This window comes from Micromonospora sp. NPDC050495 (assembly GCF_040655175.1).
Lineage (GTDB): Bacteria > Actinomycetota > Actinomycetes > Mycobacteriales > Micromonosporaceae > Micromonospora.
In genome coordinates this window covers 1-55,580 of record NZ_JBFAJK010000040.1, presented here as the reverse complement: position 1 = coordinate 55,580, position 55,580 = coordinate 1, and the positions used below count along the sequence as shown (strand labels likewise).

Genomic DNA, 55,580 nt, shown 5'->3' with positions numbered 1-55,580 from the left:
GACCTGGCCGGCGGCGCGGGCGCCGGGGTGGACGACGGCACGCTGCGGGCCGACGAGGCCGCCGTGTCCGCCGCCCGCGAGCGGGTCACCGCCGTGTCGGCGGGCCTGGTGGCCGCCCTCGACGAGGAACGCCTGGCCGCCACGCTGCCCGGCTGGCAGCCGCTGCTGCCCGCGCTGAGCCGGGACGCGCCGGGCGTGTTCGACCCGGACACCGACCTGGCGGCGGTCCGGGCCGCGTTGGCCGCCGCCACCCGGGCCGGCGACGGCTGGTGGCGGCGCTGGCGGCGAACGCGTGCCGGACAGCGGCTGCACCGGCTGGTGGGGGCCGTCGACACACCGGTGGACCGGGTGCGGGCCGCGGTGGAGGCGGCGACCGCGGTGCGGGCGGCGGCCCGGCTGGCCGCCACCGGCGGCACCGACCTGACGGCCGCCTGGCGGAGCCTGGCCGAGGCGGACGCCGTGCTGGCCGAGGCCGTCGGCACGGCGATGCGGCACCGCTCGGCCGGCGCCCGGCGGTGGACGGACGCGGCGCGGCGGGCCACCAGCGGGCTCGGCGCCGCGCTGCGCGCCGGCCGGAACCGCCGCCGCGAGCTGCTCGCCGGGCTGGACGCCGAGGCGCTGGTGCGGGCGCTGCCGCTGTGGGTGGGCACGGTCACCGACGTGGAGGACCTGCTGCCCCCGGTGGCCGGCATGTTCGACCTGGTGGTGCTGGACGAGGCGGCGCACATCGACCAGCTCCGGGCCGCACCGGTGCTGGCCCGGGCGCGGCGCGCGCTGGTGGCCGGCGATCCCCGCCAGCTCCGGTTCGTGTCGTTCGTGGCCGACGTGGACGTCACCAGCACGCTGCGCCGGCACGGCCTGGACCGGTTCGGCGACCGGCTCGACGTGCGCCGGTCGAGCGCCTTCGACGTGGCGGCCGGGGCCGCGCCGGTCAGCTGGCTCGGCGAGCACCACCGGTCCGTGCCGCACCTGATCCAGTTCTGCGCCCGCCGCTTCTACCAGGACCGGTTGGAGCTGGTGACCCGGCACCCGCGCAACGAGCGGGCCGACGTCATCGACGTGCTGACCGTCGCCGACGCCACGGTCGTCGACGGGGTCAACCAGGCCGAGGTCGCCGCCGCCCTGGACGTGGTGCGGCGGCTCGCCGCCGTACCGCCGGCCGGCGGGATCGCGGTGGTCAGCCCGTTCCGGGCCCAGGCCGACGCGCTGGAGGCGGCGCTGCTGGGCGCCTTCGACGTCGACGAGATCGAACGCCTCGGCCTGCGTTCGGGCACCGTGCACGCGTTCCAGGGCAGCGAGGCGGACGCGGTGGTCGCCTCGCTGGGGCTGGTGGACGACGACCCGCCGGCGCGGCACCGGTTCGTGGCCGAGCCCAACCTGTTCAACGTGCTGGTCACCCGGGCCCGCGCGCACCTGACCGTGGTCACCTCGCTGCGCGCGCCGAGCGGGCTGGTCGGCGACTACCTGGCGTACGCGGACCGGCCGCCGACGGGCCCGGACCCGGATCCGGCCACGGGCTGGACGGCGGCGCTGGCCCAGGAGCTGCGCCGGCTCGGGGTGCCGGTGCGGCCCGGCTATCCGGTGGGCCGGTGGCGGGTGGACCTCTGCGTGGGCGCGGCCGAGGTCGCGGTGGGGGTGCTCTGCGCGGTGCACCCGGACGGCGGAGCCGCACACGTGGAGCGGCAGCGGACGCTGACCCGGGCCGGCTGGCGCCTGCACGACGCGTTCGCCAGTCGCTGGGCCGATGATCCGATCCGGGCCGCCCTCGACCTGGTGTCCCGGTTCGACCTGGCCTGATCGGCTCAGGCCAGCGGCACCTTGTCCGGCTGCGGCTGGCGGGCGCGCAGGAAGGCGCCCAGTCCGGTGGCGTCCTCGCTGGCCAGGAACGCGCCGCGGGCGTTGAGCAGCGCCTCGTCGGCGTGCGCCAGGCAGCCCCACACGGTGTCGCCCCAGGTGTCGGCGAGCTTCACCTCGGCCGGTTCCGGGCAGGCCTCGCCGCGCGGGCCGCCGATCTGGCACCGGGTCGGCGCGCCGCCGCGCCGGCTGAGGGTGGCGGCGGCCTCCCGGATCAGCGAGAAGCGGGCCTGCTCGCCGGTCTCCGGCCCGGCGGACTGCCCGGGCGCGGGCCGGCGCCGGCCGAAGAGCACGGTGTTGCCGTCCGGGTCGATGGTGCGGCACTCGCCACCGGGGGCGTGCTCGGGGTGACCGACCCGCTCGACGGGGTAGCCGGCGTCGGTGAGGCGCTGCGCGGTGGCGGCGAGGTCGTCGACGTAGAGGTAGATGAGCAGTGGCAGCTCCACGGTGACCAGGCGCGGGCGTACCGCGGCCAGCAGCAGGGCCAGCTCGCCGCAGCGCAGGTGGCACCAGCGGGCGTCGCCGTCGCCGCCGGCGCGCTCCTGGGTGTAGCCGAAGGCCTGGTAGAAGCGCCGGGACGCGTCCGCGTCCGACACGTACAGCACCGGCACCTGGGCCCGCACTCCGTCACGCACCGCGCCACTGTATCCACCTCGGACCTGCGAATCACGTCTTGGAGATCAGGTATTTTTCGGGTAGAACGTCGGTCGCACCCGTTCGTTACCCTCACCACCCATGACGGTGATCACCCCGGTCCGCGCCCGGCTCGTTGACGGCCGGCTGCAGGTGTACGACCTCGCCGACCCGGCCGTGACCGGCCGGCTCTCCCCCGCCGCCGAATTCGACCTCGGCGACGCCGACGGCCGGATCGAGGGCTGGGCGGTCACCCGCGACCTGCGCCGGCTGGTCTACGCGACGACCGACGACGTGCGGTGTGTCGACCCCGACGGCCGTCCGCTCTGGCGGCTGGACTTCGGTCCGCGGCCGGAGCAGCGGATCGTCAACGCCCGGGTCTCCTGCGCGTTCTCCGCCGACGAGCGGCTGCTGTGGGTGTACCGGCCGGACGCGATGGCCATGCGCGACAAGCTGGACCGTTGGCTGGTGCTCGACGCGGCGACCGGCGCCCTGCGGGCCGAGGCCGAGCTGCTCAGCGTCGGCCACGGCGGGGAGCACTTCGTCGAGCCGGACGGCGAGCACATGCTGCTCGACGTCGGCGAGGGGCAGGACGGCTCGCGGGTGTTCCGGGGCCGCCTGACGGAGACCGGCATCGAGCTGCGCGACGACCTCTGGGACGACGACCGGACGGTGATCGGCTTCGCGCCCGACGGGCGGCACGTGATGACCGTGCACCACGAGCAGGAGGACGCCGCCTTCCACACCTGGCCGGACGGGGCGGTGACGGCCCGGGTCCCGCTGGCCGCCTTCGGCCACGAGTGGGGCGATGCCGTCGTCGAGTGGGCCGGCGGCTACCTCGACGGGGACACCGCGGTCGTCGCGGTCGCCGGCGAGGACGAGGAGACCGAGGAGGAGTGGTACCAGCACCACCTGGTCGACGTCCATACCGGACAGCTCCGGGGCGCGTTCCCGGCGGCGGAGACCCGGCACGCGTACGACCTGGAACCGCTCGGCGACGGGACCTGGCTGCGGACCGACGACGACGGCCGACTCTGGCGCCACCGGTACGACGGCGCCTGACGGGGCGGGCGGCGGCGGGCCGGTGCGGGCCGGTGCGGGCCGCGCTCAGGCGGCGAGGGACGCGTACCGGCCGTTGCGGCCCAGCAGGGTGTCGTGGCTGCCCGACTCGACGATCCGGCCGTGGTCCAGCACGGCGATCCGGTCGGCGTGGCGGACCGTGGAGAGGCGGTGCGCGATGGTCACCACGGTACGGCCCCGGGCCAGCTCGTCGAGGGCCCGCTGCACGGCGCGTTCGGTCTCGGTGTCCAGCGCGCTGGTCGCCTCGTCGAGCACCAGGATCCGCGGGTCGCGCAGCAGGGTCCGGGCGATGGCCAGGCGCTGCTTCTCGCCGCCGGAGAAGCGGTGGCCGCGGGAGCCGACGACCGTGTCGTACCCGTCGGGGAGCGCGGCGATCAGGTCGTGGATCCGGGCGGCCCGCGCGGCGGCCTCGATCTCGGCGTCGGTGGCGTCCGGGCGGGCGTACCGCAGGTTGTCGCGCACCGTGGCGTGCAGCAGGTAGGTCTCCTGGCTGACCACGCCGACGATCGCGGCCAGGTCGACCAGGCGCAGGTCGCGCAGGTCGACGCCGTCCACCGTGATCCGGCCGGCGTCGGGGTCGTGCAGCCGGCTGATCAGGGCGGCCAGGGTGCTCTTGCCGGAGCCGGTCTCCCCCACCAGGGCCAGGCTGGTGCCGGCGGGCACGTCCAGGTTGACCCCGGCCAGCGCGGCGGTGTCGCTGCCCGGGTAGCTGAAGGTGACGTTCTCCAGGCGCAGGTGGCCGCGGACCCGCGCCGGGTCGACGGCCACCGGCCGGGCCGGGTCGGCCAACTCGACGGGCAGGTCGAGGTATTCGAAGATCCGGGCGAACAGGGCCAGCGAGGCGGTCAGCGTCACGCCCACGTTGAGCAGGCCCATCAGCGGGCGGAACAGGTTGCCCTGGAGGGCGGTGAAGGCGACCAGGGTGCCGATGGTCAGGGTGCCGGCGGTGCCGGGCAGGCCCGCGCCCAGGTAGATGACGGCGGGGATGGCCGCGAAGATCACCGACATCGAGGCCATCCGCCACCGGCCGGCCAGCTCCGAGCGGAGTTCCAGGTCGACCAGGCGGGCCGAGGAGGCGGTGAACCGGTCGACCAGGGCAGCGCCGGTGCCGAGGGTCTTGGCCAGCTGCACGCCGCTGATCGACAGGCCCTCCTCGATGATGACGTTGAGGTCGGCCAGCTCGCGCTGCCGACGGGCGGTGATCTCCCGGCGCAGCCGGGCGACCCGGCGGGTCAGCCAGATGGCCGGCGGCAGCACGACCACCGACACCAGGGTGAGCCGCCAGCTCAGCGCCACCATGGCGATGACGGTGGCGACCACGGTGGTGAGGTTGGCGGCGATCGAGGTGGCGGTGGAGGTGACCACCGCCTGCATGCCGCCGATGTCGTTGGTGATCCGGGACTGCACCTCGCCGGTGCGGGTGCGCACGAAGAAGCCGATCGACTGGCGCTGGAGGTGGGCGAAGACGTCGGTGCGCAGCCGGTGCATCACCTCCTGGCCCACCCGGGTGGAGATCCAGGTCTGCGCGACGCCGAGCACCGCGGTGACCCCGGCCACCCCGACCATGCCCGCGACCAGCCAGGCCAGCAGGGTCAGGTCGCGCTCCGGCAGGGCCCGGTCGATCACGGTACGGAGCAGGAACGGCGTCGCCATGGCGAGGATCGACGACGCCACGATGATCGCCACCACGGCGGTGAGCGGGCCGCGGTGGGCGGTGAAGAGGCCACCGATACGGCGCAGTGAGACCTCGCGGGCCTGCGCCTTCTCGGCGGGGGTCACGGTGCTCCGGCCGCCGCCGCGGCCGTCTCGGAATCCGTCCAAGGAGTGCTCTCTCTCGTCGGGGAACAATGCTGAGGCTACCTCATCATGAGGGAACAACAGCATGTGCTGCTACCGTATTCCGGTGAGCGGCAGCATTCCGCTGAGCGGCGGCGACGAGGAGAGCCTGGCCGAGACGTTCTGGGCGGTGGCCCGGCGGCTACGCCACCAGGCCAAGCGCACCCTCGAACCGTGGGAGATCAACCCGGGCCAGGCCCGGGCGCTCGGCGTGCTGCTGCGGCACGGCCCGGTGCGGCTCAGCGTCCTCGCCGAGCACCTGGGCATCGCGCCCCGCTCGGCCACCGAGGTGGTCGACGGCCTCGAGGAGCGCGGCCTCGTGGCGCGCCGGCCCGACCCCGCCGACCGGCGGGCCACCCTGGTCGGACCCACCGCCGAGGGCACCCGGGTGGGCCGGGCCATCCGCGCCGCCCGGGCCGCCGAGGCGGAACGCGTCTTCGGCGGCCTCAGCGACAGCGACCGCGCCGACCTCGCCCGCATCCTGCGTACGCTGCGCGACTGACCACCGGCGCCGGCCGGCTCACAGCGCCGCGTCGAGCGCCACCTCGCCCGGGGCGTCCAGGCGCACCACGGCCGTACGGCCCGCGGCGCCCACCTCGTAGGCGCCCAGGAACCCACGGAACCGCACGCGGCCCTGCGCGTCGGTGACCAGCGTGGTCGGTGGCAGCCACCAGTCGCCCTTGATCAGCCCGTGCAGCGCCTCGTAGGAGGGTTTGCGGCTGCCGTCGGCGCGCAGGAAGCCGCCCGGCGCGCCCAACCAGCCCCCGTCACTGATCCCCCAGTAGGTGACCGCCTGCACGGACGGGTGCGACAGCAGGGTCCGGTAGTGCCGGACGATCTCGTCGGCCTGGCGCTGCTCACCCTCGGGCGTCGTCGGCCAGTCCGGGATCTGGTAGTCGTTCAGGTCGACGATCTCCGGCGGCATCAGGTGACCGGAGACGATCGTGGTCTCGGTGAAGTGGATCGGCAGCCCGTAGCGGGCGAACCGGTCCAGAATGCCCAGCGTCTTCTCCTCGCCCCAGTAGCCCTGGTGCATGTGGCTCTGCAGGCCCAGCGCGTCGATCCGCACGCCGGCCGCCAGCACCCCCTCGATCAGGCACTCGTACGCGGCCGACATGTCGAAGTCGTTGAGCAGCAGCGTGGCGTGCGGGTTCGCGGCCCGGGCGGCGTCGAACACCATCCGGACCAGCGGGATGCGGCCGAGTTCGCGGCAGAGGCGGGTGATCCCGTTGTCGTCCCGATCGAAGATCGGCATGATGACGACCTCGTTGATCACGTCCCACGCGTCGATCACCCCGGCGAAGTCGGTGACCTCGCGGGTGATCCGGTCCCGCTGGAGCCGGGCGATCTCCTCGGTCGGCAGCTCGCGCAGCCAGTCGGCGGTCACCGTGTGCCAGGCCAGCGGGTGGCCCTTGACCGGGCAGCCGCGGTCGACGAACCAGCGGGCCGTGGCCAGCAGGCGGCGGGTGTCCGGCCGGCCGCGCTCGGGCTCGAAGCGTCCCCAGTAGAACGGCAGCGTGGCCACGTTGAACAGCTCGAACCACTCCGCCGCGAGCGCCTCGTCCCGCGCGGTGCCGGCGCCGTTGGCGAGGTCGACGAACTCGAAGCCGGTGCAGCCGAACCGGAAGCTGTGCTCGCGCTGCGCGACCGTCACCTCCTGGCCGGCCAGCGGCCGGCCGTCGCGGGTCACGGTCACGGTCGCCTCGGCGGTGCGGTGTTCCATCGGTCCTCCCCGGGGTGAGCCGGACGCCCCGGTGCCGGGCATCCGGATCACAGGTTAGGGCCCGGGGTACGCCAGCAGGTCCCGGGAGCGGCGCAGGAACGCCCGCTCGGCGGCGTTGCCGGTGCGCTCGATCGCCGCGTCGTACGCGGCCACCGCCTCGGCCGGCCGGTCGAGGCGGCGCAGCAGGTCCGCGCGGACGGCGTGCCGGACGTGGTAGTCCGCCAGGTCCAGCCGGTCGACCTCGGCGAGCGCGACGGCCGGCCCGGCCACCTCGGCCAGCGCGACGGCCCGGTTCAGCGCCACCACCGGTCCGGGGGCGTGCGCCATCAACTGGTCGTAGAGGGCGAGGATCTGCCGCCAGTCGGTCTCCGCCACGGTCGCCGCGTCGGCGTGCACCGCGTTGATCGCGGCCTGGATCTGGTACGGACCGGGCCGGTCCCAGCGCAGGCAGCGTCGCACCAGCGCCTGCCCCTCGGCGATCAGCGCGCGGTCCCAGCGGCGGCGGTCCTGCGCGCCCAGCGGCACCAGCGCGCCGTCCGGCCCGGTCCGGGCGTCCCGTCGCGCCTCGGCCAGCAGCATCAGCGCGAGCAGCCCGAGCGCCTCCGGCTCGTCCGGCATCAACTCGACGAGCAGCCGGCCCAGCCGGATCGCCTCGGCGCACAGGTCGGCGCGGGTCAGCCGCTGCCCCGCGCTGGCGGTGTGCCCCTCGTTGAAGACCAGGTAGAGCACGGCCAGCACGGCGCGCAGCCGGTCGGGCAGGTCGGCGCCGCGGGGCACCCGGTACGGGATGCCCGCGTCGCGGATCTTCGCCTTGGCCCGGACCAGGCGCTGCGCCATGGTCGGCTCGGGCACCAGGAAGGCCCGGGCGATCTCGGCGGTGCTCAGCCCGCCGAGCAGGCGCAGGGTCAGCGCGACCCGGGCGGCCGGACCGAGCGCCGGGTGGCAGCAGGTGAAGATCAGCCGGAGCCGGTCGTCGCGCACGGGTCCCTCCTCGATGGGCGGATCGGGGGCGCGCAGCCGGGCGGCCTCGGCGTGCCGATCCGCGCGGGACGCCTCCCGGCGCAGCCGGTCGATCGCCCGGTTCCGGGCGGTGGTGATGATCCAGCCGGCCGGGCTGGGCGGTGGGCCGGCGGCGGCCCACCGGTCGGCCGCCGTGGCGAACGCGTCCTGGACCGCCTCCTCGGCGAGGTCGAGGTCGCCGAGCAGGCGGACCAGGACGGCCACCGCCCGGCCGTACTCCGCGCGGAAGACCCGCTCGACGTCGGCCGGGCCGGTCATGCCCCGCTCTGGAACGGGCGCACCTCGATCGGCAGCGTGGTGGCCAGCGCGTACCGGCGGCCCCAGTCGAGCGCGGCGTCCAGGTCGGGGGCGGTGATGATGGTGACGCCGCCCAGGTACTCCTTGCCCTCGGCGAACGGGCCGTCGGTGACCAGCACGTCGTCACCCTCCGCCCGCAGCACCGTGGCGGTCTGCGGGGCGTGCAGGCCGTTGCCGAACACCCAGCAGCCGGCCTCCCGCAGCTCCCGGCCGATGGCGTCCACCTCGCGCATCACCCCGGCCAGGAACTCCGGATCCGGCGCCGCCGCGCCGGCCGGCTGGTACATGCTGATCAGGTACTGCTTCATCCGCTCCTCCTCGTGGCCCGGGGCGGCCCGGCCGCCCCTCCACCCTCCATACGAACGGCGCGGACCGGTTTCGACACGCCGGCCGGAGCGGATTCCGCCGCCGGACCGGGCGACCCTCAAGACAGAGAAAAATTTCCATGCCTCTATTGAAAAGTTTCTCCAGTCTGTGACCTAATACTGACAGTTCCTTTCGTCACACTCCCCACACCCCCAGGGAGGAAAGATGCACCGTCCCCTGCGAACGGCGCTGCGTACGGCCGCCACGGCCCTGCTCGCCACCGCTACCCTCGCCGCCTCGGCCCTCGTCGGCGCGACTCCCGCCAGCGCCGCGCCGGCCGGCCTGCCCGGCATGGACGTCTCCAGCTACCAGGGCAACGTGAACTGGTCGGCCGCCTGGAACAACGGCGCCCGGTTCGCGTACGTGAAGGCGACCGAGGGCACCTACTACACCAACCCGTACTTCGCCCAGCAGTACGTCGGCTCGTACAACGTCGGCATGATCCGCGGGTCGTACCACTTCGCCCGGCCGGACACCACCAGCGGCGCCACCCAGGCGAACTACTTCGTCGACCACGGCGGCGGCTGGTCCAAGGACGGCAAGACCCTGCCCGGCGCGCTGGACATCGAGTACAACCCGTACGGCTCGACCTGCTACGGGCTGAGCCAGGCGTCGATGCGCAGCTGGATCGCCTCGTTCGTCAACCAGTACTACGCGCGCACCGGCCGGTGGGCCACCATCTACACCACCACCGACTGGTGGAGCACCTGCACCGGCAACACCTCGCAGTTCTCCGCGAACAACCCGCTGTGGATCGCGCGCTACTCCAGCAGCGTCGGCACCCTCCCGGCCGGCTGGCCGACGTACTCCTTCTGGCAGTGGTCGTCCTCCGGCGTCTTCCCCGGCGACCAGAACGTCTGGAACGGAAGCTGGGACCGGCTCAAGGTGATGGCCTGCAACGGACCCTGCTGACCCGCTCCGGGGGCGGGCCCGCTCCGTCGGCTCGGGCGTGGGGACGCACGCCCGGCCCGGAGCGACCGCCCGCCACCGGCGCCGTCCGTCCCCGACGAGGAGGCCCCGATGTCCGTTCCCCTGCCCCGGCGGGCCGTGCTGCGCGGCGCCGTCCTGCTCGGTGCCGCCGCCGGCGCCACCGCGCTGACCCAGTTCGACGCCGGCCGCGACGCGCGCGCCGCCGCCACCCGGATCGACCAGCCGACCATCGCCAACTGCGCGACCTGGGGCGCCCGTCCCCCGTCGTCGGCGGTGAGCATCGTGCAGAGCCGGCCCAACAAGATCATCATTCATCACACGGCGTTCCCGAACACCACCGACTACAGCCTCGCGCAGGCCTACCGGAACTCGCGCGACATCCAGAACCTGCACATGGACACCAACGGCTGGCTCGACACCGGGCAGCACTTCACCAACAGCCGCGGCGGCTACCTCACCGAGGGCCGGCACGGCAGCCTGTACGCGCTGCTGCACGGGCAGACCATGGTGCAGGGCGCGCACTGCGTGGGCCAGAACAGCCAGGCCATCGGGATCGAGAACGACGGCATCTACCTGGACGTGCAGCCACCGCAGGCGCTCTGGAACAGCCTGGTGTGGTTCTGCGCGTTCACCTGCCAGCAGTACGGCATCCCGCCGACCGAGATCTACGGGCACAAGGACTTCAACAACACCCAGTGCCCGGGGCTGCTGCACGACCGGCTGCCGGAGTTGCGCAGCACCGTCGCCGCCCGCCTCGGCGGCTGACCGGCGTCTCGCGGGACGCCCGGCCCCGCCGGGCGTCCCGCCACCCGGCCCACTCGACCCGCCACCGCTCGACCCGCCACCACCCGCGCCGCACCCCCTCGTGCGGCGCGCCCTCACGCGGCGCGCCCTCACGCGGCGCGCCCTCACGCGGCGCGCCCTCACGCGGCGCGCCCTCACGCGGTGCGCCTGCCTGCGGTGCGCTCTGATGCAGTGCTCGCTTATATAAGCTGGGTCTGATAGAAAGAGGCCGTGCACGCCTTCGACGTCCTCGGCGACCCGGTGCGGCGCCGGATCCTGGAGCTGCTCGCCGACGGCGAGCAGCCCGCGGGCGCGCTCGGGGCCACCATCCAGCGGGAGTTCGGCATCAGCCAACCGGCCGTGTCGCAACACCTCAAGGTGCTACGGGAGCACGGCTTCGCCAGCGTGCGCGCCGCCGGCACCCGCCGGCTCTACGCCGTGGAGCCGGGCCCGCTGCGGGAGATGGACGAGTGGCTGGCCGGCTTCCGGCGGTTCTGGACGCCCCCGCTGGCGGCGCTCGCCACGGAACTGGCCCGAGGCCGGCGCGAACGGCGGCTGCGCGAGGACACTTCCGACGAGAGGACAACACCATGACCGACACGACCGGGCAGATCAGCGCCGTCGAGCGCACCGTCGGCAGCCGGACGCTGCCCGCCGGGCAGGCCCGGGTGCTCACCATCAGCCAGACCTACGACGCGCCGCTGGCCGACGTCTGGGACGCCTGCACCACGGCCGAGCGGATCCCCCGCTGGTTCCTGCCCGTCTCCGGCGAGCTGAAGGTCGGCGGGCGCTACCAGCTGGAGGGGAACGCCGGCGGCACGATCGAGCGGTGCGACCCGCCGCACAGCTTCGCCGCCACCTGGGAGTACGGCGGCGAGGTGAGCGGGATCGAGGTGCGGCTCACCGAGGCCGGCGCCGGGCGTACCCGGTTCGAGCTGGAGCACGTGGCGCACGTCGACGACCAGCGCTGGGCCGAGTTCGGGCCGGGCGCGGTCGGGGTCGGCTGGGACATGGGACTGCTCGGCCTCGCCTCCCACCTCGCCGCCGACGGCAGCGGGGTCACCCCCGACCAGGCCGCCGAGTGGATGGGCTCCGACGACGCGCGCCGTTTTATCGTCCTGAGCAGCCAGCGCTGGTGCGAGGCGAGCGTGGCCGCCGGCACCCCGGCCGAGGAGGCCCGGGCGGCAGCCGACCGGACCACCGCGGCGTACACCGGCGCCCCGGCCTCCTGACGCGGCCGGCGCGCGGTCCCGACGGCCACGACGAACGGCGGCCAGCGGCGTGCAGCGAGCGGCGGCGGATGGCGGACGGCGCAGCGGGCAGCGGGCAGCGGGCAGCGGGCAGCGGGCAGCGAGCGTTGCGGCGGGCGGCGGCGAGCCCCGACGGCGGCGGGCGGCGGGCGGCGGGCGGCGAAAACACGGGGGCGGGGTGTCGGTGCCGTCCGGCACACTGTCGATCGTGCCGATCCGATCCGTCGCCGAACTGCTCGCCGCCGTCGAGTCCGGCCAGCAGCCGCGTTGCCTGTATTTCTGGGGGCACCGCCCGCAGCGCGACGGCAGCGTCGGCGCCGGCTGCCTGAGCCAGTGGTGGCCGGCGCCGTTCACCGTGGACGGCCGGACCTACGCCACCGCCGAGCACTGGATGATGTGGCACAAAGCCACCCTGTTCGGCGACGACGCCATCGCCGGGCGGGTGCTCGCGGCCGACCATCCGGCGCGGGCCAAGGCGCTGGGCCGGCAGGTGCCCGGCTTCGACGAGGCCACCTGGGCGGCCTGCCGCTACGACATGGTGGTGGCCGGCAGCGTGGCGAAGTTCGGCCAGCACGAGGAGCTGCGCCGTTACCTGCTCGGCACCGGTGACCGGGTGCTGGTGGAGGCCAGCCCGCTGGACCGGATCTGGGGCATCGGCCTGGCCGCCTGTGATCCGCGTACCGCCGATCCGGCGAGCTGGCGGGGCGACAACCTGCTCGGTTTCGCGCTGATGGCGGCGCGCGCCACCCTCCGCGCCGCCCCGCGGGACGCGACAGCTGAGCACCGACCGGGTGCCCGCGCCTGATCACGGCCCGGCGCCCGGTGCCGGTCCCGACCGGCGGCCCGGCGCCGGCGCCCGACCGGCGGCCCGGCGGCCGGGTTCGACGCCTGACGGACGGCCGTCGGGCGGGTAACGTGCTGCGGCGTGACCGCTGCACCCTTCTCGCACTGCTCGTACTGCGGCTCGGCCTACCCGGCCGACGCCGGCTGGCCACGGCTCTGCGCGATCTGCGGGGAGACGGTCTGGCGCAATCCGCTGCCCGTCGCGGTGGCGGTGCTGCCGGTCCGTACGCCGGCGGGCCTTGGCGTGGTGGTGGTCCGCCGCGACATCGAGCCGGCCCGCGGCCAGCTTGCCCTCCCCGGGGGCTTCATCGAGTACGGCGAGGAGTGGTCCGCGGCGCTGGTCCGGGAGCTGCGCGAGGAGACCGGGCTGCTGGCCGAGGCCGACGAGGCCCAGCTGTTCGCGGTGCACGGGGCGCCGGCCGGCGGCACCATGATGGTCTTCGGGGTGCTGCCCGAGCGGCCGGTCGGGGACCTGCCGCCGTCCGCCCCGACCGAGGAGGCCACCGAGTGGCTGGTCCTCACCGAGCCGGTCGAGCTGGCCTTCTCCACGCACACCCGGGTGCTGGCCGACTTCCTCGCCGGCCAACGCCCGGTCTGAGCCACCCGCGCCGGGCCGCCCGCTCCGCCCCGGCGTCGCGGGATCGGCGGCGACGAACACGCCGGGCGTCGCGGCGCCCAGCCGCGCACGACACCCCGACATGCCGCAAACCGGGGCGTCCGCCACGCCCCACACCCCAACATGCCGCAAACCGGGGCGTCTGCGGGCGTGACATGCGGCTCACCGTTCCGGCCGATCGGGCTCGACTCGCCGGGGAGCGCCGCGGCGCGCCCCCGTCCGTCCGGCCGACAACCCACCCTGACCTGCGACGGATCGACCGTTACCGGCACTGTTGAATGGGGTCGGCAACGTCGCCGAGCCGGAGGTCAGTCGTGTCCCGTACCCCGCCGCCCCAGGAAGCCGGGCACGACGCCCGCCGCAGCCGGCAGTGGCTGGCCGGCGAGGCGCACGGCGCCGGCGTCGACCGCGACGGGCTGCTGGAGGTGGGCGCCGCGATGGCCGCCCTCACCGCCGCCGCGGCGGAACGCGAACCGGTCGCGGTGGCCGCCGCGCCGGTCGGCGTCGACCCCGGTACGCCGATCCGCAAGCCGCTCCGGCCCGACCTGCTGCGCCCGCTGGACACCAACGCGGAGATGCACTGGACGGCGCTGGCCGGACAGGAGTACGTGGTGCCCAACGACCGCTTCTTCGTGCGCAACCACACGGTGACGCCCCGCCTGGACCCGGACGCCTGGCGGCTGCGCCTGTTCGGCACCGGGCTGCGCGGCGCGCCCTCCCGCGACACCCCGGTCGAGTTCGGCCTCGACGACCTGCGCCGGCTGCCCGCCGAGGAGAGCGCCGCGCTGCTGGAGTGCGCCGGCAACGGCCGGCGCTTCTTCGCCGACCAGCAGGACGAGCCCGCGCCGGGCGTGGCCTGGGACCTGGGCGGCGTCGGGGTGGCCCGCTGGCGGGGCGTCCGGCTGGGCACGGTGCTCCGGCTGGCCGGCCTGACCGGGGACGCGGTCGACGTGATGCCGGAAGGGCTGGACCCGGACTACGTGACCGGTGGGATCAACCTCGGCCGGGTACGCCGGCCGCTGCCGATCGCCAAGGCCCTCGACGACGTGCTGCTGGCGTACGAGATGAACGGCGAGCCGCTCCCCGCCGACCACGGCTTCCCGGTGCGCGTGGTGGTGCCCGGCTGGATCGGTATCTCCTCGATCAAGTGGGTAGGCCCGGTGGAGGTCTCCGCCACCCCGCTCTTCTCCCCGTGGAACACCCAGTTCTACCGGATGTTCGGGCCCGGGCAGCCGGCCGGTGGTGGGACGCTGGCCACCCAGTCGATCAAGAGCGCCTTCGAGCTGGCCTGGGATGCCCGGGTCACCGCCGGGGAGGAGGTGCTGCTGCGCGGCCGCTCCTGGTCCGGGGCCGGACCGATCGACCGGGTGGAGGTGGACACCGGGGACGGCTGGCGCCCGGCCGACCTGGTCGCCGCCGACCGGGGTGGACCGTGGCAGCGGTGGAGCGTTCGGTGGCGCCCGCCGGCGCCCGGCCGGTGGGTCCTGCGCGCCCGCGCCACCGACGTGACCGGCGCCGTCCAGCCCGACCGCGCCGCCCCCAACGACCTCGGCTACCTCTTCGACGGGGTGGTGCGCCACCCGGTCACCGCCGGCTGACCCGGCCGCCCGCCGGCGCTGGACCGGCGGTGCCCGTGGCCGGGGCGCGCGCGGGGCCGGTCAGGCGGTGAGGTAGCGCGGCAGGACGGTGTCGGTGAGCCAGACGCCGTTGTCGCTGCGGAAGAAGAGGTGCCCGGCGCCGGCCATCGCGGCGGCGTCGATGGTGAGCACCACCACCGCGCCGCCACGGCGGGCGCCGACCCGGCGGGCCGTCGCCACGTCCGGCGAGAGGTGTACGTGGTGGCGGCGGCCCCGGTGCAGCCCTTCGGCGCGGATCGCGGGCAGCACGCTCTCGCTGGTGCCGTGGTAGAGCCGGTCGGGCGGGACGGCCGGGGCCAGCCCCAGCTCGACCGGGACGGAGTGGCCCTGGCTGGCCCGGATCCGGTCGACGCCGTCCGCGCCACGGATCACCGCGAAGCGCTGCTTGTCGTTGCCGGCGACCACGGCGTCCAGCTCGGCCCGGCCGATCCGCAGCGCCGCGAGGAGGTCGGCGACCGGTACCCAGCCGGCCCGGTCGAGCACCAGCCCGAACCGGTCCGGCCGGTGCCGCAGGGCCAGGGACATCCGTTTGCTCACCCGGACCAGGTCACGATGATCCACACCGTCAGTGTGGCGGACGGCCGGCGCGCGGTCGACCGGGTTCAGCGGACGGCGCCGGAGCCTCGGCCGACCGTCAGCCCGGACGCGTCCACCACCTCGAAGTCGCTGCCCCGCAGGCCGCCGAGGGCGTGCAGCGCGTCGTTGTCCCAGCGCCGGTCCGGCGTGCCGGAGAGGTACCAGGCCGACCCGTGGTCGGCGACGATCAGCCCGTACCGGCGCATCGCCTCGGCGACGATGCGCGCCTGCCGGGGCAGCCGGGACAGGTCCACCGAGGGCTTGAGCCGCAGCCGCTGGCCGAGCTGGGGCAGGTTCGGGTCGGTCGCCGAGGAGGCGGAGTGGGTGGCCGGCCAGGTCCAGCCGGTGCGGGTACGCGGCACGGTCACCCGGATGGCGTGGTCGACGCGGCCCGCGGCCACCTCGTCGTAGCGGACCAGACCGGCCAGGATGGCGAGCCCGGAGGCGTCCGCCGAGGTCCACCCGGCCGGTCGCAACCGGTTCGACCGGAGGTCGAAGACCGCGCCCGAGCCGGCCCGCCAGCCACCCCCGGCCGGACGCGCGTCGAACAACTCGTACGCCCGGCAGGCCGCCCGGTCCCAGACGATCACGTGCCGGTCACCGGTCGCGTCCGGCCCGCCCTCGACCGCCGCGTTCGCCGGCACCGGGTAGGGGCCCGGGTCGCTCTCGTCGGCGTACGTGAAGGCGACCGGGACCCGTCGCTGCCCGGCGGGCACCACGGTGACCGGGATGCCGATCGGCGCGCCCTGCCAGGTGCCGGAGCCGAAGTCGGCGTGCACCGCCGCCCCGGATCCGATCGCGTTGACCATGGCCGCGGAGCGCGGGTGCACCGGCAGCCGGGACACGTCGGCGTGCCAGACGTTGTCCGCCGGGAAGACGGTGCAGGCCCGGACGGCCGGGCTGGGCCGGGCGCCGAGGCCGCTGCGGGCCGCCGGCGCGGCGGCGGACGCCGGCGACACCGGGGTGGCGGTGGCGACCGACGCGGTGGCGGCGGGTGTGGTGGCGGCCGGCGCGGGCGCGGCGGTGGAGGGGGCCGGGCCCGAGCAGCCGGCGGCGAGGAGCGCGAGCGCGGCGGCGGCGACGCTGGCGCGACGGGCGGGCGGGGTGGCCATTCCGGGCATCCTGCCGCAGGTCCGGCCGCAGCGTCCAGCACCGGCACCGACCGCCGGCACCCCCACCGCCGGCACCCCCACCGCCCGGCACCTCCACCGCCCGGCGCCCCAGCACCCGGCACCCCCACCGCCGGCGCCCCACCACCCGGCACCCCCACCGCCGGCGCCCCATCACTCGCGCCAGACGCCGCGCCGCAGCACCGGCTCTGGCCGACCCGGGCGGCGGTCAGCTCAGGCGGCGGCCCGGTCGGCGGCCGGTCGGCGGCGGTGGGCCGGGTCGGTGAGCGACGGCGGCGACCAGACGCCGTCGGGCTGGTAGAGGTTGGTGCCGGGCGGCACGATCGCGTCGATCCGGTCCAGCGCCGCGTCCTCGAGGGTGAGCGCGGCCCCCTTGAGCAGCCCGTCGAGCTGTTCCATGGTGCGCGGCCCGATGATCGCCGAGGTGACCGCCGGGTGCGCCACGGTGAACGCCACGGCGAGCTCGGGCAGCGTGCAGCCCAGCTCGTCGGCGAGCGCGGCCAGCTCCTCGACGGCGGCGTACTTGGCGGCGTTGCCGGGCAGCGCCGGGTCGAACCGGGCCGGGGTGCGCGCCGGCCGGCCGGCGGTGAGGTCGACAGACCGGCCCCGCCGGTAGCGGCCGGAGAGGAAACCGGAGGCCAGCGGGCTCCACACCAGCACCCCCATGCCGTAGCGCCGGCAGACCGGCAGCACCGACGTCTCGATCCCCCGGGCCACGATCGAGTACGGCGGCTGCTCGGTGCGGAACCGGCCGAGGCCCCGCCGCTCGGCGACGTGGTGCGACTCGACGATCTCCTCGGCCGGGAACGTGGAGCAGCCGAAGGCCCGGATCTTCCCGGCCCGGACCAGGTCGGTCAGCGCGCCGAGGGTCTCCTCGATGTCGGTGGTGTGGTCGGGGCGGTGCACCTGGTAGAGGTCGATCCAGTCGGTGCCGAGCCGGCGCAGGCTGGCCTCGACCGCCTGGACGATCCAGCGCCGCGAGTTGCCGCCCCGGTTCGGCCCCTCCCCCATCGGGAAGTGCACCTTGGTGGCGAGGACCACGTCGTCCCGGCGGCCCGTCAAGGCCTTGCCGACGATCACCTCGGACTCCCCGGCGGAGTACATGTCGGCCGTGTCCACGACGTTGATGCCCTGGTCGAGGGCGGCGTGCACGATGCGTACGCAGTCGTCGTGGTCGGGGTTGCCGACCGCGCCGAACATCATCGTGCCGAGAGTGTGGACGCTCACCTGGATGCCGGTGCCGCCCAGAACGCGGTAACGCATACTGCTCCTTCTCCGGGGTGTCGCCGCGCTGACCGGGCGGCGACCGGTCCCGCCACGGTAGGGATTCGAGCGCACTCGAGGTCAACCGCGCCGGTCGGCCCGGCGGGAGCACCGGCGTCCCACCACGCCCGACGGGTGGGCGATGCCGGGTCGCGTCGCGCGGGCCCGGCCCGGGTGGCAGGCTGGTGGGGTCGCCGGCAGCGGGGCGACGACGGCCCGCTGGCAGACCCGTCGTGAAGGAGAAGATCGACCCGATGGCTGTGGACGTCACCACCACCGACGAATGGCAGGCGCTGCGCAAGCACGCCGAGGCGATGCGCGGCACGCACCTGCGGGAGCTGTTCGCCGCCGACGGGCAGCGGGGCGAGCGGCTCACCGGCGAGATCGCCGACCTGCACGTGGACTACAGCAAGAACCTGGTCACCGACGAGACCGTCGCGCTGCTCACCGCCCTGGCCGCGCGGATCCGGCTGGCCGACCGGATCGCCGCCATGTTCGCCGGGCAGCACATCAACGCCACCGAGGACCGGGCCGTGCTGCACACCGCGCTGCGCCTGCCGCGCGACGCCACGCTGGTGGTGGACGGGCAGGACGTGGTGGCCGACGTGCACGCCGTGCTGGACCGGATGTCGGCCTTTGCCGACCGGGTGCGCTCCGGCGCCTGGCGCGGCCACACCGGCGAGCGGATCACCACCGTGGTCAACATCGGCATCGGCGGCTCCGACCTCGGGCCGGTGATGGCGTACGAGGCGCTCAAGGCGTACCGGGACGCGGGGATCTCCTGCCGGTTCGTGTCCAACATCGACCCGACCGACATCCACGACAAGACCACCGACCTGGACCCGGCGAGCACCCTGTTCGTGGTGGTCTCGAAGACCTTCTCCACCCAGGAGACCCTGGCCAACGCCGACCAGGCCCGGCGCTGGCTGCTGGCCGGGCTGGACGCCGACGACTCGGCGATCGCCCGGCACTTCGTCGCGGTCAGCACCAACGAGCAGCGGGTACGCGACTTCGGCATCGACCCGGCGAACATGTTCGGCTTCTGGGACTGGGTGGGCGGCCGGTACTCGCTGCCCTCGGCGGTCGGGCTGTCGGTGATGCTGGCCGTCGGTCCGGACCGGTTCCGGGACCTGCTGGCCGGCTACCACGCCGTCGACGAGCACTTCCGCAGCACGCCGGTGGAGCGCAACGTGCCGGCGCTGCTCGGCCTGCTCAACGTCTGGTACACCGATTTCCTCGACGCGCAGACGCACGCGGTGCTGCCGTACTCGCAGTACCTGCACCGGTTCCCCGCGTACCTGCAGCAGCTCACCATGGAGAGCAACGGCAAGTCGGTGACGGTGGACGGCCGGCCGGTGACGTACCCGACCGGGGAGGTCTTCTGGGGCGAGCCCGGCACCAACGGCCAGCACGCCTTCTACCAGCTCATCCACCAGGGGACACGGCTGATCCCGGCCGACTTCATCGCGTTCAGCCAGCCCAACCACGATCTCGGCGACATGCACGACCTGTTCATGTCCAACTTCTTCGCGCAGACCGCCGCGCTGGCCTTCGGCCGGACGAAGGAGCAGGTCGAGGCGGAGGGCACCGCCGCCGCGGTGGTGCCCCACCGGGTGATGCCGGGCAACCACCCGACCACCTCGATCATCGCGCCGAAGCTCACCCCGTCGACGCTGGGCCAGCTGATCGCCCTGTACGAGCACATCGTCTTCACCGAGGCCGCCGTCTGGGACATCAACGCGTTCGACCAGTGGGGGGTGGAGCTGGGCAAGGTGATGGCCAACCAGCTCGCGCCGAAGCTGACCGGGGCCGGCCCGGACCTGGCCGACGTGGACTCCTCCACCGCCGCGCTGATCCGCCGCTACCGCGCCCAGCGCGGCCGCGACTGACCGTACGCCACCGGCGGCGCCCGCGTCGGGCGTCGCCGGCCGGCGCCGGTCGCACGGCAGGTCGGCGTGAGCGCCGGCGCGGATCAGTCGCGCAGCAGGTCGGCGCGGGCGGCGCGGGTTAGTCGCGCAGCAGGTCGGCGTGGGCGGCGCGGAGCCGGGCCAGCGCCGGGTCGCCGGCCGGGGCGCGCCGGTCCAGCTCGGCCCAGGTCTCGGCGAGGGCGTCGACGAGGGCCTGCCGCTCGGCGGCGTGCCGCCGGCTGCTCTGCCGGCGTTGCTCCTCCAGCCGCCGGGACCAGCCGGCGCTGATCGCGGCGATCCGCTCGGCGTCGGCCCGGGTCTGGGCCGCCGTGCGGGCCGCCGCCGCGGGCACGATCGCGGCGATGGGTCGGGGGTCGCCGTCGCGGGTGACCACGGTGACGGTGTCGGTCAGCTCGGCCAGGGCGACGAGCTGGGTGAGCCGGGTGCGGATCTCGCGCAGCGGCAGGGCGCGCGGCTGGGGGGACCGGTCGGCCAGGGCGGGGGCAGCCATGGACACATGTTCACGTCCGGGTACGACAAAACTCCGCCACGTGTCCAGCGTGGGCCGTCGGCGCGGACACCCGGCGGGTGGACGCCGCGCCCGGCTAGCCCGCCGGCTGCCACTCCGGGGCCAGCACCGACCAGACCTCCAGGTCGGCCCGGCCGTCCGGACCGGATGCGGCCGCCCGGAGCACGCCGTCGCGGCTCATCCCCAGCCGTCGGGCGACGGCGATGCTGCGCGCGTTGGCGGCCTTGGTGACCCACTCCACCCGGTGGATGCCGCGCTCCCGGATCGCCCAGTCGATGATCACGCGGGCCGCCCGGGTCACCAGGCCGTGCCCCTCGGCCCCGGGCTCCAGCCAGCAGCCGGCCTCGGCGACACCGGTGGCGGTGCTCAGCGACACGAACATCACCCCACCGACCAGCGTGCCGCCCCGCCAGATACCCCAGATCCCGCCGTCGTCCCGGGCCCACCGGTCGGCGTAGTTCTGCAGCACCCGGCGGGCCGACTCGGGATCGGTGGCCACGAAGGAGGCGCCCACCCAGGGGGCGATGTGCTCCCGGCAGCGGTCGAGATTGGCGAGGAACTCGGTCGAGTGCCACGGCTGCAGCGGCCGCAGCTCGGCGTCATCGGTCAGCGCGAGGGAGAACATCCCCGCAACTTAGTGCCGGCCCCCTCGGCGCCGCACCAGCTTTCCCCACCTGGCGGTCGCGCGTGAGACACCCAGACCGCCGCACCGCTGTCCTCGCCCGCCGGCCGCGACCGAGCTGCCCAGGCAGGGTCCGGACCCCGCCGGCGCGCTCGCGTCACGGCGACCACCGTGAGCAACGGCGGCCCGTTCAGCCGCCGATCCGGGCGGCGCGGGGTGCGGAGGCACCTCACCTTTCCGCCTACCGACTTGATGACCAGAATGGATCAGCGGTCACCCCCCGGGCTGGGGACGATCAAAAAGGTAACGGGTGATCCGTCTACGTCATCAAGTCGGTAGCGGCTGAGAAGGCACTCCGCGCCGTCACCGACCCACCCGCAGGCCAGCGGCAGCCGGGAACGGCACTCCCGACCGTCAGGGGTTCATCTCGTAGCCGCCGGAGAGGGCGACGACCCGCGCCCAGACCCGGGCGGCGCCCTCGGCGTCGCGGACCGGGCGGCGCACCTGGGTGAGCGCCCAGGCGGCCTGCTCGTCGCTGGTGGCGGCCTTGCCGTGCAGCTCGGTGGCGTACCCGGAGAAGTCCCGGATCAGCAGGTCGAAGATCCCGTCGAGCAGGTCGGCGTCGAGGCCGGTCAGCGCGGCCTGCTCCAGGATGAGCTGACCGTAGACGATCAGGGCGAAGAGCTGGCCGACGGTGAGCAGGAAGTCCAGGTCCCGCTGCTGGGCCTCGTCCGGGGCGTGCGAGGCGAGCAGCGCGGCGAGCCCGTCGGCCTGCTCCCGGAACCGGGCCACGTTGGGCAGGTGGGCGTGCGCGTCGTACGGCGTGCGCCAGTCGTGGAAGCGGATGGCGCCGAGGCCGCGGGCCGGGCCCTGCCGGAACAGGAACTCGTCGTCGGCCGGGTCCCGGCGGGTCGGCACGGGCGGGTGCTCGGCCGGCCGGAACAGGTAGTTCGGCAGGAACTTGAGGATCAGGGCCAGGTTGACGTGCACCGTCCCCTCCAGCTTCGGCAGGCCGCGGATGTCCCGGGCGGCCTTGTCGAAGTAGGTGTCGGCCTCGAAGCCTTTCGCCGCGATCACGTCCCAGAGCAGGTCGATGACCTTCTCGCCCTCGGTGGTGACCTTCATCTTGGTCATCGGGTTGAACAGCAGGTAGCGCCGGTCGTCCGGGCCGGCCGAGCGGAAGTAGTCGACCGCGCGGTCGCTGAACAGCTTCATCGCCACCAGGCGGGCGTACGCGTCGGTCAACTCGCGGCGCACGTGCGGGAAGTCGGTGACCCGCCGGCCGTAGAGCACCCGGTTGTGGGCGTGGCTGACCGCCTCGTACATGGCGTGCTCGCAGATGCCGATGGAGGCGGTGCAGAGGTTGAACTTGCCGACGTTGACGGTGTTCAGCGCGGCGTCGAAGGCGGCCTGCCCGGTGTGCAGCACGTCCTCGGCGCGCACCGGGTAGTCCTCGAGCCGGAACTCGCTGACGTACATCTGCGCGTTCACCACGTTGCGGACCAGCCGGTAGGCCGGGTGCCGGCTGTCGGCGGCGAAGAAGACGTACCCCTCGGGACCGTCGACGTCGGCGCGGCGGCCGAAGACGGAGACCAGCCCGGCGGCGTTGCCGTTGCCGATGTAGTACTTGCCGCCGGTGGCCCGGAAGCCGCCCGCGCCGTCCGGGGTGAGCAGCATGTCCGTGGCGTAGATGTCGGCGCCGTGCGGCCGCTCGGAGAGGCCGAACGCCATGACGTGTCCCTCGTCGAGCAGCGCGGCGGCGCGGGCCCGGGCGGCGGTGTTGCCGCTCTGCCAGACCGGCCCGAGGCCGAGCACGGTGACCTGCCAGGTGTACCAGTAGCCGAGGCCGTAGAAGCCGAGGATCTCGCTGAGCGCGGCGGTGCGGGCGGTGTCCCAGCGCTTGTCCGGGTCGCCGCCGGCGTCGGCGGCCGGGGTGAGGAAGGTGGCGAAGAGCCGCTCCTTGGCGGCGAAGTCGAGGAAGTCGGCGTACCACTCGTGGTGGTTGTAGCTCTCCACCAGGGCGCGCTTGCCCCGGGACTCGAACCAGTCGATGGTGGCGCGCAGCAGCCGCCGGGAGGTCTCGTCGAGGTCGGCGGGGTCGTAGTGGTGCGGGTGGAACAGCAGCGGGTCGGTCACGCCGGTCGCCTTTCTGGGCAGCGGTCGAGGTCGCGGAGGGTGTCGAGGACGTCGTCGAGCCAGGCCAGCACCATCCGCTCGTACGCGATGCCGCCGCGCAGCACGACGTGCTGGAGCGCCCCGCGGGCGTCCGGGGCGGCGGGGTCGGGGAAGTCGCGGGCCTCGCCGGCCAGGTAGCCGGCGAGGGTGGCCGCGTGGTCGGCGCGGTAGCGCTCGACCTCGGCGACCAGCGCGGCGCGGCCGGCGTCGTCGTCGAAGGCCGCGCCGCGGATCTTGACGGCCAGCTCGTGCCGGACCGCCTCCGGCTGCACCGGGGCGCGCAGCCAACCGACCAGGGCGGACCGCCCGGTCGGGGTGACCGACCAGATCTTCTTGTCCGGCAGCGCCGCCTGGCCGATCGCCTCGGCGGTGATCCAGCCGTCGCCGTCCATCCGCTTGAGCACCCGGTAGATCTGCTGGTGGGTGGCGGTCCAGAAGCGGCCGATCGAGCGGTCGAAGCGCCGGGCCAGGTCGTAGCCGGAGGCGGGTTGCTCCAGCAGCGAGACGAGGATGGCGTGCTCCAGCGACATGCCGGCCATCTTGCTATGCAACGAGTTGCATAGCAAGCCGCGCCGGCATCAGATGATGAAGTGGGTCCAGTAGCTGATCCAGACGGCGAAGAGCACGCCCTGGAGCAGCGCCAGTCCCGCGGTGAGCCAGGAGTCCAGGCCGCGCCGGCGCGCCCAGCGGGCCAGCACCAGCGCCACCGGGAAGGCGGCGAGCAGGTAGCGCAGCAGGCTCTTGTACACCGGCGGCCCCATCGACAGCGGCACGAGCACCACGACGAGGGTGTAGACCAGGTACGGCCACTCGGCGCGCCGGCGCAGCCCGGCGACGGCCACCGCCACCATGGCGACCGCGATCCACACCCGCAGCGCGTCCGCCGAGTTGTCGCCGGCCAGCGCCGCCCAGGCCACCGGCAGCGGGTTCTGCACCTTGATGCCCCAGCCCTTCTCCTGGGCGTGCTGGTAGGCGAACCAGTCGCCGCCCTGCCACCGGCAGAACGCCATGAAGGTCAGCCAGCCGGCCGGGACCAGCACCAGCGCCCAGCCCTGCCGCAGGTAGCGCCACCAGTTCGCCGGGCGCAACCGCCAGCCGTGCTGGTTCAGCAGCACCAGGGCCAGCGGGATCACCACCAGGAAGCCGACCGAGCGGCTCATCGCGAGGAAGTAGCCGACGATCCCGGCCACCAGCCAGCGGCGCTGCTCGGCGTACCAGAAGGCGGCCAGGGCCAGGCAGACGAAGAGCGACTCGGTCAGCGCCGCCTGGAACAGGAACGCGGTCGGTAGGAGCAGCAGGTACCGCACCGACCGCCGGCCGTCCGCGCCGGCGGCGTCCCCGTCGGCCGCGCCGAGCAGGCGGCCGCCGAGCCGGTACGCGTAGTAGAGCTGGAACAGCAGCGCCACGTTGGCGACCAGCAGCAGCGCCCAGGCGGTGTGGCCGCCCAGCAGCGGCGCGAGCGGCCGGGCCAGGAACGGGTAGAGCAGCGGGAACCCGAAGTCGGTCCAGGGCCGGTCCAGCGGCAACCGGGTCAGGTGGTCGTAGAGGAACGAGTCCCAGGCGAACCAGAGCGAGAACCAGCGCTGCCCGGAGATCGCGTCCTGCTGGGCCCGCATCGTCGCCTCGTCCGCGGGCAGCGACCCGGGCGCCAGGTCCCAGGCGGTCAGCACCAGCGTGCCGACCAGGCTGAGCACGACCTTCGAACCGACGAAGACGGCGAGCACGAAGCCCCACGGCGTCGGAATCCGGTCGGCCAGGCCGGACACCCGCCGGCCGACGCCGGCCAGCCGGGCCCGCGCGCCGGCGCCGACCCCCCGGCCCGGTACGCCCGACCGCCCGGTCGCCGGGGAGCCGCCGGTCGGGCCGGCCCGCACCTCGTCCGCCATCGCGCTCCCACCGATCGCCCCGCGACCGACCCTCGGACCGCGAACCGTCCCCGGCATCCCCGTTCCGGCCCGGTTGACACCTTCGGCCCTCCGATCGGCCGGACCACCTCCGATCCCGGCCCGCACCGGAGGTGAGTTCGCGGCCAGGACGGGTAAGGGCGGGGCCGCATCGGCACGCTCACGGGGGGCGCGGACGGTATGGATGACGGCAACGGAACCGTGGTCATCGGAGCGGGGCCGGCGGGGTTGACCGCCGCCTACGAACTGCTGCGCCACGGCGAGACGGTACGGGTCTACGAGGCCGACGAGGTGGTCGGCGGGATCAGCCGAACGGTGGTACGCGACGGCTGGCGGTTCGACATCGGCGGGCACCGGTTCTTCACCAAGGTCTCCCGGGTCGAGGATTTCTGGCACGAGATCCTGCCCGACGAGGACTTCCTGCTCCGGCCCCGGATGAGCCGGATCTACTACCGGGGCGCCCTCTACGACTACCCGCTCAACGCCACCAACGCCCTGCGCAACCTGGGCCTGCGGGAGGCGCTGCGCTGCGTCGGCTCGTACGGACGGGCCCGGCTGCGACCGCCGCGGGACCAGTCGCACTTCGAGGGCTGGGTCTCCGCCCGGTTCGGCTGGCGGCTCTACTCGATCTTCTTCAAGACGTACACCGAGAAGGTCTGGGGGATGCCGGCCGACCAGTTGCAGGCGGACTGGGCCGCCCAGCGGATCAAGAACCTGTCGCTGTCCACGGCGGTGCTCAACGCGCTGCTGCCCCGGCGCAACCGCAAGGACGTGACCAGCCTGATCGAGGAGTTCCAGTACCCGAAGCACGGCCCCGGCATGATGTGGGAGCGCTGCACCGAGGAGGTGGAGAAGCGGGGCGGCACGGTACGGCTGAACACCTGGGTGGCCGCCGTGCACCGGGACCCGGCGACGCGCCGGGCCACCGCCGTGACGGTGCTCGACGCCGACGGCGAGCGGACCGAGCCCGCCGACCACGTGATCTCCTCGATGCCGATCTCGGCGCTGGTGCACGCCATGCGCCCGGCGGCGCCGCCCGAGGTCCGCGCCGCCGCGGACGACCTGCGCTACCGGGACTTCCTCACCGTCGCGCTGGTGGTGCCCGCCGAGTTCTCCTTCCCGGACAACTGGATCTACGTGCACGACCCGGCCGCGAAGGTGGGGCGGATCCAGAACTTCGGCTCCTGGTCGCCGTACCTGGTCAAGGACGGGCGGACCTGCCTGGGGCTGGAGTACTTCGTCTTCGAGGACGACGAGATGTGGCGGACCCCGGACGCCGACCTGATCGCCCTCGCCACCGCCGAGCTGGAGCGGCTCGGCCTGGTCCGCCCCGGCTGCGTGGAGACCGGCTACGTGGTCCGCATGCCCAAGGCCTACCCGGTCTACGACGAGCACTACCAGCACAACGTCGACGTGATCCGGGGCTGGCTGGCCCGGGAGGTCGAGAACGTGCACCCGGTCGGGCGCAACGGCATGCACCGCTACAACAACGCCGACCACTCGATGCTCACCGCCATGCTGACCGCGGAGAACATCGCCCACGGCGCCGGGCACGACGTCTGGACGGTCAACGTCGAGCAGGACTACCACGAGCAGAAGGCGCCGTCGCGGCACGGCACCGGCCGGGACGCGCCGATCATGCCGGCCCGCCGGTAAGGCGCGGCGCGTGAGGGTGGTCATAACCGCTGGACGACACCGGCGGGGCTGCTGCTAGCCTTCTGCGCAGGTCATGAGCGCCAGCGCCAAGCCCCGGCTCGCTGGCCGGCAACCCTCCTCCGCGGTGGGGTGCCCCGGGTGAGGACCAGGCACCGGCAGCCGCCGGTGCAAGCGTGGCCTGGCACCCAGGTCAGCAACGACCAGGGAGACCCATGTCTGCTCGACTCCGCACCCCACCCGCCGACGGCGTCGCCCACCCGGCCGGTTTCGCGCTGGTCAAGCGCCGGCACGTCGACCTGATGCGGGTGTGCAGCGACGGCTGTCGCGGCGCCGTCGCGCGCTGAGCGCCACCTCCCCCTTTTTCCTCGATCCACCTCGCGGCCCCGCCCTGTCCGGCGGCGCCGTCGGCGACGCACGTCCCGCGCCGCCGTCCACATTGGAGAAGACACGTGCGTATCCGTACCGCCCTGACCCGCGTCGCCGTGCTCGGCGCCGCCGCCGTGCTCGCCGCCACCGGACTGACCGCCTGCGGTGACGACGGCTCCACCAGCGAGGCCGCCAACCCGTACGGGCTGCTCCAGCCCGGCGTCCTGCGGGCCGGCACGCTCACCGACGCCCCGCCGAACGTGTACCTGAAGGACGGGAAGTTCACCGGCTTCGACAACGACCTGCTCACCGCCGTGGCCGCCAAGGCAGGGCTGAAGGTGGAGTTCGTCGGCACCGACTTCTCGGCGCTGCTGGCGCAGGTCAACAACCACAAGTTCGACGTGGGCAGCTCGTCCATCACGATCACCGAGGCGCGGAAGAAGACCGTCGACTTCGGCAACGGCTACGACTTCGGCTACTTCGGACTGGACGTGCCGGCCGGCTCGACGATCACCGGCTTCGACCAGCTCGCCGGCAAGCGGGTGGTGGTCGTGCAGGGCACCGTGCAGGACGACTACGCCACAAGGCAGAACCTGAACCCGGTGCGGGTGCCCGACTACAACGGCGCGGTCAACCAGCTCAAGGCCGGCACCGCCGACGCCTGGATCGCCCCGGCCGAGATCGGCGACACGTCCGCCGGCGACAGCAACGGCAAGATCAAGGTGGCCGCCAAGCAGCTCAGCCCCGCGCCGACCGCGTACGCCGTCGCCAAGGGCAACGACAAGCTGCGCGAGGCGCTGAACAAGGGCCTCGACGAGGTTATCGCCGACGGCACCTGGAGCCGGCTCCAGGCGCAGTACTACCCGGGCCGGCCCATCCCGGCCGACTTCACGCCGGGCAGCGGCACGGTCGCGGTGCCGTCGCCGTCGGCGGCCTCCTGACCGGAACGACGTGGCACGAGCGGGGCGGAGGCAGACATGGATCCACTGAGCACCCTCTGGGAGACCTTCTTCGACTGGGCCTCGATGCGCGAGGCGCTGCCCGAGATGGTCACCGTCGGGCTGCCCAACACGCTGCTCCTGGCGGTCTCCGCCGCCCTGCTCGGCTCGGTGCTGGGCATGCTGCTGGCGGTCGCCGGAATCTCGCGTACCCGCTGGTTGCGGTGGCCGGCCCGGGTCTACACCGACGTGTTCCGCGGCCTGCCGGCGGCGGCGACCATCCTGCTCATCGGCGTCGGCCTGGCGCCGCTGGGCATGCGGGTGTGGGGGCCCAACCCCTATCCGCTCGGCGTGCTGGCGCTGTCGCTGATCGCCGCCGCCTACCTCGGGGAGATCTTCCGCTCCGGCATCCAGAGCGTCGAGGCCGCCCAGCTCGAGGGGGCCCGGGCGCTCGGCTTCTCCTGGGGCGAGGCGATGCGGCTGGTGATCATCCCGCAGGGCGTACGCCGGGTGCTGCCGGCCTGGGTGAACCAGCTCATCGCCCTGATCAAGGACTCCAGCCTGGTCTACTTCCTCGGCCTGGTGGCCAGCCAGCGGGAGCTGTTCCGGATCGGTCAGGACTACGCCGCCACCACCGGCAACGAGTCGGCGCTGCTGCTGGCCGGGCTGTTCTATCTGGCGCTGACCGTGCCACTCACCCACGCCGTGAACTGGATCGACCGGCGGCTGCGCCAGGGCCGGGCGGTCGCCCTGCCCGACCCGGACCTCGACGTCGACCCCGCGCCGGCCAGCACCGGGAAGGACCCGCGATGAGCACCACCACGACCACCCCCGCCGGCTCGGTCGGTCTCGCCGTCCGGGACGTGCACCTGGCCTTCGGGTCGCACCAGGTGCTGCGCGGCGCCGACCTGGACGTCGCCCGGGGCACCACCGCCTGCGTGATCGGGCCGTCCGGCTCCGGCAAGTCGACCCTGCTGCGCACCATCAACCGGCTCATCGAGCCGGACCGGGGCGACGTGCTGCTGGACGGACGCAGCGTGCTGCACGACGACCCGGACGCGCTGCGCCAGCGCGTCGGCATGGTCTTCCAGCAGTTCAACCTCTTCCCGCACCTGAGCGTGCTGCGCAACATCACCCTGGCGCTGCGCAAGCTGAAGAAGCTGCCCGAGGAGGAGGCGGCGCGGCTCGCCCGGGCCCAGCTGGACCTGGTCGGGCTCGCGCACAAGGCCGACGCCCGGCCGGCGCAGCTCTCCGGCGGGCAGCAGCAGCGGGTGGCGATCGCCCGGGCGCTGGCCCTGCGCCCGCAGGTGATGCTCTTCGACGAGGCCACCTCCGCGCTCGACCCGGAGCTGGTCAAGGGCGTGCTCGCGGTGATGGCCGACCTCGCCGCCGCCGGGATGACCATGGTGGTGGTCACCCACGAGATGGGTTTCGCCCGTGAGGTCGCCGACACGGTGGCGTTCATGGACGGCGGCGTGGTCCTCGAAGCCGGCGAGCCGGCCGCCGTGTTCGAGGCGCCGGAGCATCCGCGGCTGCGCCGCTTCCTGTCCCAGGTGCGCTGAGCCGCGCCGCCAGTCAGGCCGCTCCCCCGTCCTCCGGTGGCGGACCGCCGACACGAACGGGTGGCGCCGCCCCGGCCCGACGGTGGAGGGGCGCGGGGCAGCCGCCGGGTTGTTGCTCACCAGGGCAGGCGACCAGCGGCACTGAAGAAGCCTCCCGTCGGGCCGGTGGGACCGAGCTGCGCCAGCTGGGCGATGATCCGGGCACCCTGCTCCACCGTCTGGTGTCCGGCCGAGCCGTTGAGGTCCGTGGCGGTGAAGCCGGGCTCGACCGCGTTGATCCTGATCGTCGGGTACGCCTTCGCGAACTGGACGGTGACCATGTTCAGCGCGGTCTTGGAGGCCGGGTAGGCCACGCCCGGGTAGGCGTAGCCGGGCTCGCCCGGGGTTGTCGCGCGGTACAGCGACGCGAGGCCGCTGCTCACGTTCACCACCACGGGAGCCGCGGACCGGCTGAGGAGCGGGAGAAAGGCGTGGAGCATCCGCACCACGCCGACGACGTTCGTCGCGAAGGTCTGCGCCATCAGGTCCGCCGTCACACCCGAGGCATCCGTGACGGTGCCGTCCGCGCCCCACTCCGGCGCGATCCCGGCGTTGTTGACCAGGACGTCCAAGCCGCCGTCGGCCGCGATGGAGCGCGCCGCGGCGGCTACCGACGCGTCGTCGGTGACATCCACCCGCACGACCCGGGCGCCGACCGTCGCGGCAGCCAGCCGCCCCCGCTCGAGGTCCCGGCTGCCGAGGTAGACGGTATGGCCGGCGGCCGTCAATTGGCGGGCGGTCTCCAGCCCCAGGCCCTTGTTCGCGCCCGTGATCAGTGTGGTCGTCATGCCGCGCACGCTAGCTTTCCGAGCGTGCTCGAAGTCAACGCCGGGCGTCGCACCGGTCGGAGAGGGCATAGCGGGTGAGCACCACGTCGTCGATCTGGCGCACCTCGAGCACCCGGGCCCGCCGGCCCGCGTGCCACGGATAGCTGCCCTCACCGACGAAGCGCGGCGCCCGCCGGTCACCGACGAAGAACGGCGCCACCACCAGGTGCAACTCGTCGGCGAGGCCGGCGGTCAGGAACTGGCAGTGCAGGCTGCCGCCCCCCTCCACCATCAGCCGCCGGACACCCCGCGCGGCCAGGTCGGCCAGGACCGCCTCCGGGGTGACCGGGTCACCGGCGTCGACCACGGTGGCCACGTCACCCACCCGCTCGTGGGTCTTCTCCACCACCCCGCTGAGGCAGTAGACCAGCTTCGGCCCGTCGCCGAAGGTGAAGAACCGGGCGGTCGGATCGAGGTCGCCGCTGCCGGTGACGGTGACCTTGGCCGGCGACGGGGGCAGGCCGCGGGCCACCCGCTCGGCCCGCCGCCGCTCGGCGCGGATCAGCAGCCGCGGATCGTCCCGGCGGACCGTGGCGGCGCCGACCAGGATCGCGTCACAGGCGGCGCGAACGTCGTCGACCCGGTCCAGGTCGGCCTCGTTGGAGAGCAGCAGCCGCTCGGTCGACGCGTCGTCGATGTAGCCGTCGATCGACATCGCGCAGCTGAGCAGCACGTACGGTCGCGCGCTCACGGCACGAAGGGCAGGTCGAGGGCGTGGTCGGCGCGGGTCACCTTGGCCGCGAGGTAGTGCGCGTTCGCCGGGGACAGGTGCACCCCGGTCGACACCCGGTCGGCCACCGTCACGCCCAGCCGGTCCAGCTGCGCCGCCTTGTCCGGGTTGTTGCTGAGCAGCGCCACCCGGGCCACGCCCAGCGCCACCAGCATCTGCGCGGCCACCGTGTAGTCGCGCTCGTCGGCGCCCCGGCCCAGCGCCTCGTTCGCCTCGTAGGTGTCCAGCCCGCCGTCCTGCAGGGCGTACGCGTCGAGCTTGGCGTAGAGGCCGATGCCGCGGCCCTCCTGGCGCAGGTAGAGCAGGTAGCCCCCGGCCTCGGCGATCCGCTCGACCGCCTCCCGCAACTGCGGGCCGCAGTCGCAGCGCTGGCTGCCGAAGACGTCCCCGGTCAGGCACTCGCTGTGCGGGCGGACCAGCGGCGGGGGCAGGTCGGCCGCCAGCCGGTCCCCGGCGGTCGCCCGGTCGCCCAGCCCGAACGCAAGGTGCTCGCGGCCGTCCACCAGCCCGTGGAAGGTGTAGACCCGGGCGCTGGTCAGGTATCCGTCGGGGAAGCGCAGCGGGACCGTCACCTGGGTCCGGATCGTCGCCGTGGGCAGTGTTTCGTCCATCCGTTCTCCTCCGTCCGGGGCTGCCGGACGGGCCGGCAACGCACACCTCGCCTCCTCACCGTAGGCCGGATCACCGACACTCGCCGGGCCGTACGGCGGGCGACCGCCGGGCCAGCAGCATCGCCGCGCCGGGCAGGCTGGCGACCAGCACCAGGGCCCCGTACACGGTGCCGGCGGCGACCCCCTGGCCGGCGGTGAGCCCGGCGGCGGCGAACGCCCAGGCCGCGACCCCCTCGCGCGGACCGAAACCGGCGACGTTCGCCGGCAGGCCCATGGCGAGCAACGCCAGCAGGGTCAGCGGCAGCAGCCGGGACAGCGGCGCGTCCGCGCCCGCGGTGCGCGCCGCGACCAGGAAGGTGGCCAGGTGGCCGGCGACCACCACCGCCGAGGCCACCAGCACGCCCAGCCAGGCGCGGCGGGCCAGCAGCCCGGCCCGGATGTCCGACACCGCGGTCCGCACCGCACGCGCCCACCGGGACGCCCCCGAGCGGGGAGCCACCCGGACCAGCAGCGCCAGCCCGAGCGCCGCCGCGGCCAGCGCGGCCGCCAGCACCGGCAGGTACGGCCGGACCGGGGAGGGCAGCACGGCCAGCACCGCGAGGGCGATGCCGAGTTGGACCACCTGTCCCGCGGTCCGTTCCCAGACCACGGCCCGGACACCCCGGGCGACGTCCCCGGCGTCCCGGCCGTGGCGCACCGCCCGGTGCACGTCGCCGAGCACCCCGCCGGGGAGGGTCGAGTTGAGGAAGACCGCCCGGTAGCAGTGCGCCACCGCGGTGGCCAGCGGCAGGCGTACGCCCAGCCCGCCGGCGACCAGGGACCAGCGCCAGGCGCAGCAGACCGTGGTGAGCGCGCCGATGCCGAGCGCGGCGGCCAGCGCGGGCGGGTCGATCAGCCGCAGCCCGGCCAGGAACGGCCCGGCGCCCACCGACCAGACCAGCGCGGCGAGGACCGCGAGCCCGCCGAGCAGCCGTACCCACGGCCAGGCCGACCGGGCCGGCGCGCGCCCGCCCGCCGGCCGCGTCGGGCCGGCCACGGCGGGGACGGCGGGGACGGTGCCGATGGGGACGGCGACGGTGGCGTGTGACAAGTGGTCCTCCCGGGGTCCACCCGATGTCACGTGCCAGAGCGCCGCGCGGTTCACCCCGCCAGCAGGTCGTCGTGGTGCAGCACCACCCGCAGCCCGCCGGCCGCCGCCTCCGCCAACCGCCGCCGCCGGTACGCCTCCGCCGCCGGGGCCAGGTCCGGCCGCTCCTCGACGGCCGCGTCCAGCCAGCCGGCCAGCCATTCCGCGGTCAGCGCCGCCTGCTCCGGGCCGAGCCGCCACGGGCTGGACCGGACGGCCACGTCGACGCCCCGGCGGCGGAAGGCCGCCGCCGCGACCCGCGCCGCGTCCGGGCCGAGCAGGGTGCGGCCGGCCACGGTACGGCGCTGGTGCGCGTTGAACGCGGCGGTGAACCCGGCGTCGAGCGGGTCGGCCGGGGTGAACTCCACCCGGCCGACCACCGAGAGCGCGAAGAGGGTGGGGTGACCGGCGCAGGCCGCCACCACCTGTTCGACCTCCCCGGCGGTGAGCATGTCCAGCAGGGCGGAGGCGGTGACCAGGTGGGCGTCGGCCAGGTCGGCGCCGGCCAGCCGGGTGATGTCGGAGTCCCGGGTCTGCACGGTGACCGGACTGCCGTCGGCGGCGAGCACCGGCTCGGCGGCGGCCAGCGCGAGCAGGTCGGGGTCCCGCTCGTGCAGCACCCAGCGCTGCGGGCCGGGCAGCCGGGGCGCCAGCCAGCGGGCCATCGAGCCGGTGCCGCTGCCCAGGTCGTGCACCACGACGGGCCGGCCGGCGGGCAGCCGGCGACGGACCGCGTCCACCAGGTCGGCCGACCGGGCGGCCGCGTCCGCCGGCTCGCGCAGCCGCAGCCAGTCGGCGAAGTCCGGGGGTAGCTGGGTGGTCATGCCGCTGTCGCCTCCTTCAGGGCCGCCGCCAGCCGTTGCGCGGTGACCGTCCAACCGGTCAGGGTGTCCCGCCGCTGCCGGGCCGCGCGCCGCAGTCGGTCCCGCAGGACCGGGTCGGTGAGCCAGGCGCGCAGTGCGGCGGCCAGCGCCGCCGGGTTCCCGGCCGGCACGAGCAGGCCCGGGCGGGTGCCGTCCGGGGCCCACCCGAGCGTGTCGGGCAGGCCGCCGGTGTCGCTGCCCAGCACCGGCACGCCCCGGGCCAGCGCCTCCGTTACCACCATCCCGTACGTCTCCTGCCGGGACGGCAGAATCAGCAGGTCCGCGGCGGCGTACGCGGCCTCCAGCGCCGCCCCGGTGAGCGGGCCGGGCAGCCGGACCCGGTCGGCCAGGCCGGTGCCGGCGAGCCGCCCGGACAGCCGCGCCACGAAGGCCGGCTCGCGGGTGGGCGAGCCCACCCAGTCGCAGCGCCACGGCAGGTCGGCGACCTCGGCGAGGGCGGCGGCGAGCACGTCGTGGCCCTTGACCGGGGTGATCGCGGCGACGCAGAGCAGCCGGCCGCCGTCGGGCGAACCGGGCGCGAGCGGCGCCGGGTCCACGCCCGGGGCGGCGACCGCCACCCGGGCGGCGGCCAGCGGGTACCGGTCGAGCAGCCGGCGGCGGGTCCAGTCGCTGGTGGCCACCACGGCGGTCGCGCTGGCCAGGGTGTGCCCCTCCACGTCGTCGTCGCGGGGCAGGTGCACCAGCACCACCAGGCGCAGCCGGTGGGTGTGCGGGGCCAGCACCTCCGGCACCGTGGACGCGACCAGCCCGTCGAGCAGGACCAGCGCCCCCGCCGGCAGCGCGGCGAGCAGGCCGGCGAGCGCGGCCCGCTCCCCCGCCCCCGGGTACGGCCAGCCGCCCGGCACCGGGTGCTCCCGCACGGTCCAGCCCAGCGCGGCCAGGCCCCGGCAGGCCCGCCGGTCGTAGCTGTTCCCGCCGCTGGGGGTGGCCGGGTCGTCGATGTCGCCCGGCAGCACCACGTGGACGACGGTCATCGACGGCTACAAGGTCCGCTCGTAGCTGGCCCAGGCCACGTGCGACTCGTGCAGCGTCACGGTGATCCCGGCGAGGCCGCGGGCGCCCGCGCCGAGCCGGCCGGCGTGCACCGCCTCGGCGAGCCGGTCGGCCACCGTGCGGGCCAGCACCTCGGTGGTGGTGTTCACCCCGGCGAAGGCCGGCTCGTCGTCCAGGTTGCGGTAGGTCAGCTCGCCGAGGACGGCCTTGAGCTGCTCGGTGGCCAGGCCGATGTCGACCACGACGCCGTCGGCGTCGAGGTCCGGCCGGCGGAAGGTGGCGTCGACGACGAACGTGGCGCCGTGCAACCGCTGGGCGGGGCCGAACACCTCGCCGCGGAAACTGTGGGCGACCATCATGTGGTCCCGGACGGTGACGCTGAACACGGATCACTCCTCGTCGTAGGTGATGAGGTGGCAGAGCGCGGGGAGCCGACCCGAGGCGAGCCGGTCGAGCACGTCGGGCAGGTCGGCGAAGCGGGACCGGCCGGTGAGCAACGCGTCGAACGCCGGGTCGGCGAGCAGGTCCAGGGCCAGCGCCAGCCGGTCGGCGTAGCTGCGGTCGGCCCGCCGCGGCGACACGGTGCCGACCTGGCTGCTGCGGATGCCGAGCCGCCGGGCGTGGAAGGCCCCGCCGAGGGTCAGCGTGACCGGGCGGTCGCCGTACCAGCTCAACTCCAGCACCGTCCCCTCCGGGCGGAGCAGGTCCAGCCCGCGTTGCAGCCCGTCGGCGGTGGCGCTCGCGTGCACCACCAGGTCCCGGTCGCCGGCCGCGTCGGCGGGCAGCGCGAAATCGACGCCGAGCGCCGCGGCCACCCGGGCCCGGGCCGGGTCGGCGTCGACGAGCTGGACCCGTACCCCCGGGAACCGGGCCAGCAGGGCGGCCACCGAGCAGCCGACCATGCCGCCGCCGATCACGGTGACCCGGTCGCCGACCAGGGGCGCGGCGTCCCAGAGCGCGTTCAACGCGGTCTCCACGGTGCCGGCCAGCACCGCGCGGGCCGCCGGCACCTGCTCGGGTACGACCACCACGGCGGCGGCCGGCACCACGTACGCGGTCTGGTGCGGGTGCAGGCAGAAGACGGTCCGCCCGCGCAGCTCCTCCGGTCCCTGCTCGACGGTGCCGACGCTGAGGTAGCCGTACTTCACCGGGGCCGGGAAGTCGCCCTCCTGGAACGGGGCGCGCATCGTGGCGTACTGGTCGGCGGGGACCCGTCCGGTGAAGACCAGCGTCTCGGTGCCCCGGCTGACCCCCGAGTAGCGGGTCCGGACCAGCACCTCGTCGGGGCCGGGCGCGGGCAGCTCGACGGGACGCAGCTCGCCCTGGCCGGGGGCGCGGAGCCAGAAGGCGCGGGCGACGCCGGTCACGATTTTCTCCTCTTTTCCGCATCAGACCGAACCGAACGGGCAGTTTCCCCGTAGTGAGAGCACAGGGTTGTCGATCATAGACACGGAGGCAGGGTGTCCACCGTTCGAACGGGCCCGTTGCTCGGGCTGATCCTCCAGTCTGCCCTGCTGGCCGGCCTCGCCGGCACGGTGGGGCTCGGCGTGGCGGGCTGGCTCGCCGGCCTCGGGTACGCCGGGGTGCTCGGCGCGCTGCTGCGGCGCGGCCTGCGGGCCGCCGGCGCGGAGCGGCTCGGCCCGGCCGACCGGGTGACGCTGACCCGCGCCCTGCTGATCGGCGGGGTGCTGGCGCTGGCGCTGACCCCCGGCCCGGCGCCGGCGGTGGTGCTGGTCCCGCTCACCGCCGTGGCGCTGGCCCTGGACGCCGTCGACGGCCTGGTGGCCCGCCGCACCGGCACGGCCAGCCCGCTGGGCGCCCGCTTCGACATGGAGGTCGACGCGTTCCTGCTCCTGCTGCTCAGCGCGCACCTGGTGCCGGCCGTCGGCGGCTGGGTGCTGGCCGTCGGCGGGATGCGGTACGCCTTCGTCGCGGCCGGCTGGCTGCTGCCCTGGCTGCGGCGCCCGCTGCCGCCCCGGTTCTGGCGCAAGGTGGCGGCGGCGGCGCAGGGCGTGGTGCTCGTGGTGGCCGCGAGCGAGTTGCTGCCCCCGGTGGCGACCGTCGTCCTGGTCGCCGGCGCGCTGGCGCTGCTGGTCGAGTCGTTCGGGCACGACGTGGCCTGGCTGTGGCGGCGCCGGCCGGTCACCTCCGGTGCCCCGGTCGCCGTCCCGGCCCGTGCCCCGGCCGACGTCCCGGCCGGCGCCCTCGGGGCCAGCCCGGCCCGGCGTGTCCCCGCCGCGCCGCCCGTCCGGATCGTGCTCGAACCCACCGGGCGGCCGGCCCGGCCGACCGGTCCGGTGACCCGGCCGCTGCCGGTCCGGGCCCGCGCCCACCAGCCCGTCTAGCCCGCGCCACCCGTGTCCTCCCCGCCCTCGCCGAAGGACCCCGCCGTGTCACGTCCCGCCCGCCGCCACCACCCCGCCGCGACCCCGTCGGCCGACGCTCCCGCCGCCCCTGCCCCCGACGTCCCTGCCCCGGACCGCCCCGCCGAGCGCCCGCCGACCGACGCTCCCGACGTCCCCGGCCGCCCACCGGCCGACACCCCGGACGCCCGCACCGGGCCGCAGCCGATCGACGCCGGCGCGGTCACCGACCCCACGCCGCACCCGGCGGCCCCGGACCCCGCCGCACCAGGCCCGCAGCCGGCACCGACCCCACCGCCGGCGACAACTGCGCAGCCGGCGGCGGTCGCAGCGCCGGCCGGGACGCCTTCGCGGGCCCGCCGGGTCGCCGCCGCGGTCCTCACCGGGCTCGCCGCGCTGCTGGTGCTGGCGGCGCTGGCGCTGCCCGACCAGCTGAGCCGGATCGGTCTGGCCGCGGTGCTGCGCATCCCGGTCGAGGCACTGGTGGCGGTGGCGGTGCTGCTCGCCCTGCCGGCCCGCGCCCGCGGGCCGATCGCCGCGCTGGCCGGCCTGCTGCTCGGCCTGCTCACCGTGCTGCGCCTGCTGGACATGGGCTTCTTCGTGGCCCGGGACCGGCCGTTCGACGTGCTGCTCGACTGGGCGCTCTTCGACGACGGGTTCGGCTACCTCACCGACTCCTCCGGCCGGGCCGCCGCGGTCGCCGCCGCCGCCGGTGCGGTGCTGCTCACCGCCGGCCTGCTCGTCCTGGTCACCCTGGCGGCGCTGCGGCTGACCCGGCTGCTGGCCCGGCGCCGGCGGACGTCGGCGCGGGTGGTGGCCGCCCTCGCGGTGCTCTGGCTCGGCTGCGCGGCCCTCGGGGTACGGGTCGGGCCCGACGTGCCGGTCGCCGACCGGGAGGCGAGCGCCCTGGTCGCGGCGCACGTCGGGCAGGTCCGCGCCGGGCTGCGGGACCGGGTGGTGTTCGCCGGACAGGCGGCCACCGACGCGTACCGCAACGTGCCGGGCGACCAGTTGCTGACCGGGCTGCGCGGCAAGGACGTGCTGGTCGCGTTCGTGGAGAGCTACGGCCGGGACGCCGTCACCGACCCGGCGCTCGCCCCGGGCGTGACGGCGGTGCTCGACGACGGCTACCGGCAACTGCGCGCGGCCGGGTTCGACGCCCGCAGCGGCTACCTCACCTCGCCCACCTTCGGCGGCGGAAGCTGGCTGGCCCACGCCACCCTGCTCTCCGGCCTGTGGATCGACAACGACCAGCGTCACCGCGACCTGCTGGCCGGCAACCGGCTCACCCTCAACGGGGCGTTCCACCGGGCCGGCTGGCAGACCGTCGGCGTGCTGCCCGCGGCCACCCAGCCCTGGCCGGAGGGCAGGTTCTTCGGCTACGACCGCTACTACGACGCCGCGCGGCTGGCCTACCGGGGGCCGACGTTCAGCTACGCGCCGATGCCCGACCAGTTCACCCTGGCGGCCTTCCAGCGCCTCGAGCGGTCCCGGCCGCACCCGCCGCTGATGGCGGAGATCCCGCTGGTGTCCAGCCACTCCCCCTGGTCGGCGATCCCGAAGCCGGTGCCGTGGGACGCGGTCGGCGACGGGTCGATCTTCCACGAGGCGGCGACCCGCACCGGGGGCGGCCGGGACGTGGTCCAGCGCGGCAACGACCAGATCCGCGCCGACTACGCGCACGCGATCGAGTACTCGGTCGGCACGCTGGTCTCCTACCTGCTGACCTACGGCGGGGACGATCTCGTGCTGGTCTTCCTCGGCGACCACCAGCCCACCACGACGGTCACCGGCCCGGGGGCCAGCCGGGACGTACCGATCACCGTGGTGGCCAAGGATCCGAAGGTGCTGGACCGGATCGCCGGTTGGGGCTGGCAGGACGGGCTGCGGCCCGGCCCGCAGACCCCGGCGTGGCGGATGGACACCTTCCGGGACCGCTTCCTCACCGCGTTCGGCCCCACCCCGGGCCACTGACCCGGCGGTGGGTGCTCAGGCGGCCTTGCGACGGCGGCGGGAGCGGGGGCGCGGGGCCGCGGCGGGGACGGACTCCTCGGCCGGGGCGCCGGAGCGGGCCAGGTCCATCGCGCGGCGGGCGTCGGTCAGGGTGTCGCAGGGCGCGTCCTGGCCGCCGCAGAGCAGGCTGGGACAGTGGCCCGTCTCGTCCGGCTGGTGGGCGGCGGCCACGTCGTACGCCGTCCGCCAGAGCAGCGGGTCGGTCACGTCGTCCGGGAGCACAGCCTCCTGGCTGGACCGGACCTGTGTGGTGTCGGGCACCCCGTTCCCCTCTCCTCGTCGCTCCCCTGTTCACTGACCAGGTGGGGCAGAGTCAAACCTTCCTCACCTACCAACGAGCGTCCAGCGACCTGCGTCACGCCGGGTAGGCCCGAGTCTCGGCCGCCTTCACCGCCGCCCACACCCGCTGCCCGGGGCGCAGCCGCAACTGGGCGGCCGAGGCGGGGGTGACGTCGGCGGCCACCGCGACCGGGCCGGCGAGTTGGACGCGGAGGTTGTCGCCGTGCCGCTGCACGCCGGTCACCGTGGCCGGCCAGACGTTGCGCGGGCTGCCGTCGGGGCGACCCGGGTGCAGCGCCACGGCGGCCGGCGGGAAGGCGACGAAGGCGTCCCCGTGCACGCTGTCCGCCGCGGTGAGGGTGAGCCCGCCGACGGTTACCGAGCGCCCGTCGGCGCGGCCCCGGTGCAGGTTCAGCCCGACCAGCCGGGCCACGTAGTCGGTGCGCGGCCGGGCGGTGACGGTCGCCGCGTCGCCCTCCTGCACGACCCGCCCCTGTTCGACGATGACCAGCCGATCGGCGAGCACCAGGGCGTCGAGCGGGTCGTGGGTGACCAGCAGGGTGGCCCCGGCGTGCGCGCCGAGGTGGCGCTGGAGTTCGGCGCGGGTGTCCAGCCGGGTGCGGGCGTCGAGCGCGGCCAGCGGTTCGTCGAGCAGCAGCAGGGTGGGCTCCACGGCGAGGGCCCGGGCCAGGGCGACCCGCTGGGCCTGCCCGCCGGAGAGCTGGCGCGGCCGGTCCCGGGCCTGCCCACCCAGCCCCACCCGGTCCAGCCACGCCTGGGCCCGGGCCCGGGCGGCCCGCCGGTCGGCGCCCCGCCGGCGGGGCCCGAACGCCACGTTGTCCAGCGCGCTGAGGTGCGGGAAGAGCAGGTAGTCCTGGAAGACCACGCCCACCGGCCGCCGCTCGGGCGGGACCCACCGCCGCCGCTCGGGGTGGTCCAGGTCGGCGTCGCCGAGGGTGAGGTGGCCGGCGCTGAGCGGGTGCAGCCCGGCGAGGGCGCGCAGCGCGGTGGTCTTGCCGGCGCCGTTCGGCCCGAGCAGGGCGACCACCTCGCCGGCGGCGATCCGCAGCCGGATGTCGAGGTGGAAGGCGCCCCGGTCGGCGACCAGGTGCGCGTCGAGCAGCGGCGGCGGGGCGGTCACGTGGTGCCGAGCCAGCGGTCGCGCAGCCCGGCGAGGATGGCCACGGAGACGGTGAGCAGGATCAGGCTGAGCACGATGGCCGCCTGGAGGTCGGTCTCCAGGGCCAGGTAGACGGCGAGCGGCATGGTCTGGGTGCGGCCCGGATAGTTGCCGGCGAAGGTGATGGTCGCGCCGAACTCGCCGAGCGCCCGCGCCCAGCAGAGCACCGCGCCGGCCGCCACGCCGGGGGCGACCAGCGGCAGCGTGACCCGGGTGAAGGTGGTCCAGCGGCCGGCGCCGAGGGTCGCCGCCGCCTCCTCGTACCGGCGGTCGGCGCCGCGTAGTGCGCCCTCGACGGCGATGACCAGGAAGGGCATGGCGACGAACGCCTCGGCGAGCACCACCCCGGCGGTGGTGAACGGCAGGGTGACCCCGAAGGTGGCGTCCAGCCAGGAGCCGAGCAGCCCGCGCCGGCCGAAGACCAGCAGCAGCGCCACCCCGCCGACCACCGGTGGCAGCACCAGCGGCACGGTGACCAGGGCGCGGACCAGCCGCCGGCCGGGGAACTCGACCCGGGCCAGCAGCCACGCCAGGGGTACGCCGAGCACGACGCAGAGCACCGTGGCGGCGGTCGCGGTCTCCAGCGACAGCCGCAGCGCGGTGCGTACGCCCGGCTCGGCCAGCCGCCGGGGCAGGCTGGTCCACGGCGCGCGGGCCAGCAGCCCGACCAGCGGCAGGACGAGGAAGAGCAGCCCGAGGCCGGCGGGGAGCAGCAGGGCCAGCGGCACCCGCTGCCGGCGACGGCTCACCGGCCCTGCGGCGCCTGGAACCCGGCGGCGGTGAGCACGGCCAGGCCGGCGGCGGAGCGGACGTGGTCGACGAACGCCCGGGCGCCGTCCGGATTGCCGGCGTGCTTCAGCACCACGACCGGGTAGTCGTTCACCGCCCGCGCGGACTCGGGGAACTCGACGGCGTCGACGTCACCGGCGGCGGAGCGGGCGTCGGTGCGGTAGACCAGGGCGGCGTCGGCCTCGCCGAGCCGGACCTTGGCGAGCGCGCCCTTGACGTCCCGTTCCAGGGTGGCCGGGGTGAGCCGGACGCCGGCCGCGCCGAGCACGGCCTGCGCCGCCGCCCCGCAGGGGACCTGCTCGGCGCAGAGCGCGACCTTGACTCCCGGGCCGGCCAGGTCGGCGAGGCCGGCCACCCGGCCCGGGTTGCCCGCGGGCACGGCGATGACCAACTGGTTGCGGACCAGGACGACCGGCTCGCCGGCGGCGTCGCCCGCGTCGGTGACGGTCCTCATGGTGGCCGGGGAGGCGGCGACGAAGACGTCGGCCGGCGCGCCCTGGGTGATCTGGGTGGCCAGCGCGGAGCTGCCGGCGAAGTTGACGGTCACCGTGATGCCGGGGTGCGCGGCCTCGAAGTCCCGGCCCAGCCTCGTGAAGGACTCGGTGAGCGACGCCGCGGCGAACACGGTCACCCGGCCGCCCGCGTCCCCGGCGGCCGGCTCGCCGGCGCCGCCGCAGCCGGTCAGGCCCAGGGTCAGCGCGGCCGTCGCGGCGACGGCGGCCCGGATCCACCGTACGGTCACGGGTTGGTCCTTCCCTTCGGCGCGGGGGCGCGTTCCACCACGACGGTGGTCGACTTGATCACGGCGACGGCGACGGAACCGACCTGGAGGTCGAGGTCGTCGACCGCCTCGCGGCTCATCAGCGAGACGATCCGGAACGGCCCGGCCTGGATGTCGACCTGGGCCATCACGGTGTCCTTGACGACGGCGGTGACGATGCCGCGCAGCCGGTTGCGGGCCGACGACAGCTCCGGGTGCCCGGGGGCGCGGACGAAGGCGGCCAGGTCGACGCCGTCGACGACCCGGTGGCCGTGCTCGTCGCGGCCGGCGGTCAGCCGGCCGGCGTCGATCCAGCGGCGGACCGTGTCCGCGCTGACGCCGAGCAGTTCGGCGGCCTCGCCGATCCGGAACACCGTCACCCGGCCACCCTAGCGTCACGCAGATGCCAGAGGGAAGTGCGGCCGAGCCTCGCAGCAGCGAGGCTCGGCCCGAGATGGTCGCCGCAAACGCGGTCAGTGCTCCGGCGGGGTGAGGCGGACCCGGCGGAGCAGCTGCGCGTTGAGCGCCACCACGATGGTGGAGGCCGACATCAGCACCGCGCCGACGGCCGGGCTGAGCGCGACGCCCGCCCAGGCCAGCACCCCCGCGGCGAGCGGGATGGCCAGCACGTTGTAGCCGGCGGCCCAGGCCAGGTTCTGCCGCATCTTCCGGTACGACGCCCGGGACAGCCGGATCACGCCGGTCACGCCGCGCGGGTCGTCGCTGGCCAGCACCACCCCGGCCGACTCGATCGCCACATCGGTGCCGGCGCCGATGGCCAGCCCCACGTCGGCGCGGGCCAGGGCCGGGGCGTCGTTGACCCCGTCGCCGACCATCGCCACGGTGAGTCCCCGGGACTGGAGTTCGCGCACCGCCGCGTCCTTGTCGGCGGGGAGCACCTCGGCGAAGACCTCGTCCACCCCGGGGCGGAAGCCCAGGTCGGCGGCGACCGCCTCGGCGACCGGCCGGGCGTCCCCGGTGATCATCACGATCTTCCGGATGCCCTGGGCGCGCAGCTCGGCGATCGCCGCGCGGGCCTCCGGGCGCACCTCGTCCTCGAGGGCGAACGCCCCGAGCACCCGCGCGGCGCCCGGTTCCGGCGAGCGGACCAGGTGCAGCACCCCCGCGCCCCGCTTCGACCAGCCCGCCGCGCTGCGGGTCAGCTCCGCCGGCACGTCGACGCCCAGTTCCCGCAGCAGGGCCGGGCCGCCGACCGCCCACTGCGTACCGTCGACGACCGCGCGGACGCCGCGGCCGGGCAGCGACCGGAAGTCGCGCGCCGCGGCCCGCAGGCCCCGGTCCTGCGCGGCGGCGACCAGGGCGCGGGCGAGCGGGTGTTCGCTGTCCGCCTCGACCGCGGCGGCGATCCGCAGGGCGTCGTCCTCGGTGAGGCCGTCGGCGGCGGCCACCCCGGTGAGGGTGTGCCGGCCCCTGGTGAGGGTGCCGGTCTTGTCGAACAGGACCGCGTCGACGGTACGCATCCGCTCCAGCGCCAGCCGGTCCTTGACCAGGATGCCGGCGCGGGCGGAGAGCGCGGTGGAGAGCGCCACGACCAGCGGGATGGCCAGCCCGAGGGCGTGCGGGCAGGCGATCACCAGGACGGTCACGGTGCGGACCACGGCCTGGTCGGTGTCGCCCAGCACGCGCCAGGCCACGAAGGTGGCCAGCCCGGCGAGCGCGGCGACGTAGAACAGCAGCGCGGCGAACCGGTCGGCGAGCACCTGGGCGCGCCCGCCGGAGGCCTGCGCCTGGGCGACGAGCCGGCCGATGCCGGCCAGCGCGGTGTCCTCCCCGACGGCGTCGACCCGGACCCGCAGGGCGGAGTCGGTGGCCACGGTGCCGGCGACCACCCGGTCCCCGGCGGCGCGCGGCACCGGCCGGGACTCCCCCGTGATCATGGACTCGTCCAGTTCGGCGGCGCCCTCCTCGATCCGCCCGTCGGCGGGTACCCGGCCGCCGGTGCGGACCAGCACCAGGTCACCGACGCGCAGGTCGGCGACGGAGACCGGGTGCGGCCGTCCGGCCTCGTCGAGGCGTTCGGCGTCGTCGGGCAGCAGCGCGGCCAGCGCGGCGAGCGCTCCCTGGGCCTGCCCGATCGCCTTCATCTCCTGCCAGTGGCCGAGCAGCATGATGGTGACCAGCGCCGCCAGCTCCCACCAGAAGTCCAGGTCGAACCAGCCCAGGCTGGTCGCCGCCGAGGCGGCGTACGCGACGGTGATCGCCATCGAGATCAGCAGCATCATCCCGGGCGCCCGGTCCCGCAGCTCGCGGACGCCGCCGACCAGGAACGGCCAGCCGCCGTACCAGAAGACGACCGAGCCGAGCACCGGGCCGACCCAGCGCACGCCGGGAAGGTCGAGCCGGTAGCCGAACCAGTCCATCACCATGTGGCTGGTGAGCACGATCGGCACGGTCAGGGCCAGGCTCAGCCAGAACTTCCGGCGGAACTGTTCCGGATCGTGTCCGGCGTGCTTGTCGTGCCCACCGCCGTGCCCGCCGTGGTCGGCATGCGGGCCGCCACCGTGGTCGGCGTGCGGGCTGGGGCGGCCGTGGTCGCCGTGCGCGTCGGGGCCGTCGGGGCCGTCGGGGCCGTCGGGGCCACCGTGGTCGGCGTGCGGGCCGGGCGCGCCCGGTGCGGGCGCCGCGTCGTGGTGCCGGTGTTCGTGTTCCATCGAACTCCACCTCCGCCACGACCATATACCCGGTGGGGGTATCCGTCACGGTGACCCTCGCCCCACCCCAGGTCATCCTTTCGCGTCGGAGCCGCACCAACCGGGGCAACCGCCGGGACGGGACCGCAACGGTCGGTGCCGGCCGGTCACCGGCGCCGCCCGCCGCCGACGACCGGACAGCGGCGGCCGGACGGGGCTAGCCTCGGGGACACGGCCGGCGGCGGGAGCGGGATGAGCGAGCAGACGACGCGGATGACGATGCCGGCCGCGTTCTTCGGCCACGGCAACCCGATGAACGCCCTGGAGGTCAACCGGTACACCGCCGCGTGGCGGGAGTTCGGCCGGGCGGCGCCCCGGCCCCGGGCGATCCTGGTGGTCTCCGCGCACTGGTACATCGGCGCCACCGCGGTCACCGCGATGCCCCGGCCCCGCACCATCCACGACTTCTACGGCTTCCCGCAGCAGCTGTTCGACGTCAGCTATCCCGCGCCCGGGCTGCCCGAGCTGGCCGAGGAGATCAGCGACGTGGTGCACCCCACCTGGGTCGGCGCCGACCTGGACTCGTGGGGCATCGACCACGGCACCTGGTCGGTGCTCACCCACGCGTTCCCCGCCGCCGACATCCCGGTGGTGCAGCTGAGCATCAACGCGTTCAAGCCGCTGGACTACCACCTGGACCTCGGCGCCCGGCTCGCGCCGCTGCGCGAGCGCGGCGTGCTCGTGGTGGCCAGCGGCAACGTGGTGCACAACCTCGGCGGCGTGGACCGGCGCCTGGCCGACGAGGGCTTCGACTGGGCCCGCCGCTTCGACGACGCGGCCCGGGAGATCGTCCGGGACACGCCGACCGAGGCGGCCCGGCTCGACGCCCACCACGACTACCGGCTGGCCGTGCCGACCCCCGACCACTTCATCCCGCTGCTCTACCTGGCCGGCCTGGCCGGTGCGGACGGGAGCCGCCCCGAGGTACTGGTCGACGGGTATGCCTACGGTTCGCTGTCGATGACCGCGTACACCCTGGGGTTGAGCTGCGCGGCCGGCGAGCGGCCGGCGGGCGCGCCCGCGCTGCCCCGCGACGTGCCCGCCGACTCGGCCAACATCTGACCCCTCAGCGCGGTGCGGCGCCGACGCTCCGGCCCGCCACCGGCTGCTTGGCCTGCCACGGCCAGCGGCCGTCGAGCTCCACCTCCAGGGAGAAGCTCAGGAAGGTCCGGACCAGCACGATCAGACCCAGCACGCCCACGCTGGTGAAGGTGGGCGAGACCGCCACGGTACGGATGATGTCGCCGCCGACCAGGAACTCCAGCCCCAACAGGATGGCCTTGCCGACGTCCTCCCGGTAGGGACGGTAGCTGTCGGCCAGCCGCCGGTCGCGCCACGAGCGGGCCAGGAACACCACCGTGGCGAGGGTGACGCCGGCCGCGATGACCAGCACCCCGGCCAGGTCGAGCAGCGCGCCGACCTTCTCGATGATCTCCCTCGTCGGCACCCCGCACCCCCGCACCACCGGCCGTCGACCACCCGGCCGCGGATAGCCTCCACGCCCGGGCCGGCCACAGCACCACCATGGCGCATCCCCGACGCGTCCGGGCGGTTTCGCCCGACCCCGGTCCAGGCCCGCACCCGCAACCGCCTGCGACCCGGGTACGCCCCACCTAGGCTGGGCACCGGGACAGGAAGCGCCCCCGGACGACGGGGCGGTCGCCGACGGCCCGACGAGGAGGGGACGTGACTGAGCCCGAAGAGGACCAGGAGAAGACCAGGAAGACCGACGACGTGCTGTACTCCCCCGACGGCGACCCGCACCACACGATGGCCGAGGCGCCGCAGCCCGACGAGCACCTGCCGGTCCGCTTCGAACACGACGGGGAGAGCGAGACCGTCGGCGACGAGTAGGCCCCGGCGCCCGGGCGGCTTTCCGGCGCCGACGGCACGTCGGTCCCGTCCGGCCGGCCTCGCCGTGCCTATGGTTCTCGGATGGGCGGGACCTTCTCGGCGGCGGTGCTCGGCGGTCTGGTCGCCGCGGGCGTCGTCAAGTTCGTCGGCGAGCACTGGATCCCGGCCTGGCTCACCGCCCGCCGCGCCCAGCAGCTGGAGCTACAGCGGCAACTGGCCGGCGTCCGCGCCCCGGCCGTCCGGGCCCTGGCCGAGCTGCACGACCGGCTGGCGGCGATCGCGTCGACCGGCGCGCACGGCCACCACTACGCCCGCACCATCGACGAGCCCGACTACTTCGTCGACAGCACCGCCTACCTGGTGGCCCGGGTCTTCGCCTGGCAGGAGATCCTCCGACAGCAGATGGCGCAGCACGACCACCCGCGCGTGTACCTCGTGTTCGAGTCGCTGACGAAGGCCTTCGCCAACGGGCACCCGGGATTCCAGTTCCTCCGCTTCGAGCAGACCGAGCTGGGCGAGCGGCTCACCCCGCCGGCGACCGACGGGCCCGGCTGCCTGTCCTACGCGGACTTCCTCGACTGGTGCCGCCGGGACGACGCGCCGGCCTGCCTGGGCACGCTGCGCCGCCGGGTGCGTACCCTGCTCGACGATCCGGCGGCCGAACACGACCGGCTACGGCGCATCGACCGCTGCCTGCTCGGCGCCGTCGAGGTGCTCGACCGCCGCCGCCGCTGGCGCTCGCTGCTGACCGCGGCGCCGATCGGAGCGCAGCCCTCGGCGCCCGGCGGCCCCGCCGTGCCGCACCCCGGCTCGCCCCGGCCCCGGCAGCGCTGAGCAGCCGCCGCGGCCGGCCCGGACCCGACGCGACGGGGCCGGATGGCCGGTCAGTCCTCGGCACGCCAGCGGTAGAACGGCGCGGCGACCGAGTCCTGCGGGCCGTGCCAGCTCTCCGGCCGGTACGGCTCGACGTACGGGGCGAGCTCGGTCATCAGCTTCCCGAAGGCCGGCTTCTGTTCGTGCCGGTCCCGCAGCCGCTCCGCGATCGCGGCGTCCTGCTCGATCAGGTGCACGAACACGTCGTCGATCGAGTAGAGGAACCGCGCCGCGACACCCAGTTCGGCCGGGAGCGGCCCGGCGTCGGACTCGGCGAAGATACGGGCCACGTCCGGCTCGGCGCCCGGCTTGATCCGCTGGACGACGACGGTCAACGTGGTGTCAGCGGGCGCCACCGCGTCCTCCGGCGCCCAGCGGTAGAACTCCTTGGCCACCGAGTCCGACGGGTTCTTCCAGTACCTCGGGTACGGGGTCACGTACGGGCCGATGGCCTCGGCGATCTTCTGGAACGCGGGCAGGCCACGGGTCTGCCCGGACACCTTGGGGTCCTGCTCGCGCTCGATGACGTGCAGGTAGAGGTCGTGGTGGGACAGCAGGATCCGCCCGATGACGCCCAGGTCCTGGGGCCGGGTGGTCCGGTCGTAGTAACCGAAGACGTCGCCGACGGTGCCCTCGCTGCCGGGGACCATGTGGCAGACGATCACGTTCCGGAAGACCATGACTGCTCCTTGCTGGGGTTGTGACGAACGGGTGTCGAGGGTCAGGCGGCGAAGGTGACGGGCAGTTCGAGCAGGCCGCGGAACGGTGACCCGGCCGGCAGCCGGCGTACCTCCGCCACCGGCACGGCCAGCCGCAGCCCGGGCAGCCGGCGCAGCAGCGCGCCGAGGCCCAGCTGCGCCTCCATCCGGGCCAGCGAGACGCCGAGGCAGTAGTGGACGCCGTGGCCGAAGCCGAGGTGCGGCCCGCGCACCCGGCGCAGGTCCAGCCGGTCCGGGTCGACGAAGTGCGCGGGGTCGTGGTTCGCCGCGTTGAGCACCACGCCGACGACCGCGCCGCGCGGAATGGTCACGTCCTGGTACGCCAGGTCCTCGGTGGCGATCCGCGGGCTGGCCACCGGCAGCGGGCCGTCGAAGCGGAGCAGTTCCTCGATCGCCGACGGCAGCAGCTGCGGGCTGGCGCGCAGCAGTTCCAGCTGCTCGGGATGGGTCAGCAGGGCCAGCACCGCGTTGCCGAGGAAGTCCGCGGTGGTCTGGTGCCCGGCGAAGAGCAGCAGGAACGTGGTGGTGACCAGTTCCGCCTCGGTGAGCATACGGTCGCGGTCGCAGGCGGCGATCAGCGCGCCGATGATGTCGTCGGCCCGGTCGTCGCGCTTGGCCCGCACCAGGCCGGCCAGGTAGTGGTGCAGCCGCGACTGGGCCTCCTGCACCGCCGCGCGCTCCTCCTCCGGCGGGCGGCGCGTCGAGCCGGAGGTGCGGATCACCTGGGTCCAGTCGAGCACCCGGCCGTGGTCGGCCGGCGGCACCCCGAGCAGCTCGCAGATCACCGTCATCGGCAGCGGGATCGCGAAGTCGTGCATCAGCTCGGCCTGGCCCTGCGGCAGCAGCTTGTCGATCAGGTGGTCGACGATCTCGGCGACGCGCGGGCGCAGCGCCTCGATCCGGCGCGGCGAGAACGCCTGCGACACCACCCGGCGCAGCCGGGTGTGCTCGGGCGGGTCGGAGTTGAGCATGTTCTGGTTCAGCCCGGCCGAGTTCGGGCCGAAGATCCGCAGGTAGTGCTGGCCCGGCCCGTACAGGTCCTTGGACAGCCGCGGGTCGGTCAGCGCGGTCCGCGCGTCCTCGAACCGGGTGATCAGGTACTGGTCGAACCGGCCGCTCACCGGGCAGACCGGCCGGTCGGCCCGCAGCCGGGCGAAGCTCGGATAGGGGTCGGCGGCGAACTCGTCGGTGTAGAGCCGCGCCGCGGGCACCGGATCCTCGGTCATCGTGCTCCCTCCCGCACGCTGCTGACGCTGTGCAGCACCTGGTAGGTGTGCCGTTGGGCAGACTCGCGCAGGTCGCGGATGATCCGCAGCAGCCGGTCCCGGTGTTCGCTGCGGCCGAACGCGTCCAACCGGTCCCGGTCCGCCCAGTCGCTGATGATCAGGTAGCTGCGCGGATCGTCGGCGTCGCGGACCAGATCCTGGTGCAGGCAGCCGTCCAGCGCGCTGATCTCCTCGGCGGCGGAGAGCCACTCGGCCTCGAACCGTTGCTCGCAGCCCTCCCGGGTACGCATCGCCAGCACGGTCCGGACCCGGCTCATCGGACGCCGCCGAAGGTCAGGTGCAGGTGCTTGCGCAGGCCGTCACCGTCGATCGGCTGGCTGCGGTAACCGATGTGCCCGTCCGGGCGGATCAGGTACAGCGCGCTGCCGGTGACGCCGTAGGTGTCCCGGAAGGCGTTCCCGCCGTCCACCACGACCGGCGGCGCGGGCAGCCGCGACGGCGCGGCGTCCGGGCTGCGCAGCAGGTACGCGTCGAGTTCCCCGCCGGCCTGCCGGCGGACGTCGGCGCAGAGCTGGGCCGCGGCGGCCAGCGTCGCCTCGTCGGCCGTGGCGTCGGCGTACACCAGCAGGGTGTGCCGGGTGCCCCGGGTGAGGTCGCGCAACCGCAGCGGGTGCCCGACGCCCTGCCGGTCCAGGCCGGCCACGTCGGGGGCGCGATCGCCCGGTCCGGGGCCGGCGCGCAGCGCGTCGGGGTCGGCGACCGACTCGCCGACCAGCGGGCTGCCCGCGTAGCTGAGCAGCAGGGACATCTCCTGACGGAACTGGCGTTCCAGGTCGGCGCGGTCCAGCTCGTCGGTGAACGCCATCCGGACCGCGCGCCCGACGATCTCCTCGCCCTCCGGCCGCCGCTCGGTCTCGTAGCTGTCCAGCAGGCCGGGGGCGGCGAGCCCGCGCGCGGCCAGCGCCAGCTTCCAGGCCAGGTTCCAGGTGTCCTGGATGCCGGTGTTCATGCCCTGCCCGCCGGCCGGCGGATGCAGATGGGCCGCGTCGCCGGCCACGAAGACCCGGCCGTCGCGGTACCGGTCGACGATGCCGTGGCTGATCCGGAAGACCGACGACCAGCGCAGGTTCGAGGCCCGGGTGCCGGGCGGGGCGAGGTGGTCCAGGGCGGCCTGGACGTCGGCCAGGGTCGGCGCGGCGAGTTCCTCGCTGAACCCGGGCGGGGCGTCCTGCCCGCCGGTCTGGGCGAAGAACCGGGGCGGCGCGAGGGTGGCGATCCGGTACCGGCGCTCGCCGCGCAGCGGGACGCAGACCAGCATGCCGTCCATCCGCCCGTCGGTCTCGTGCAGGAACCGCAGCAGGTGGCCGTCCGGCATGTCCCAGTCGACGTCCACGTCGCCGAGCATGAACAGCTGCGGGAAACGGCCCAGCCCGCCGGTGAAGGTCAACCCGAGCAGTTCCCGGACCCGGCTGTGCGCGCCGTCGCAACCCACCAGGTACTTCGCCCGGACGGTCTCGGTGCCGCCGTCGGCGGTCGCCACGGTGGCGGTGACCCCGTCGCCGTCCTGGTCGAACCCGACCAGCTCGGCGCCGCGCTGCGGGCGTACGCCCAGGGTGGCCAGGCGCTGGGTGAGCAGGCGCTCGGTCTCGTACTGGGGCAGGCCGAGGTGGGCGTACGGCAGGCCGGGCAGCTCCCAGCTCATCCGGTGCGTCTCCCGGCCGTTGACGAAGACCATGTTGCCGGTCAGCCAGATGCCGGTATCCATCGCCTCCCGGACGATGCCCTGCTCCTCCCAGAGTTCCATGGTGCGGCAGTGCACGCCGATCGCCTTGTCGGCCTGCCCGGCCGGGGTGGCCAGCTTGTCGATCACCCGGCAGGCCACGCCCCGCCGGGCCAACTCGACGGCGGCGGTCAACCCGGTGGGTCCCGCCCCGACCACGAGTACGTCCGTTGTCCTGTGCACGTCGGCCTCCCTGCCCGTACGCGGTTGTCGGTGCTCTGCCGGCTCGGCCACCGGATGGAAGAGCCGCCGGCGGATGTCGAGCAGGAACGGGGCGATCGGCCCGGCCTCCTGGGAGGCGTGCGCCGGGTCGCCGATCCAGCGGTGGAACTCCGCCGCGCTGCGCCACTCGGCGAAGATGTGGTGCACGTCGGTCCCGGGCTCGCGCAGCAGGTCCTCCCGCAGGTAGCCGGGGACCGCCGCCACCCGGGCGAGGACCTCGACGTAGCCGCGGTCGAACTCGGCGCGGCGCTCGGCCGGCACGGTCAGCTCGACGTCGACGAAGATCGGCGTCGCGGCGCCCGGCCGGTCGGTCATCAGCCGGGGGCCGTCCGCCGGGTACGCCTCGCAGAGCGGACGGACCGCGTCGGCGAGCGCGGCCGCCAGCGGCCCCCGCGCGTACCGGCGCCCGGCCGCCTCGTCGCTCCACTCGGTGACCAGGACGAACGTCCGCGAATCGGTGGCGTCGTGCAGCAGCTCCTGGCGCAGGCCGCCGGCCGCCGGCGCGAGCTGCCCGGCGTGCGCCCGCCAGGCGGCCGTCACGGCGGGTTCGCAGCCCGCACGCACACGGAGCCGGAGCATCGTCCTGATCATGAAGTCTCCTCGGACGGCCGGGGCGGGACTCGTGCTGCGACCCTGTCCGAGGTCGCGTCAACCGCCCGTCACCGGCCGCCGAGACGAAGTCCGCTCACCGTGACGCCGTGGGGACGCCCGCCGGCTCGGCGGGCGTGCGAGACCGTCAGCGGCCGAGGCGCCGGTAGCTCTCCTCGGTCGCCTGCTTCTGCGGCTTCCACCACCACTCGTTGGCCCGGTACCAGTCGATGGTGGCCGCGAGCCCGTCCCGGAAGGAGTCGAACCGCGGCCGCCAGCCCAGTTCGGTGCGCAACCTGGTGGAGTCGTTGGCGTAGCGCAGGTCGTGGCCGGGCCGGTCCGGCACGTGGTCGTACCCGTCGGTGGGCCGGTCCATGAGGGCGAGGATCAACTCGACGATCTCGCGGTTGCTGCGCTCGTCGCCGGAGCCGATCAGGTACGTCTCGCCGATCCGGCCCTGCCGCAGGATCAGGTGCACGGCCGCGTTGTGGTCGTCCACGTGCGTCCACTCGCGGACGTTGACACCGGTGCCGTACAGCTTCGGGCGCTCACCGGTCAGCACGTTGGTGACCTGACGGGGGATGAACTTCTCCACGTGCTGGAACGGGCCGTAGTTGTTGGCGCAGTTGGACAGCGTGGCCGCCACCCCGTACGAGCGCACCCAGGCGCGCACCAGCAGGTCCGAGCCGGCCTTGGTGGCGGAGTACGGGCTGGACGGGTCGTAGGCGGTCTGCTCGGTGAACTTCCCGGTCGCGTCCAGCGGCAGGTCCCCGAAGACCTCGTCGGTGGAGATGTGGTGGAACCGGACGCCGTGCCGGCGTACCGCCTCCAGCAGGGTGAAGGTGCCGATCAGGTTGGTCCGGACGAACGGCTCCGGGTCGCGCAGCGAGTTGTCCACGTGCGACTCGGCGGCGAAGTGCACCACCACGTCGGCGTCGGCGACCAGTGAGTCCACCAGGGCGGCGTCGCAGATGTCGCCGGGCACGAACGCCACCCGGTCGTCGACCGGCGCCAGGCTGGCGCGGTTGCCGGCGTAGGTCAGCGCGTCGAGGACCCGGATCCGGTACTCGGGGTGGTGCCGCACGGTGTAGTGGACGAAGTTCGCCCCGATGAAGCCGGCGCCGCCGGTGACCAGCATCCTCGTCATGCCCCGCATCCTACCGGCCGCTACGCTTTCCACGCCCCGGAAGAATCGATTCGGTGACCTTTCCCGGCGATTCTCTGAAGCAATTACAAGGCAGCCCTAAAGGGATTCCAAACAATCGCCCTACCCATTGTCGCGCGGGGTTGCGCGTACCGTTTTCGTCGGTAGGGTCCGGGTGAACATACCTGGCCCGAGCGCCCCGGGGGATGCCATGCGGTTTGCTGTTCCCGCCGAACACCGGACACCGTCGTGAAGGGGATCATCCTGGCCGGCGGTTCCGGGACCCGGCTGCACCCGATCACCATCCCGGTCTCCAAGCAGTTGCTCCCGGTCGGCGACAAGCCGATGATCTACTACCCGCTGTCGGTGCTGATGTTCGCCGGCATCCGGGAGGTGCTGGTGATCGCCCGCCCGGCGGACCTGCCGATGTTCCGGACCCTGCTGCACGACGGCGCGCAGTGGGGCATGCACATCACGTACGCCGAGCAGCCCCAGCCCCGCGGCATCGCCGAGGCGCTGCTCATCGGGGCCGGCCACATCGACGGCGACGACTGCGCTTTGATCCTGGGCGACAACATCTTCCACGGCAACGCCTTCTCCCAGCTGCTGCACCGCGAGTCGCGGCAGCTGTCCGGCTGCACCCTGTTCGGCTACCGGGTCAACGACCCGCAGCGGTACGGCATCGGGGTGACCGACGCCGAGGGCCGGCTGGTCGCGATCGACGAGAAGCCCAGCCAGCCCCGCTCCAACCGGGCCATCACCGGCCTGTACTTCTACGACCGCGACGCGGTGGACATCGCCAAGAACCTGCGCCCCTCGGGCCGGGGCGAGCTGGAGATCACCGACGTCAACAACGTCTACCTGAGCCGAGGGCGGGCCCGGCTGGTCGACCTCGGGCGCGGTTTCGCCTGGCTGGACACCGGCACCCCGGAGGCGCTGCTGCAGGCCGGCCAGTACGTGCGCACGCTGGAGGAGCGCCAGGGCGTCCGGATCGCCTGCCTGGAGGAGATCGCGCTGCGGATGGGCTTCATCGACGCCGAGGCCTGCCACGCGCTCGGCGCGACGATGGCGAACTCCAACTACGGCCGGTACGTGATGAGCATCGCCCGGGAGCTGGCCGCCTGACCGATCCGACCTGCGCGCCCGCCGGCCCCGTCGCCGGTGGGCCGGTCGTCGTGCCCGGACCGGTCCGGCCGGTGGCCGAAGCGTGCCGATCGGGACCGTTGCCGCCCGGTCCGCCCGAATAGCTTTAGTGGTGAATAAGGCGATCGTTAGCTGCGACAGAAATTGTCGGGTCCGAGGTTGGCGTGCTGTCGGCGGCGGCGGTCCCGATGTCCCGCCCGCCCCGCACATCGACGTTCCATGACGCCAACGGTGAGGAGCGATCCCGCAATGAGCCAGGGCGCGCCGGCGAACGGTACCGCGAATGAGGAAAGGCTGCGGGCGTATCTGCGGCGGGCCACCGCGGAGTTGCAGCAGACGCGGCAGCGTCTGGTCGATGTGGAGGCGGTGGCGCGGGAGCCGATCGCGGTGGTCGGCATGGCGTGCCGGCTGCCCGGTGGGGTGCGGTCGCCGGAGGAGTTGTGGCGGCTGCTGGCCGAGGGTCGGGACGCGATCTCCGAGTTCCCGACGGATCGGGGCTGGGACGTGGCGGCGTTGTACGACCCGGACCCGGACGCGGCCGGCCACACGTACGTGCGCGAGGGCGGGTTCGTCGACGCGGCCGGGGAGTTCGACCCGGAGCTGTTCGGCATCAGCCCGCGCGAGGCGATGACCATGGACCCGCAGCAGCGGTTGCTGCTGGAGACGGCCTGGGAGGCGTTCGAGCGGGCCGGCCTCGACCCCACGGCGGTACGCGGCAGCAGCACCGGCGTCTTCGCCGGGATCATGGTGGCGGACTACGGATTCCGCCTGCTCCCGGACATCCCCGCCGGCTTCGAGGGCCTGGTGGGCAGCGGCAGCGCGCCGAGCATCGCCTCCGGCCGGGTGGCGTACACGTTCGGGCTGGAAGGCCCGGCGATCACCGTCGACACGGCGTGCTCGTCGTCCCTGGTGGCGGTGCACCTGGCCGCGCAGTCACTGCGCAAGGGCGAGTGCGACATGGCCCTGGCCGGCGGCGCGACCGTGATGGCCACCCCCGGCTCCTTCGTGGAGTTCAGTCGGCAGCGGGCGCTCTCGCCCACCGGCCGGTGTCGGGCGTTCGCGGACTCGGCCGACGGCACCGTCTGGGGCGAAGGCGTCGGCCTGCTCCTGCTCACCCGCCTGTCCCACGCCCAACAACACCACCTGCCCATCCACGCCGTCATCGCCGGATCCGCCATCAACCAGGACGGCGCCAGCAGCCAACTCACCGCCCCCAACGGGCCCGCCCAA

55 protein-coding genes, 1 pseudogene and 1 riboswitch (1 of these 57 running past the window's edge) are annotated in these 55,580 nt (G+C 74.7%); of the genes and pseudogenes, 23 read left to right on the top strand and 33 right to left on the bottom strand.

Annotated elements, in window-relative coordinates:
• Positions 1-1,797 carry the 3' portion of an AAA domain-containing protein gene (locus AB0I11_RS27585; RefSeq protein ID WP_357326637.1) on the top strand. 963 nt of this gene lie to the left of the window's left edge, so the window shows 1,797 of its 2,760 coding nt (coding positions 964-2,760); its start codon lies beyond the left edge, outside the window; the stop codon is at positions 1,795-1,797.
• 5 nt (positions 1,798-1,802) lie between these two features.
• Here the strand turns inward: AB0I11_RS27585 and AB0I11_RS27580 are convergent, their stop codons facing one another.
• Complete coding sequence (locus AB0I11_RS27580; protein ID WP_357326634.1) at positions 1,803-2,489, bottom strand: VOC family protein; 687 nt, start codon at positions 2,487-2,489, stop codon at positions 1,803-1,805.
• Between the two features lie 100 nt (positions 2,490-2,589).
• On the opposite strand from AB0I11_RS27580, the gene AB0I11_RS27575 reads away from it, so the two are divergent.
• A complete protein-coding gene (locus AB0I11_RS27575) occupies positions 2,590-3,549 on the top strand; it encodes a hypothetical protein (protein WP_357326631.1) in 960 nt (319 codons plus the stop codon).
• 45 nt (positions 3,550-3,594) lie between these two features.
• On the opposite strand, the gene AB0I11_RS27570 is transcribed toward AB0I11_RS27575, so the two are convergent.
• Positions 3,595-5,346, bottom strand: a complete 1,752-nt coding sequence (locus tag AB0I11_RS27570) for an ABC transporter ATP-binding protein (RefSeq protein ID WP_357326628.1) — start codon at positions 5,344-5,346, stop codon at positions 3,595-3,597.
• 103 nt (positions 5,347-5,449) lie between these two features.
• On the opposite strand from AB0I11_RS27570, the gene AB0I11_RS27565 reads away from it, so the two are divergent.
• Positions 5,450-5,905, top strand: coding sequence for a MarR family winged helix-turn-helix transcriptional regulator (locus AB0I11_RS27565; RefSeq protein WP_357326625.1), 456 nt, complete (start codon positions 5,450-5,452; stop codon positions 5,903-5,905).
• Positions 5,906-5,923: 18 nt separating this feature from the next.
• Here the strand turns inward: AB0I11_RS27565 and AB0I11_RS27560 are convergent, their stop codons facing one another.
• The 3 genes from AB0I11_RS27560 to AB0I11_RS27550 are packed head-to-tail and all read right to left on the bottom strand — an operon-like array spanning position 5,924 to position 8,751.
• Positions 5,924-7,126: an endo-1,4-beta-xylanase gene (locus AB0I11_RS27560; protein WP_357326620.1), complete on the bottom strand. Its 1,203-nt coding sequence runs from the start codon at positions 7,124-7,126 to the stop codon at positions 5,924-5,926.
• 54 nt (positions 7,127-7,180) lie between these two features.
• A complete protein-coding gene (locus tag AB0I11_RS27555; RefSeq protein WP_357326617.1) occupies positions 7,181-8,404 on the bottom strand; it encodes a sigma-70 family RNA polymerase sigma factor in 1,224 nt (407 codons plus the stop codon).
• On the bottom strand, positions 8,401-8,751 hold the full coding sequence (locus AB0I11_RS27550) for a YciI family protein (RefSeq protein ID WP_357326614.1): 351 nt from the start codon (positions 8,749-8,751) through the stop codon (positions 8,401-8,403). The genes AB0I11_RS27555 and AB0I11_RS27550 overlap by 4 nt, the downstream gene beginning before the upstream one ends.
• Before the next feature lie 223 nt (positions 8,752-8,974).
• On the opposite strand from AB0I11_RS27550, the gene AB0I11_RS27545 reads away from it, so the two are divergent.
• The 7 genes from AB0I11_RS27545 to AB0I11_RS27515 all read left to right on the top strand — a co-directional run bounded on the left by AB0I11_RS27545 (position 8,975) and on the right by AB0I11_RS27515 (position 14,829).
• A complete protein-coding gene (locus AB0I11_RS27545) occupies positions 8,975-9,721 on the top strand; it encodes a lysozyme (RefSeq protein ID WP_357326611.1) in 747 nt (248 codons plus the stop codon).
• A gap of 108 nt (positions 9,722-9,829) precedes the next feature.
• Positions 9,830-10,504 carry a peptidoglycan recognition family protein gene (locus tag AB0I11_RS27540; protein WP_357326608.1) on the top strand — a complete coding sequence of 225 codons (675 nt, stop codon included), beginning with the start codon at positions 9,830-9,832 and terminating at the stop codon, positions 10,502-10,504.
• Positions 10,505-10,753: 249 nt separating this feature from the next.
• Positions 10,754-11,116: a metalloregulator ArsR/SmtB family transcription factor gene (locus AB0I11_RS27535; RefSeq protein WP_357326605.1), complete on the top strand. Its 363-nt coding sequence runs from the start codon at positions 10,754-10,756 to the stop codon at positions 11,114-11,116.
• The gene (locus AB0I11_RS27530; protein WP_357326602.1) at positions 11,113-11,754 is read left to right on the top strand and encodes an SRPBCC family protein; all 642 of its coding nucleotides are present in this window, start codon (positions 11,113-11,115) and stop codon (positions 11,752-11,754) included. Before AB0I11_RS27535 ends, AB0I11_RS27530 begins: the two co-directional genes overlap by 4 nt.
• Before the next feature lie 223 nt (positions 11,755-11,977).
• Complete coding sequence (locus AB0I11_RS27525) at positions 11,978-12,577, top strand: NADAR family protein (protein ID WP_357326676.1); 600 nt, start codon at positions 11,978-11,980, stop codon at positions 12,575-12,577.
• 120 nt (positions 12,578-12,697) lie between these two features.
• Entirely contained in the window at positions 12,698-13,213 is a 516-nt protein-coding gene (locus AB0I11_RS27520; RefSeq protein ID WP_357326600.1) for an NUDIX domain-containing protein, read from the top strand.
• A 332-nt stretch (positions 13,214-13,545) separates the two neighbouring features.
• Positions 13,546-14,829 (top strand): sulfite oxidase, encoded by a 1,284-nt coding sequence (locus AB0I11_RS27515; protein ID WP_357326597.1) that lies wholly within the window; start codon positions 13,546-13,548, stop codon positions 14,827-14,829.
• Positions 14,830-14,889: 60 nt separating this feature from the next.
• Here AB0I11_RS27515 and AB0I11_RS27510 read toward each other — a convergent pair whose 3' ends face one another.
• From AB0I11_RS27510 to AB0I11_RS27500, 3 genes are all read right to left on the bottom strand, one after another.
• Positions 14,890-15,429 carry an RNA 2'-phosphotransferase gene (locus AB0I11_RS27510; RefSeq protein WP_357326594.1) on the bottom strand — a complete coding sequence of 180 codons (540 nt, stop codon included), beginning with the start codon at positions 15,427-15,429 and terminating at the stop codon, positions 14,890-14,892.
• Positions 15,430-15,470: 41 nt separating this feature from the next.
• The gene (locus AB0I11_RS27505) at positions 15,471-16,556 is read right to left on the bottom strand and encodes a hypothetical protein (RefSeq protein WP_357326591.1); all 1,086 of its coding nucleotides are present in this window, start codon (positions 16,554-16,556) and stop codon (positions 15,471-15,473) included.
• A gap of 231 nt (positions 16,557-16,787) precedes the next feature.
• Positions 16,788-17,837, bottom strand: a complete 1,050-nt coding sequence (locus tag AB0I11_RS27500; protein WP_357326588.1) for an aldo/keto reductase — start codon at positions 17,835-17,837, stop codon at positions 16,788-16,790.
• A gap of 254 nt (positions 17,838-18,091) precedes the next feature.
• Between AB0I11_RS27500 and pgi the strand changes: the two genes are divergently transcribed.
• Positions 18,092-19,726, top strand: coding sequence for a glucose-6-phosphate isomerase (gene pgi / locus AB0I11_RS27495; protein ID WP_357326673.1), 1,635 nt, complete (start codon positions 18,092-18,094; stop codon positions 19,724-19,726).
• 118 nt (positions 19,727-19,844) lie between these two features.
• On the opposite strand, the gene AB0I11_RS27490 is transcribed toward pgi, so the two are convergent.
• The 5 genes from AB0I11_RS27490 to AB0I11_RS27470 form a co-directional block, all read right to left on the bottom strand.
• A complete protein-coding gene (locus AB0I11_RS27490; RefSeq protein ID WP_357326585.1) occupies positions 19,845-20,255 on the bottom strand; it encodes a type II toxin-antitoxin system Phd/YefM family antitoxin in 411 nt (136 codons plus the stop codon).
• A 94-nt stretch (positions 20,256-20,349) separates the two neighbouring features.
• Entirely contained in the window at positions 20,350-20,898 is a 549-nt protein-coding gene (locus tag AB0I11_RS27485; RefSeq protein ID WP_357326582.1) for a GNAT family protein, read from the bottom strand.
• A gap of 411 nt (positions 20,899-21,309) precedes the next feature.
• Positions 21,310-23,031, bottom strand: coding sequence for an acyl-CoA dehydrogenase (locus tag AB0I11_RS27480; protein WP_357326579.1), 1,722 nt, complete (start codon positions 23,029-23,031; stop codon positions 21,310-21,312).
• Positions 23,028-23,600: a PadR family transcriptional regulator gene (locus tag AB0I11_RS27475; protein ID WP_357326576.1), complete on the bottom strand. Its 573-nt coding sequence runs from the start codon at positions 23,598-23,600 to the stop codon at positions 23,028-23,030. The genes AB0I11_RS27480 and AB0I11_RS27475 overlap by 4 nt, the downstream gene beginning before the upstream one ends.
• Positions 23,601-23,648: 48 nt before the next feature.
• Positions 23,649-24,956, bottom strand: a complete 1,308-nt coding sequence (locus AB0I11_RS27470) for a hypothetical protein (RefSeq protein ID WP_357326573.1) — start codon at positions 24,954-24,956, stop codon at positions 23,649-23,651.
• Between the two features lie 198 nt (positions 24,957-25,154).
• Here AB0I11_RS27470 and AB0I11_RS27465 point away from each other — a divergent pair, with 198 nt between their 5' ends.
• The 5 genes from AB0I11_RS27465 to AB0I11_RS27445 all read left to right on the top strand — a co-directional run bounded on the left by AB0I11_RS27465 (position 25,155) and on the right by AB0I11_RS27445 (position 29,496).
• Entirely contained in the window at positions 25,155-26,630 is a 1,476-nt protein-coding gene (locus AB0I11_RS27465) for an NAD(P)/FAD-dependent oxidoreductase (protein WP_357326570.1), read from the top strand.
• Positions 26,631-26,699: 69 nt separating this feature from the next.
• Positions 26,700-26,810: riboswitch (SAM riboswitch) on the top strand.
• Positions 26,811-26,842: 32 nt separating this feature from the next.
• Positions 26,843-26,974 (top strand): hypothetical protein, encoded by a 132-nt coding sequence (locus AB0I11_RS27460; protein ID WP_357326567.1) that lies wholly within the window; start codon positions 26,843-26,845, stop codon positions 26,972-26,974.
• A 105-nt stretch (positions 26,975-27,079) separates the two neighbouring features.
• Entirely contained in the window at positions 27,080-27,937 is an 858-nt protein-coding gene (locus AB0I11_RS27455) for an ABC transporter substrate-binding protein (RefSeq protein ID WP_357326564.1), read from the top strand.
• A 36-nt stretch (positions 27,938-27,973) separates the two neighbouring features.
• Positions 27,974-28,747, top strand: a complete 774-nt coding sequence (locus AB0I11_RS27450) for an amino acid ABC transporter permease (RefSeq protein ID WP_357326561.1) — start codon at positions 27,974-27,976, stop codon at positions 28,745-28,747.
• The gene (locus tag AB0I11_RS27445; RefSeq protein WP_357326558.1) at positions 28,744-29,496 is read left to right on the top strand and encodes an amino acid ABC transporter ATP-binding protein; all 753 of its coding nucleotides are present in this window, start codon (positions 28,744-28,746) and stop codon (positions 29,494-29,496) included. Before AB0I11_RS27450 ends, AB0I11_RS27445 begins: the two co-directional genes overlap by 4 nt.
• A gap of 116 nt (positions 29,497-29,612) precedes the next feature.
• Here the strand turns inward: AB0I11_RS27445 and AB0I11_RS27440 are convergent, their stop codons facing one another.
• The 8 genes from AB0I11_RS27440 to AB0I11_RS27405 form a co-directional block, all read right to left on the bottom strand.
• Positions 29,613-30,323 carry an SDR family NAD(P)-dependent oxidoreductase gene (locus tag AB0I11_RS27440; RefSeq protein WP_357326670.1) on the bottom strand — a complete coding sequence of 237 codons (711 nt, stop codon included), beginning with the start codon at positions 30,321-30,323 and terminating at the stop codon, positions 29,613-29,615.
• Between the two features lie 34 nt (positions 30,324-30,357).
• A complete protein-coding gene (locus tag AB0I11_RS27435; RefSeq protein ID WP_357326554.1) occupies positions 30,358-31,053 on the bottom strand; it encodes a dihydrofolate reductase family protein in 696 nt (231 codons plus the stop codon).
• Positions 31,050-31,703, bottom strand: a complete 654-nt coding sequence (ribA, locus tag AB0I11_RS27430; RefSeq protein WP_357326552.1) for a GTP cyclohydrolase II — start codon at positions 31,701-31,703, stop codon at positions 31,050-31,052. The genes AB0I11_RS27435 and ribA overlap by 4 nt, the downstream gene beginning before the upstream one ends.
• Before the next feature lie 70 nt (positions 31,704-31,773).
• On the bottom strand, positions 31,774-32,739 hold the full coding sequence (locus AB0I11_RS27425) for a lysylphosphatidylglycerol synthase transmembrane domain-containing protein (protein ID WP_357326667.1): 966 nt from the start codon (positions 32,737-32,739) through the stop codon (positions 31,774-31,776).
• Positions 32,740-32,843: 104 nt separating this feature from the next.
• A complete protein-coding gene (locus tag AB0I11_RS27420) occupies positions 32,844-33,653 on the bottom strand; it encodes a class I SAM-dependent methyltransferase (RefSeq protein WP_357326548.1) in 810 nt (269 codons plus the stop codon).
• Positions 33,650-34,687: a glycosyltransferase family 4 protein gene (locus AB0I11_RS27415; RefSeq protein ID WP_357326545.1), complete on the bottom strand. Its 1,038-nt coding sequence runs from the start codon at positions 34,685-34,687 to the stop codon at positions 33,650-33,652. Before AB0I11_RS27415 ends, AB0I11_RS27420 begins: the two co-directional genes overlap by 4 nt.
• Before the next feature lie 6 nt (positions 34,688-34,693).
• Complete coding sequence (locus AB0I11_RS27410) at positions 34,694-35,092, bottom strand: 6-carboxytetrahydropterin synthase (protein ID WP_046567661.1); 399 nt, start codon at positions 35,090-35,092, stop codon at positions 34,694-34,696.
• Positions 35,093-35,095: 3 nt separating this feature from the next.
• The gene (locus AB0I11_RS27405) at positions 35,096-36,073 is read right to left on the bottom strand and encodes a dehydrogenase (protein ID WP_357326542.1); all 978 of its coding nucleotides are present in this window, start codon (positions 36,071-36,073) and stop codon (positions 35,096-35,098) included.
• Positions 36,074-36,166: 93 nt separating this feature from the next.
• Here AB0I11_RS27405 and AB0I11_RS27400 point away from each other — a divergent pair.
• A pseudogene (locus AB0I11_RS27400) lies at positions 36,167-36,967 on the top strand (CDP-alcohol phosphatidyltransferase family protein); the annotation flags it as partial.
• Between the two features lie 129 nt (positions 36,968-37,096).
• A complete protein-coding gene (locus tag AB0I11_RS27395) occupies positions 37,097-39,043 on the top strand; it encodes a sulfatase (RefSeq protein WP_357326539.1) in 1,947 nt (648 codons plus the stop codon).
• 15 nt (positions 39,044-39,058) lie between these two features.
• On the opposite strand, the gene AB0I11_RS27390 is transcribed toward AB0I11_RS27395, so the two are convergent.
• The 6 genes from AB0I11_RS27390 to AB0I11_RS27365 all read right to left on the bottom strand — a co-directional run bounded on the left by AB0I11_RS27390 (position 39,059) and on the right by AB0I11_RS27365 (position 44,762).
• Positions 39,059-39,343 carry a hypothetical protein gene (locus tag AB0I11_RS27390; RefSeq protein WP_357326536.1) on the bottom strand — a complete coding sequence of 95 codons (285 nt, stop codon included), beginning with the start codon at positions 39,341-39,343 and terminating at the stop codon, positions 39,059-39,061.
• Positions 39,344-39,437: 94 nt separating this feature from the next.
• Positions 39,438-40,502, bottom strand: coding sequence for an ABC transporter ATP-binding protein (locus AB0I11_RS27385; RefSeq protein WP_357326533.1), 1,065 nt, complete (start codon positions 40,500-40,502; stop codon positions 39,438-39,440).
• Positions 40,499-41,290 carry an ABC transporter permease gene (locus AB0I11_RS27380; protein WP_357326530.1) on the bottom strand — a complete coding sequence of 264 codons (792 nt, stop codon included), beginning with the start codon at positions 41,288-41,290 and terminating at the stop codon, positions 40,499-40,501. The genes AB0I11_RS27385 and AB0I11_RS27380 overlap by 4 nt, the downstream gene beginning before the upstream one ends.
• Complete coding sequence (gene modA, locus AB0I11_RS27375) at positions 41,287-42,057, bottom strand: molybdate ABC transporter substrate-binding protein (protein WP_357326664.1); 771 nt, start codon at positions 42,055-42,057, stop codon at positions 41,287-41,289. Before modA ends, AB0I11_RS27380 begins: the two co-directional genes overlap by 4 nt.
• A gap of 11 nt (positions 42,058-42,068) precedes the next feature.
• The gene (locus AB0I11_RS27370) at positions 42,069-42,470 is read right to left on the bottom strand and encodes a TOBE domain-containing protein (protein WP_357326527.1); all 402 of its coding nucleotides are present in this window, start codon (positions 42,468-42,470) and stop codon (positions 42,069-42,071) included.
• A 93-nt stretch (positions 42,471-42,563) separates the two neighbouring features.
• On the bottom strand, positions 42,564-44,762 hold the full coding sequence (locus tag AB0I11_RS27365) for a heavy metal translocating P-type ATPase (protein WP_357326524.1): 2,199 nt from the start codon (positions 44,760-44,762) through the stop codon (positions 42,564-42,566).
• Between the two features lie 231 nt (positions 44,763-44,993).
• Here AB0I11_RS27365 and ygiD point away from each other — a divergent pair, with 231 nt between their 5' ends.
• On the top strand, positions 44,994-45,863 hold the full coding sequence (gene ygiD / locus AB0I11_RS27360) for a 4,5-DOPA dioxygenase extradiol (RefSeq protein ID WP_357326521.1): 870 nt from the start codon (positions 44,994-44,996) through the stop codon (positions 45,861-45,863).
• Positions 45,864-45,867: 4 nt separating this feature from the next.
• Here ygiD and AB0I11_RS27355 read toward each other — a convergent pair whose 3' ends face one another.
• A complete protein-coding gene (locus tag AB0I11_RS27355) occupies positions 45,868-46,248 on the bottom strand; it encodes a DUF1622 domain-containing protein (protein ID WP_357326518.1) in 381 nt (126 codons plus the stop codon).
• Between the two features lie 239 nt (positions 46,249-46,487).
• On the opposite strand from AB0I11_RS27355, the gene AB0I11_RS27350 reads away from it, so the two are divergent.
• Positions 46,488-46,655, top strand: coding sequence for a hypothetical protein (locus AB0I11_RS27350; RefSeq protein ID WP_197087838.1), 168 nt, complete (start codon positions 46,488-46,490; stop codon positions 46,653-46,655).
• A gap of 81 nt (positions 46,656-46,736) precedes the next feature.
• Positions 46,737-47,489: a hypothetical protein gene (locus AB0I11_RS27345; protein WP_357326514.1), complete on the top strand. Its 753-nt coding sequence runs from the start codon at positions 46,737-46,739 to the stop codon at positions 47,487-47,489.
• Between the two features lie 50 nt (positions 47,490-47,539).
• Here the strand turns inward: AB0I11_RS27345 and AB0I11_RS27340 are convergent, their stop codons facing one another.
• The 5 genes from AB0I11_RS27340 to rfbB form a co-directional block, all read right to left on the bottom strand.
• The gene (locus AB0I11_RS27340) at positions 47,540-48,208 is read right to left on the bottom strand and encodes a TcmI family type II polyketide cyclase (RefSeq protein ID WP_357326511.1); all 669 of its coding nucleotides are present in this window, start codon (positions 48,206-48,208) and stop codon (positions 47,540-47,542) included.
• A 41-nt stretch (positions 48,209-48,249) separates the two neighbouring features.
• Positions 48,250-49,473 carry a cytochrome P450 gene (locus AB0I11_RS27335; RefSeq protein WP_357326508.1) on the bottom strand — a complete coding sequence of 408 codons (1,224 nt, stop codon included), beginning with the start codon at positions 49,471-49,473 and terminating at the stop codon, positions 48,250-48,252.
• Positions 49,470-49,790: an antibiotic biosynthesis monooxygenase family protein gene (locus AB0I11_RS27330; protein WP_357326505.1), complete on the bottom strand. Its 321-nt coding sequence runs from the start codon at positions 49,788-49,790 to the stop codon at positions 49,470-49,472. The genes AB0I11_RS27335 and AB0I11_RS27330 overlap by 4 nt, the downstream gene beginning before the upstream one ends.
• Positions 49,787-52,054, bottom strand: a complete 2,268-nt coding sequence (locus AB0I11_RS27325; RefSeq protein WP_357326501.1) for an FAD-dependent monooxygenase — start codon at positions 52,052-52,054, stop codon at positions 49,787-49,789. Before AB0I11_RS27325 ends, AB0I11_RS27330 begins: the two co-directional genes overlap by 4 nt.
• Positions 52,055-52,211: 157 nt before the next feature.
• Positions 52,212-53,201, bottom strand: coding sequence for a dTDP-glucose 4,6-dehydratase (gene rfbB, locus AB0I11_RS27320; RefSeq protein ID WP_357326661.1), 990 nt, complete (start codon positions 53,199-53,201; stop codon positions 52,212-52,214).
• A 255-nt stretch (positions 53,202-53,456) separates the two neighbouring features.
• On the opposite strand from rfbB, the gene rfbA reads away from it, so the two are divergent.
• The gene (rfbA, locus tag AB0I11_RS27315) at positions 53,457-54,332 is read left to right on the top strand and encodes a glucose-1-phosphate thymidylyltransferase RfbA (RefSeq protein WP_357326498.1); all 876 of its coding nucleotides are present in this window, start codon (positions 53,457-53,459) and stop codon (positions 54,330-54,332) included.
• 267 nt (positions 54,333-54,599) lie between these two features.
• On the top strand, positions 54,600-55,580 hold a 981-nt coding region (locus AB0I11_RS27310; RefSeq protein ID WP_357326495.1), incomplete at its 3' end, for a beta-ketoacyl synthase N-terminal-like domain-containing protein.

Excerpts from the sequence above, each read along its gene's own strand:
- AB0I11_RS27575 (WP_357326631.1), top strand. The coding sequence starts at position 2,590 with ATGACGGTGATCACCCCGGTCCGCGCCCGGCTCGTTGACGGCCGGCTG.
- AB0I11_RS27565 (WP_357326625.1), top strand. The coding sequence starts at position 5,450 with ATGTGCTGCTACCGTATTCCGGTGAGCGGCAGCATTCCGCTGAGCGGC.
- AB0I11_RS27560 (WP_357326620.1), bottom strand. The coding sequence starts at position 7,126 with ATGGAACACCGCACCGCCGAGGCGACCGTGACCGTGACCCGCGACGGC.
- AB0I11_RS27555 (WP_357326617.1), bottom strand. The coding sequence starts at position 8,404 with ATGACCGGCCCGGCCGACGTCGAGCGGGTCTTCCGCGCGGAGTACGGC.
- AB0I11_RS27550 (WP_357326614.1), bottom strand. The coding sequence starts at position 8,751 with ATGAAGCAGTACCTGATCAGCATGTACCAGCCGGCCGGCGCGGCGGCG.
- AB0I11_RS27545 (WP_357326611.1), top strand. The coding sequence starts at position 8,975 with ATGCACCGTCCCCTGCGAACGGCGCTGCGTACGGCCGCCACGGCCCTG.
- AB0I11_RS27540 (WP_357326608.1), top strand. The coding sequence starts at position 9,830 with ATGTCCGTTCCCCTGCCCCGGCGGGCCGTGCTGCGCGGCGCCGTCCTG.
- AB0I11_RS27530 (WP_357326602.1), top strand. The coding sequence starts at position 11,113 with ATGACCGACACGACCGGGCAGATCAGCGCCGTCGAGCGCACCGTCGGC.
- AB0I11_RS27505 (WP_357326591.1), bottom strand. The coding sequence starts at position 16,556 with ATGGCCACCCCGCCCGCCCGTCGCGCCAGCGTCGCCGCCGCCGCGCTC.
- AB0I11_RS27500 (WP_357326588.1), bottom strand. The coding sequence starts at position 17,837 with ATGCGTTACCGCGTTCTGGGCGGCACCGGCATCCAGGTGAGCGTCCAC.
- pgi (WP_357326673.1), top strand. The coding sequence starts at position 18,092 with ATGGCTGTGGACGTCACCACCACCGACGAATGGCAGGCGCTGCGCAAG.
- AB0I11_RS27490 (WP_357326585.1), bottom strand. The coding sequence starts at position 20,255 with ATGGCTGCCCCCGCCCTGGCCGACCGGTCCCCCCAGCCGCGCGCCCTG.
- AB0I11_RS27485 (WP_357326582.1), bottom strand. The coding sequence starts at position 20,898 with ATGTTCTCCCTCGCGCTGACCGATGACGCCGAGCTGCGGCCGCTGCAG.
- AB0I11_RS27475 (WP_357326576.1), bottom strand. The coding sequence starts at position 23,600 with ATGTCGCTGGAGCACGCCATCCTCGTCTCGCTGCTGGAGCAACCCGCC.
- AB0I11_RS27470 (WP_357326573.1), bottom strand. The coding sequence starts at position 24,956 with ATGGCGGACGAGGTGCGGGCCGGCCCGACCGGCGGCTCCCCGGCGACC.
- AB0I11_RS27465 (WP_357326570.1), top strand. The coding sequence starts at position 25,155 with ATGGATGACGGCAACGGAACCGTGGTCATCGGAGCGGGGCCGGCGGGG.
- AB0I11_RS27460 (WP_357326567.1), top strand. The coding sequence starts at position 26,843 with ATGTCTGCTCGACTCCGCACCCCACCCGCCGACGGCGTCGCCCACCCG.
- AB0I11_RS27450 (WP_357326561.1), top strand. The coding sequence starts at position 27,974 with ATGGATCCACTGAGCACCCTCTGGGAGACCTTCTTCGACTGGGCCTCG.
- AB0I11_RS27445 (WP_357326558.1), top strand. The coding sequence starts at position 28,744 with ATGAGCACCACCACGACCACCCCCGCCGGCTCGGTCGGTCTCGCCGTC.
- AB0I11_RS27440 (WP_357326670.1), bottom strand. The coding sequence starts at position 30,323 with ATGACGACCACACTGATCACGGGCGCGAACAAGGGCCTGGGGCTGGAG.
- ribA (WP_357326552.1), bottom strand. The coding sequence starts at position 31,703 with ATGGACGAAACACTGCCCACGGCGACGATCCGGACCCAGGTGACGGTC.
- AB0I11_RS27420 (WP_357326548.1), bottom strand. The coding sequence starts at position 33,653 with ATGACCACCCAGCTACCCCCGGACTTCGCCGACTGGCTGCGGCTGCGC.
- AB0I11_RS27415 (WP_357326545.1), bottom strand. The coding sequence starts at position 34,687 with ATGACCGTCGTCCACGTGGTGCTGCCGGGCGACATCGACGACCCGGCC.
- AB0I11_RS27365 (WP_357326524.1), bottom strand. The coding sequence starts at position 44,762 with ATGGAACACGAACACCGGCACCACGACGCGGCGCCCGCACCGGGCGCG.
- ygiD (WP_357326521.1), top strand. The coding sequence starts at position 44,994 with ATGAGCGAGCAGACGACGCGGATGACGATGCCGGCCGCGTTCTTCGGC.
- AB0I11_RS27345 (WP_357326514.1), top strand. The coding sequence starts at position 46,737 with ATGGGCGGGACCTTCTCGGCGGCGGTGCTCGGCGGTCTGGTCGCCGCG.
- AB0I11_RS27340 (WP_357326511.1), bottom strand. The coding sequence starts at position 48,208 with ATGGTCTTCCGGAACGTGATCGTCTGCCACATGGTCCCCGGCAGCGAG.
- AB0I11_RS27335 (WP_357326508.1), bottom strand. The coding sequence starts at position 49,473 with ATGACCGAGGATCCGGTGCCCGCGGCGCGGCTCTACACCGACGAGTTC.
- AB0I11_RS27330 (WP_357326505.1), bottom strand. The coding sequence starts at position 49,790 with ATGAGCCGGGTCCGGACCGTGCTGGCGATGCGTACCCGGGAGGGCTGC.
- AB0I11_RS27325 (WP_357326501.1), bottom strand. The coding sequence starts at position 52,054 with ATGCTCCGGCTCCGTGTGCGTGCGGGCTGCGAACCCGCCGTGACGGCC.
- rfbB (WP_357326661.1), bottom strand. The coding sequence starts at position 53,201 with ATGCTGGTCACCGGCGGCGCCGGCTTCATCGGGGCGAACTTCGTCCAC.